Origin of the sequence: Streptomyces sp. 1114.5, assembly GCF_003635085.1 — a bacterium.
Classification (GTDB): Bacteria; Actinomycetota; Actinomycetes; order Streptomycetales; family Streptomycetaceae; genus Kitasatospora.
Genome location: NZ_RBXE01000001.1, coordinates 2,972,570 through 3,030,058, shown reverse-complemented (window position 1 = coordinate 3,030,058; position 57,489 = coordinate 2,972,570). Strand labels below are relative to the sequence as shown.

At 72.9% G+C, this 57,489-nt stretch carries 44 protein-coding genes, 1 other RNA gene and 1 pseudogene (1 of these 46 running past the window's edge); 19 read left to right on the top strand and 27 right to left on the bottom strand.

Going from position 1 to position 57,489, the window contains the following annotated elements; all coding sequences use genetic code 11:
* Window positions 1–50 precede the first annotated feature (50 nt).
* The 3 genes from BX285_RS13365 to pulA form a co-directional block, all read right to left on the bottom strand.
* Window positions 51–1,787: a carbohydrate-binding module family 20 domain-containing protein gene (locus BX285_RS13365; RefSeq protein ID WP_121175249.1), complete on the bottom strand. Its 1,737-nt coding sequence runs from the start codon at window positions 1,785–1,787 to the stop codon at window positions 51–53.
* Between the two features lie 294 nt (window positions 1,788–2,081).
* Window positions 2,082–4,418 (bottom strand): M4 family metallopeptidase, encoded by a 2,337-nt coding sequence (locus BX285_RS13360; RefSeq protein WP_101948240.1) that lies wholly within the window; start codon window positions 4,416–4,418, stop codon window positions 2,082–2,084.
* A 638-nt stretch (window positions 4,419–5,056) separates the two neighbouring features.
* Window positions 5,057–10,588 carry a pullulanase-type alpha-1,6-glucosidase gene (pulA, locus tag BX285_RS13355; protein ID WP_121175248.1) on the bottom strand — a complete coding sequence of 1,844 codons (5,532 nt, stop codon included), beginning with the start codon at window positions 10,586–10,588 and terminating at the stop codon, window positions 5,057–5,059.
* Between the two features lie 317 nt (window positions 10,589–10,905).
* Here pulA and BX285_RS13350 point away from each other — a divergent pair, with 317 nt between their 5' ends.
* Window positions 10,906–11,874: a phosphatase PAP2 family protein gene (locus BX285_RS13350; protein ID WP_097238171.1), complete on the top strand. Its 969-nt coding sequence runs from the start codon at window positions 10,906–10,908 to the stop codon at window positions 11,872–11,874.
* A gap of 73 nt (window positions 11,875–11,947) precedes the next feature.
* Here the strand turns inward: BX285_RS13350 and BX285_RS13345 are convergent, their stop codons facing one another.
* Window positions 11,948–15,079 carry a bifunctional [glutamine synthetase] adenylyltransferase/[glutamine synthetase]-adenylyl-L-tyrosine phosphorylase gene (locus BX285_RS13345; protein ID WP_121177476.1) on the bottom strand — a complete coding sequence of 1,044 codons (3,132 nt, stop codon included), beginning with the start codon at window positions 15,077–15,079 and terminating at the stop codon, window positions 11,948–11,950.
* A 211-nt stretch (window positions 15,080–15,290) separates the two neighbouring features.
* Between BX285_RS13345 and BX285_RS13340 the strand changes: the two genes are divergently transcribed.
* The gene (locus tag BX285_RS13340; RefSeq protein ID WP_121175247.1) at window positions 15,291–16,073 is read left to right on the top strand and encodes a class E sortase; all 783 of its coding nucleotides are present in this window, start codon (window positions 15,291–15,293) and stop codon (window positions 16,071–16,073) included.
* 72 nt (window positions 16,074–16,145) lie between these two features.
* On the opposite strand, the gene BX285_RS13335 is transcribed toward BX285_RS13340, so the two are convergent.
* Both BX285_RS13335 and glnA read right to left on the bottom strand, forming a co-directional pair.
* A complete protein-coding gene (locus BX285_RS13335) occupies window positions 16,146–17,435 on the bottom strand; it encodes a hypothetical protein (RefSeq protein WP_121175246.1) in 1,290 nt (429 codons plus the stop codon).
* A 186-nt stretch (window positions 17,436–17,621) separates the two neighbouring features.
* Window positions 17,622–18,983: a type I glutamate--ammonia ligase gene (gene glnA, locus BX285_RS13330; protein WP_097238167.1), complete on the bottom strand. Its 1,362-nt coding sequence runs from the start codon at window positions 18,981–18,983 to the stop codon at window positions 17,622–17,624.
* Between the two features lie 186 nt (window positions 18,984–19,169).
* Here glnA and BX285_RS13325 point away from each other — a divergent pair, with 186 nt between their 5' ends.
* A complete protein-coding gene (locus BX285_RS13325; RefSeq protein WP_121175245.1) occupies window positions 19,170–20,924 on the top strand; it encodes an NAD+ synthase in 1,755 nt (584 codons plus the stop codon).
* A 2-nt stretch (window positions 20,925–20,926) separates the two neighbouring features.
* Here the strand turns inward: BX285_RS13325 and BX285_RS13320 are convergent, their stop codons facing one another.
* From BX285_RS13320 to BX285_RS13310, 3 genes are all read right to left on the bottom strand, one after another.
* Window positions 20,927–21,979: an endonuclease/exonuclease/phosphatase family protein gene (locus BX285_RS13320; protein WP_097238165.1), complete on the bottom strand. Its 1,053-nt coding sequence runs from the start codon at window positions 21,977–21,979 to the stop codon at window positions 20,927–20,929.
* A 196-nt stretch (window positions 21,980–22,175) separates the two neighbouring features.
* A complete protein-coding gene (locus BX285_RS13315; RefSeq protein ID WP_097238164.1) occupies window positions 22,176–22,805 on the bottom strand; it encodes a TetR/AcrR family transcriptional regulator in 630 nt (209 codons plus the stop codon).
* Window positions 22,806–23,049: 244 nt separating this feature from the next.
* Entirely contained in the window at window positions 23,050–24,693 is a 1,644-nt protein-coding gene (locus BX285_RS13310) for an MFS transporter (RefSeq protein WP_121175244.1), read from the bottom strand.
* Between the two features lie 278 nt (window positions 24,694–24,971).
* Between BX285_RS13310 and panB the strand changes: the two genes are divergently transcribed.
* The 3 genes from panB (at window position 24,972) to BX285_RS13295 (ending at window position 27,849) form a co-directional block, all read left to right on the top strand.
* The gene (gene panB / locus BX285_RS13305) at window positions 24,972–25,841 is read left to right on the top strand and encodes a 3-methyl-2-oxobutanoate hydroxymethyltransferase (RefSeq protein WP_030056941.1); all 870 of its coding nucleotides are present in this window, start codon (window positions 24,972–24,974) and stop codon (window positions 25,839–25,841) included.
* Window positions 25,842–25,996: 155 nt separating this feature from the next.
* Window positions 25,997–27,025, top strand: a complete 1,029-nt coding sequence (locus BX285_RS13300) for an ATP-binding cassette domain-containing protein (protein ID WP_097238162.1) — start codon at window positions 25,997–25,999, stop codon at window positions 27,023–27,025.
* Entirely contained in the window at window positions 27,022–27,849 is an 828-nt protein-coding gene (locus tag BX285_RS13295) for an ABC transporter permease (RefSeq protein WP_097238161.1), read from the top strand. Before BX285_RS13300 ends, BX285_RS13295 begins: the two co-directional genes overlap by 4 nt.
* Window positions 27,850–28,013: 164 nt before the next feature.
* Here BX285_RS13295 and BX285_RS13290 read toward each other — a convergent pair whose 3' ends face one another.
* Complete coding sequence (locus BX285_RS13290) at window positions 28,014–31,379, bottom strand: BTAD domain-containing putative transcriptional regulator (RefSeq protein ID WP_121175243.1); 3,366 nt, start codon at window positions 31,377–31,379, stop codon at window positions 28,014–28,016.
* Window positions 31,380–31,584: 205 nt separating this feature from the next.
* Here BX285_RS13290 and BX285_RS13285 point away from each other — a divergent pair, with 205 nt between their 5' ends.
* Window positions 31,585–32,400, top strand: a complete 816-nt coding sequence (locus tag BX285_RS13285) for a site-2 protease family protein (RefSeq protein ID WP_097238159.1) — start codon at window positions 31,585–31,587, stop codon at window positions 32,398–32,400.
* 42 nt (window positions 32,401–32,442) lie between these two features.
* Here BX285_RS13285 and BX285_RS13280 read toward each other — a convergent pair whose 3' ends face one another.
* Together BX285_RS13280 and npdG are read right to left on the bottom strand one after the other, a co-directional pair.
* Window positions 32,443–32,634, bottom strand: a complete 192-nt coding sequence (locus tag BX285_RS13280; protein WP_121175242.1) for a hypothetical protein — start codon at window positions 32,632–32,634, stop codon at window positions 32,443–32,445.
* Between the two features lie 178 nt (window positions 32,635–32,812).
* Complete coding sequence (gene npdG / locus BX285_RS13275) at window positions 32,813–33,505, bottom strand: NADPH-dependent F420 reductase (protein ID WP_097238157.1); 693 nt, start codon at window positions 33,503–33,505, stop codon at window positions 32,813–32,815.
* A 47-nt stretch (window positions 33,506–33,552) separates the two neighbouring features.
* On the opposite strand from npdG, the gene BX285_RS13270 reads away from it, so the two are divergent.
* Complete coding sequence (locus BX285_RS13270; RefSeq protein WP_097238156.1) at window positions 33,553–34,158, top strand: hypothetical protein; 606 nt, start codon at window positions 33,553–33,555, stop codon at window positions 34,156–34,158.
* 37 nt (window positions 34,159–34,195) lie between these two features.
* Here BX285_RS13270 and BX285_RS38340 read toward each other — a convergent pair.
* Window positions 34,196–34,350 (bottom strand): annotated as a pseudogene (locus tag BX285_RS38340) (type II toxin-antitoxin system RelE/ParE family toxin); the annotation flags it as partial.
* A gap of 133 nt (window positions 34,351–34,483) precedes the next feature.
* Between BX285_RS38340 and BX285_RS13260 the strand changes: the two are divergent.
* A complete protein-coding gene (locus BX285_RS13260; RefSeq protein ID WP_121175240.1) occupies window positions 34,484–35,821 on the top strand; it encodes an MFS transporter in 1,338 nt (445 codons plus the stop codon).
* Window positions 35,822–35,823: 2 nt separating this feature from the next.
* On the opposite strand, the gene BX285_RS13255 is transcribed toward BX285_RS13260, so the two are convergent.
* Entirely contained in the window at window positions 35,824–36,051 is a 228-nt protein-coding gene (locus BX285_RS13255) for a hypothetical protein (protein ID WP_097238153.1), read from the bottom strand.
* A 127-nt stretch (window positions 36,052–36,178) separates the two neighbouring features.
* Between BX285_RS13255 and map the strand changes: the two genes are divergently transcribed.
* A complete protein-coding gene (map, locus tag BX285_RS13250) occupies window positions 36,179–37,024 on the top strand; it encodes a type I methionyl aminopeptidase (protein WP_097238152.1) in 846 nt (281 codons plus the stop codon).
* Between the two features lie 18 nt (window positions 37,025–37,042).
* Here map and BX285_RS13245 read toward each other — a convergent pair whose 3' ends face one another.
* On the bottom strand, window positions 37,043–37,744 hold the full coding sequence (locus BX285_RS13245; protein ID WP_097238151.1) for a bifunctional DNA primase/polymerase: 702 nt from the start codon (window positions 37,742–37,744) through the stop codon (window positions 37,043–37,045).
* A 464-nt stretch (window positions 37,745–38,208) separates the two neighbouring features.
* Here BX285_RS13245 and BX285_RS13240 point away from each other — a divergent pair, with 464 nt between their 5' ends.
* Both BX285_RS13240 and BX285_RS13235 read left to right on the top strand, forming a co-directional pair.
* Window positions 38,209–38,439: a hypothetical protein gene (locus BX285_RS13240; RefSeq protein ID WP_101948236.1), complete on the top strand. Its 231-nt coding sequence runs from the start codon at window positions 38,209–38,211 to the stop codon at window positions 38,437–38,439.
* A gap of 44 nt (window positions 38,440–38,483) precedes the next feature.
* Window positions 38,484–38,681 carry a hypothetical protein gene (locus tag BX285_RS13235; protein WP_097238150.1) on the top strand — a complete coding sequence of 66 codons (198 nt, stop codon included), beginning with the start codon at window positions 38,484–38,486 and terminating at the stop codon, window positions 38,679–38,681.
* 63 nt (window positions 38,682–38,744) lie between these two features.
* Here BX285_RS13235 and BX285_RS13230 read toward each other — a convergent pair whose 3' ends face one another.
* A complete protein-coding gene (locus BX285_RS13230) occupies window positions 38,745–39,407 on the bottom strand; it encodes a PadR family transcriptional regulator (protein WP_373560512.1) in 663 nt (220 codons plus the stop codon).
* A gap of 204 nt (window positions 39,408–39,611) precedes the next feature.
* Between BX285_RS13230 and BX285_RS13225 the strand changes: the two genes are divergently transcribed.
* Together BX285_RS13225 and BX285_RS13220 are read left to right on the top strand one after the other, a co-directional pair.
* A complete protein-coding gene (locus BX285_RS13225) occupies window positions 39,612–40,004 on the top strand; it encodes an ACT domain-containing protein (protein ID WP_097238148.1) in 393 nt (130 codons plus the stop codon).
* Window positions 40,005–40,106: 102 nt separating this feature from the next.
* Window positions 40,107–40,364 carry a Prokaryotic metallothionein gene (locus BX285_RS13220; protein ID WP_097238147.1) on the top strand — a complete coding sequence of 86 codons (258 nt, stop codon included), beginning with the start codon at window positions 40,107–40,109 and terminating at the stop codon, window positions 40,362–40,364.
* 198 nt (window positions 40,365–40,562) lie between these two features.
* Here BX285_RS13220 and BX285_RS13215 read toward each other — a convergent pair whose 3' ends face one another.
* The 4 genes from BX285_RS13215 to BX285_RS13200 all read right to left on the bottom strand — a co-directional run bounded on the left by BX285_RS13215 (window position 40,563) and on the right by BX285_RS13200 (window position 43,365).
* Window positions 40,563–41,408 carry a GNAT family N-acetyltransferase gene (locus tag BX285_RS13215; RefSeq protein ID WP_121175239.1) on the bottom strand — a complete coding sequence of 282 codons (846 nt, stop codon included), beginning with the start codon at window positions 41,406–41,408 and terminating at the stop codon, window positions 40,563–40,565.
* A gap of 96 nt (window positions 41,409–41,504) precedes the next feature.
* Entirely contained in the window at window positions 41,505–41,702 is a 198-nt protein-coding gene (locus tag BX285_RS13210) for a hypothetical protein (protein ID WP_097238145.1), read from the bottom strand.
* 1 nt (window position 41,703) lies between these two features.
* Window positions 41,704–42,822, bottom strand: a complete 1,119-nt coding sequence (locus BX285_RS13205) for a radical SAM protein (protein ID WP_121175238.1) — start codon at window positions 42,820–42,822, stop codon at window positions 41,704–41,706.
* Between the two features lie 78 nt (window positions 42,823–42,900).
* Entirely contained in the window at window positions 42,901–43,365 is a 465-nt protein-coding gene (locus tag BX285_RS13200; RefSeq protein WP_121175237.1) for an ATP-binding protein, read from the bottom strand.
* 204 nt (window positions 43,366–43,569) lie between these two features.
* Between BX285_RS13200 and BX285_RS13195 the strand changes: the two genes are divergently transcribed.
* Window positions 43,570–44,832: a transcriptional regulator gene (locus tag BX285_RS13195; RefSeq protein WP_121175236.1), complete on the top strand. Its 1,263-nt coding sequence runs from the start codon at window positions 43,570–43,572 to the stop codon at window positions 44,830–44,832.
* A gap of 192 nt (window positions 44,833–45,024) precedes the next feature.
* Here the strand turns inward: BX285_RS13195 and rnpB are convergent.
* The 4 genes from rnpB to BX285_RS13175 form a co-directional block, all read right to left on the bottom strand.
* An RNA gene (gene rnpB / locus BX285_RS13190) (RNase P RNA component class A) lies at window positions 45,025–45,423 on the bottom strand.
* Between the two features lie 13 nt (window positions 45,424–45,436).
* Window positions 45,437–46,939, bottom strand: coding sequence for an MFS transporter (locus BX285_RS13185; protein ID WP_259470515.1), 1,503 nt, complete (start codon window positions 46,937–46,939; stop codon window positions 45,437–45,439).
* 69 nt (window positions 46,940–47,008) lie between these two features.
* Window positions 47,009–48,472 carry an RNB domain-containing ribonuclease gene (locus BX285_RS13180; protein WP_097238141.1) on the bottom strand — a complete coding sequence of 488 codons (1,464 nt, stop codon included), beginning with the start codon at window positions 48,470–48,472 and terminating at the stop codon, window positions 47,009–47,011.
* Window positions 48,473–48,554: 82 nt separating this feature from the next.
* Complete coding sequence (locus BX285_RS13175) at window positions 48,555–48,935, bottom strand: Fic family protein (RefSeq protein WP_310794203.1); 381 nt, start codon at window positions 48,933–48,935, stop codon at window positions 48,555–48,557.
* Window positions 48,936–48,962: 27 nt separating this feature from the next.
* On the opposite strand from BX285_RS13175, the gene BX285_RS13170 reads away from it, so the two are divergent.
* Together BX285_RS13170 and yaaA are read left to right on the top strand one after the other, a co-directional pair.
* Complete coding sequence (locus tag BX285_RS13170; RefSeq protein WP_183107068.1) at window positions 48,963–49,415, top strand: DUF3995 domain-containing protein; 453 nt, start codon at window positions 48,963–48,965, stop codon at window positions 49,413–49,415.
* Between the two features lie 10 nt (window positions 49,416–49,425).
* Window positions 49,426–50,211, top strand: a complete 786-nt coding sequence (yaaA, locus tag BX285_RS13165) for a peroxide stress protein YaaA (protein WP_121175233.1) — start codon at window positions 49,426–49,428, stop codon at window positions 50,209–50,211.
* A gap of 18 nt (window positions 50,212–50,229) precedes the next feature.
* On the opposite strand, the gene BX285_RS13160 is transcribed toward yaaA, so the two are convergent.
* The 3 genes from BX285_RS13160 to BX285_RS13150 are packed head-to-tail and all read right to left on the bottom strand — an operon-like array spanning window position 50,230 to window position 53,001.
* Complete coding sequence (locus tag BX285_RS13160; protein WP_121175232.1) at window positions 50,230–51,393, bottom strand: bifunctional RNase H/acid phosphatase; 1,164 nt, start codon at window positions 51,391–51,393, stop codon at window positions 50,230–50,232.
* 4 nt (window positions 51,394–51,397) lie between these two features.
* Window positions 51,398–52,141 carry a zinc ribbon domain-containing protein gene (locus tag BX285_RS13155; protein ID WP_179852893.1) on the bottom strand — a complete coding sequence of 248 codons (744 nt, stop codon included), beginning with the start codon at window positions 52,139–52,141 and terminating at the stop codon, window positions 51,398–51,400.
* A gap of 23 nt (window positions 52,142–52,164) precedes the next feature.
* Entirely contained in the window at window positions 52,165–53,001 is an 837-nt protein-coding gene (locus BX285_RS13150; protein WP_097238136.1) for a Nif3-like dinuclear metal center hexameric protein, read from the bottom strand.
* Between the two features lie 485 nt (window positions 53,002–53,486).
* On the opposite strand from BX285_RS13150, the gene lanL reads away from it, so the two are divergent.
* Together lanL and BX285_RS13140 are read left to right on the top strand one after the other, a co-directional pair.
* Complete coding sequence (lanL, locus tag BX285_RS13145; RefSeq protein ID WP_121175231.1) at window positions 53,487–56,510, top strand: class IV lanthionine synthetase LanL; 3,024 nt, start codon at window positions 53,487–53,489, stop codon at window positions 56,508–56,510.
* Window positions 56,507–57,489, top strand: the 5' end (the start) of a protein-coding gene (locus BX285_RS13140) for an alpha/beta fold hydrolase (RefSeq protein ID WP_097238134.1). 1,033 nt of this gene lie beyond the right edge of the window; 983 of the gene's 2,016 nt are visible here — the first part of the coding sequence; it begins with the start codon at window positions 56,507–56,509; its stop codon lies beyond the right edge, outside the window. Before lanL ends, BX285_RS13140 begins: the two co-directional genes overlap by 4 nt.

Below are 57,489 nucleotides of genomic sequence, written 5' to 3'. Positions count from 1 at the left end.
CCTCGGTGGCGAAGGGGCGAAGGGGCGAAGGGGCGAAGCAGCGAGGCCCGCTACGGCCGCCAGGTGTCGTTCAGCGTGACGACCCCGCCCGCGGGCACCGTCGCGGTCCGGTTGGCACCGGACTCCCAGGTCACCGCGCCGCTCGCGTCCTTGCGGACGTACTTGTACTGGAACGAGATGCCGGCCGGCAGCGAGAGCGCCAGCGACCAGACCGGGTAGCCGGCGGACGACAGCGGCAGCGCCTTCGCCGGGTCCCAGCCGCCGAGCGCCGCGGCGTCGCCGACCACGTAGACGTTCTGGCCGACCGTGGTGGTCGCGTTGACGTTGAACGAGGCGCCGGAGACGGCCGCACCGGGCTGGACGTACAGCGCGACCGCGTCGCCCGCGCCGACCGTCGCAGTGAACTGCCCGTTGGCGCCGACCTGGTAGGTCGGCCCGGTGCAGCCGCCACCCGCCTGCGGGTCACCGTGCTGGACGTCGCAGTAGGTGCCGGCCGGCAGACCGGTCTGGAAGGTCTGGGTGATCGCGCCGCTCTCGTGGTTGATCGCCACGTAGCCCTTGTTGCCGCGGCCGAAGGCGATCGCGTTGTTGCCGTTGGACCACCAGTCGGTCACCCCGGTGCCCGCGACGGCGTTGCGGAAGCCGACCATGTTGGCGACCTGCCGCCAGGCGTGGGTGCAGTTCCAGCCGTCCTGGTAGCAGGCGTTGACGGTGCCGCCGTTGGGCGGGCCGTCGTCCTTGTTGGTGAAGGAGTAGCCGGAGTAGATGTTGGGCGAGCCGTACGTCGAGGCCAGCAGGAAGACGTTGGCCAGCGTGTAGGTGTTGCCGTAGGTGTAGTTGAGGGTGGAGCCGTTGCGCTCGGTGTCCCAGTTGTCGAGGAAGCTGCGCGCCTGGTTGCTCGGCAGGTAGCCCCAGGAGGCGCCCCAGCCGTTGAGGTTGGCGAGCTTGTCGCTGGTGAAGATGCGCTTGAGGTCGGTGCCGACCCGGAACTCGTCCACGTCGCCGTTGCCGGTGTACTCGGTGGGCTGGATCGGCTCGCCGGCGCCGTAGATGACCTCCTGGACCCAGTAGGCCTTGGGGTTGGCCATCTTGGCCTTGATCGCGGCGAGGTCGGTGGCGGCGATGTGCTTGGCGGCGTCGATCCGGTAGCCGTCCACGCCGAGCGAGCCGAGGTCGTCCAGGTAGTGCGCGATGGTGGTCTGGACGTACGTGCTGCCGGTGTCCAGGTCGGCGAGGTTCACCAGTTCGCAGTTCTGGACGTTGGAGCGGTCCTGGTAGTCGCTGATCGGCTGGCGGCAGGAGTGGAAGTCCTGGTCCTGGTACGTGCCGGGGTAGGTGTACTTGCTGTAGACCGTGCCGCCGGTGCCGGTGCCGGAGCCGGCCGACATGTGGTTGACGACCGCGTCGGCGATCACCTTGACCCCGGCCGCGTGGCAGGTGTCGACCATGTTCTTGAAGGAGGTGCGGTCGCCGAGCCGCCCGGCGATCTTGTAGCCGACCGGCTGGTAGGAGGTCCACCACTGGGAGCCCTGGATGTGCTCCTGCGGCGGCGAGACCTCGACGAAGCCGTAGCCCTTCGGGCCGAGTGTCGAGGTGCAGGCCTGGGCGACGGAGTCGAAGCGCCACTCGAAGAGCGTGGCGGTGACGTCCTTGCCGTTGTTGGCGGGCGGGGAGGCCTGGGCGGCGGGGGCGCCGAGGGCGGTGCCGAGCGAGAGCGCGAGCGCCGCCGAGGCGGCGAGCGCGCCGGCCGCGCGGGCGGGCCGGCGGTGGGGGGCGGTGGTGACCACGTCGTCTCCTGGGGTGGCTGGGGTGGGGCAGCCGAGGTGAAGCCTGCAGGAAGTTTCTGTAACTTGCCGGAAACTTGCAGCGCCGAACCTAGGGTCACCGGGAGACACCGTCAAGACTTCAGGAAGATACGTTTCTGCATCGCCGGAGCGGAAACCGGAGCGGACACCGGAACGGGCACCGGAGCGGCAGCCGGTTGGCCACCCGAACAGGGCATACGACAAGGGCCCGGCAGCCGTAGCCGCCGGGCCCCTCACCTGTCCTGGTTCACCGGCCCCTCAGGAGCCGGACCGGGCTCAGCCGGTCTGGACGGAGGTGTCGTCGATCACGAAGCTCGTCTGCAGCGAGGAGTCCTCGGTGCCGTTGAACTTCACGGTGACCGTCTGGCCCGCGTAGGCCGACAGGTCGAAGGTGCGCTGCTGGTAGCCGGCCGCGGCGTCCACGTTGGAGTAGGTCTTCAGCGTGGTGCCGTTCACCGACACGGTCAGCTTGTCGTACGCGGTGGTGCCGGTCTCCGCGGTGTCGATGTGCAGCCAGAAGCTCAGCGTGGCCTTGCAGCCCGCCGGGATGGTGACCGTCTGCGACAGCGAGTCGGTGTGGGTGGAGCCGTAGCCGTTCAGCCACGCCTTCCACGAACCGCCGTGCGCGGCCTGGCTGGAGCTGTTGTCGACCACACCGGAGCTCGCCGTCCACGGCGCCGCCGTGCCCGTCTCGAAGCCCGCGTTGCCCAGCAGCTGCGCCGGGGTGCAGCTGCCGCCGCCACCGGTGGTCACCGTCCAGGTGAAGCTGGTGGTGCCCGACTTGCCGGCCGAGTCCTTGACCGTGACGGTCACGTTGGAGGTGCCGGCGGTGGTCGGGGTGCCGGTGATCGCGCCGGTGGAGGCGTTGATCGCCAGGCCGGCGGGCAGGCCGGTGGCCGAGTACGACAGCGGGGCGGTGCCGCCGGAGGCCTTGATGGCCAGGTTGACGGCGGTGCCGACGGCGGTCGACTGGTTGCCCGGGTTGGTGACGGTGACGCCGCCCGGGTTGGGCAGCCCGCCGACGTTGACGGCGGCCCAGGCGGTGGCGACCGCGTTGTACTCGGCGCTGTTCGCGCCGTACAGGTCGGTGGCCGCGTTCAGGGTCGCGGTACGGGCGGCCGCGTAGTTGGTGGTGGAGGTCATGTACGCGGTCAGCGCCTTGTACCAGACCTGCTCCGCCTTGTCCCGGCCGATGCCGGTGACGGTGATGTTGTTGACCGTCGGGCTGTTGTAGCTGACGCCGTTGATCACCTTGGCGCCGCTGCCCTCGGCCAGCAGGTAGAAGAAGTGGTTGGCGACACCGGACGAGTAGTGCACGTCCAGGTTGCCGACGCCCGAGTACCAGGAGTCCGCGGACTGACCGTCCTTGGAGGGCTTGTCCATGTAGCGCAGCGGCGTGCCGTTGCCGTTGATGTCGATCAGCTCGCCGATCAGGTAGTCCGGCACGTCCTTCGGCAGGTTCGCGTAGAACTCGACCATGGTGCCGAAGATGTCCGAGGTGGCCTCGTTGAGGCCGCCGGACTCGCCCGAGTAGTTCAGGTTGGCGGTGGCGGCGGTGACGCCGTGGCTCATCTCGTGGCCGGAGACGTCGAGCTCGGTCAGCGGGTGGGTGTCGCCCGAGCCGTCGCCGTAGGTCATGCAGAAGCAGCCGTCGTCCCAGAAGGCGTTGACGTAGCCGGTGTCGTAGTGGACCCGGCTGGCGGCGCCGACGCCGTCGTTGCGGATGCCGTTGCGGCCGAAGGTGTTCTTGTAGAAGTCCCAGGTGACGGCCGCGCCGTACTGGGCGTCGACGGCGGCGGACTCGCGGTTGCTGGCCAGGCCGTTGCCCCAGGTGTCGCTCGACTTGGAGAACAGCGTGCCGTTGCCGGAGGTGCCGTTGTTCATGTCGGTGGTGGACTGGCCGCCGCGGGTGGCGTCCTTCAGCGAGTAGGTCGAGCCGCTCTGGGTGGTGGTCAGCGGCACGTTGCCGACGAACACGCCGTTGCCGGAGCCGCGCTGGATGCCGTCGGCCTTGCTGAGCACGTCGCCGGTCCTGGCGTCGGTCACCACGTGCAGCTTGCTCGGGGTGCCGTCGGACTCGCGGCCGGAGAGGACGGTCTCCCAGGCGAGCTTCGGGGTCCCGTCGGCGGCCCACACCACCAGGCGCGGGGCGGTGTCGACGGCGGAGCCCTCCTCGGCGGCGAGCGCGGCGGCCTGGGCCTTCGGCGCGGCCAGGGCCGGGGCGGTGTCGACGCCGGCGAGGTTGGCCTCACTGGCCTTGGTCACGCTCTTGGTGGCACCGTTCGCGTCCTGGTGGACGATCAGGTCGCCGCCGAGGACGGGGAGTCCGGCGTAGGTGCGCTCGTAGCGCAGGTGGCGACCGCCGTTGGAGTCCTGGACGACGTCCTTGGTGACCAGCTTCTCCTGGCCGCTCAGGCCGAGGGCCTGGGCGAGGGAGGTGGTCTGCTGGTTCGCCGAGGCGATCAGCGCGGCCCGGGTGGTCTGCTGGGCGGCGACGGCGGCCGGCGCGTCCGGCGTGGCCGCCTGGGCGATGACCGGTATGCCGGTGACCAGCAGCGCGGTGGTGGCGGCCATGACGACCGCCGCCTTCCGAGCGTGAGCGTAACGGGACATGCGGACTCCTTTTCCGACCGGCGCTGGGTCGCGCCGGTGGAGAGAAAACCTGGGCCGCGGGGTTGCGGCGCAGTGGGGGCCCCCGGCGGGTGCGACGGGGGTGCGATAGCGGGTTGCGGTGCTCTCAACCCGTTGCGAGGTCGGGACGCGCTGCACCTGGGCTGGAACAGCTGCACCGGGAGGTGGGGCCCCCTCGTCTGCAGCCGGGAGGAATCGTGGCAGCAAACCGGCCGCCAATGACAGATGCATGCCACGGATTGGCCGGTTCATTACCGAAACCGTATGCATGGCGGTTCATCAGTTGTGCTACGGCATTGCAAACTCATGAACACGGTTTTCATGGTCCGGACAAAGTTCGATCACCACCGGCAGTCACTGACCAGCACTCAGGACCGCCACCCCTACCACCGAGTAGCGCGCAGCGCCGCGCGGGCGGGGCACGTCACAGTTCCGGCCGTGCCAGGGGCGGTTTCCGGCCAGTTCACGGCCGGAACGGAACCGGGCCCCGCGCCACCTCAACGGCGGAGCGGGGCCCGGAAATCGGCGCGGTGTACGGATCAGTGCCGGATCAGCGCCGGATCAGCGCCGAATCAGTGCTGGATCGACGCCGGAAGACGCCGCGCCTGATCACGCCGCATTCAGTGCTGGACGAACACCGCCACGGTGCGGCCCGGCACGGTGAAGGTGCCGGTCGCGGCGTCGAAGCCGGCCTGCTGCACCACCCGGTCCGCCCCGCCCGCCTGGACGGGGTGCAGCGCCTGGCTCGTCCCCTTCAGGGCCGCCACGGTCTGCCCCTGCGCGCTGGGCGTGGCGTTGAAGACCACGGTGATGCCCTTCTCCGCGCCCGTCAGCCCGGTCCCGTCCAGGTGCAGGGTGATCACCCCGGGCGTCTCGCCGGCCGTGCCGGAGAGCGGGTACGAGAGCCGCTGCTGGACGGCGGCCAGGGTCGGCAGGGAGAACAGCGGCGAGGACTGCTTGATCCGCAGGAACTCCTGGTACTGCGCCGAGGCGGCCCGGATGTCGGCCGCGCCGACCGTCAGCCTCGGGTCGGCCAGCAGCGATCCGGCGGTCGGCCACATCCCCTTGTTGTCGGCCGCCGGCGGCAGCCCGCGGCCCCAGCCGTTGCCCTGGGCGGCGTCCCAGTGGATGGCGTTGAACCAGTCGCCCGAGTCGTAGGAGTTGGAGTCCAGCGACTTGGAGCGCAGCAGGTCGCTGCCGGCCTGGGCGAAGCCCGCACCCTGGGTGAGCGCGGTGAGCGAGAGCCCGAGCGCCTGCATCCGGGCCCGGTCGGCGGGGGCGGTGCCGGTCGGCAGCTTGTAGGCGAGCGCGTCGAACAGGTCGGTGTTGTCGTGGGCGTCCACGTACTCCACCGCCTCGCCCGGCTTGGCCGCGTACCCGGTGGGGGCGCCGTTGTAGTCGACCTGGGCGCCGGTGACGGCCTTCCCGGAGCTGTCGGTGAAGGAGTAGCCGGCCAGGTTTCCGGTCAGCCCGACCTTCAGCTGGTCCATCTGGTGCAGCAGCCGGGCCTTCTGCTCCTCCGGGGTGCCGTTCGCGGACGAGCCGTTGGGGTCGGTGAACAGCCCCGAGGCGAAGCCCTGTTGGGGCGCGGAGTCGAGCATGAAGTTGCCGCCGCGGGCGGCGTCGCGGATCCGATCGTCGAAGGTGGCGATGCCGGTGCCGGCCATGTTGGCCTGGGTGGCCTGCTCGAACCGGGCGTTGTTCGCGACGGCGCCGAAGTTCCAGCCCTCGCCGTACAGGAAGACGTTCCTGCCGTCCACGCCGTCCGAGTCCGGCGTCATCTTCCGCAGGGCGGCCTGCACGTCCAGCATGGTGGACTTCGGGTCCAGGCCCATCAGGTCGAAGCGGAAGCCGTCCACCTTGTACTCACGGGCCCAGAGCGTCACCGAGTCGACCACCAGCCGGTTCATCATGGCGTGCTCGGGCGCGGTGTCGGCGCAGCAACTGTCCGTCGTCACCTTGCCGTTGGCGTCCAGCCGCTGGTAGTAGCCGGGAACCACCCGGTCCAGCACCGAGTGCTCGGCCTGTCCGGCGGCGGCGGTGTGGTTGTAGACCACGTCGAGCACCACCCGCAGGCCGGCCGCGTGCATCGCCTGCACCATCTGGCGGAACTGCACGGTCCGGGCAGCTCCTCCCCCAGCCTCCGGCCGGGAGGTGCTCCCGGGGTCGGTGGCGTAGGAGCCCTCCGGCACGTTGTAGTGCAGCGGGTCGTAGCCCCAGTTGTAGGCGTCGTCGGCGGCGACGGCCGCCACGCACTCCTGCTGCTTCGGGCCGTCCGGCGGAAGGGACTTGAGGTCGCAGGCCGGCAGTTTCTGCTCGGCCCGGTTCTCCCGGATGGTGGCGATGTCGAAGGTCGGCAGCAGGTGGATCGTGGTCACCCCCGCCTTGGCGAGGTCCCGCAGGTGCTGCATGCCGGCCGAGTTCGACTCGGTGAACGCCAGGTAGGTGCCGCGCTCGGCGGCCGGGACGGTGGCGTCCTCCACCGAGAAGTCCCGGACGTGCAGTTCCTGGATCTGCTGCTGTGCGGGCGGGACGGCCTGCGGGCGGGCGTGGTCGTCCCAGCCGGCGGGCTTGAGCTCCTTGGCGTCGAGGTCGGCGACCAGGCTGCGCCCGGAGTCGGTGGACAGCGCCACCGAGTACGGGTCGGTGACGGTGTTGACCACGACCTGCTGCACCGATGGCGCCCAGACCTTCACCTGGTACAGGTAGTACTTGCCGTCCAACTCGCCCTTGTCGCGGACGATTTCCCAGACGCCGGTCTCGTCGTCGAGCTTGAGCGGCAGCGTCTTCGGGGTGCCGCCGGTGGCGCTGTCGAAGACCTGGACGGAGACCTCCTGCGCGGTCGGCGCCCAGAGCGACAGCGCGACCTTGCCGTTGTAGTACGCCGGGCCGAAGTCGACCTTGCCGGTCCGCCCGGCGTACAGGTCGTCCAGTGCGCCGGGGATCTGCACCCCGGTGCCGGCCAGGACGGCCCCGCTGGGCAGGTGTTCGGTGAACAGCAGCTGGCTGCGCAGTGCGGCCGGGACGCGGGCGGCGTCGCGGGCGTCCACGGTGAAGGCCCGGTAGCCCGCCAAGTGCGGGTACTTCGCCTTCTGCGCGTCGGTCAGCCCGCCCTTGACCGGGGTGAGCCGCAGCCACCGGCCGGGCTTGGTGAGCACGCCCTTGTCGGCCCGGATGCCGCCCTCGGGGTCGTAGACCAGCTGGGCGCTGGTGCCGCCGGCCAGGGCCTCGTCGGTGGCGCCGTAGTTCGCCGGGACGACGACGGTCCTGCCGTCGATCCACTGCGCCTTGGCGCTGCCGAGGTCGAGCTGCGAGGAGGCGGCCGGGTTCTGCGGCAGCAGGTAGCCCTCGCGGCCGCCGAGGATCCAGACCTCCTTGCCGTTGACGGCGAAGTCCAGCGACTGGTCGGCGGGCAGGTCCTTGTCGTTGCCCCGGTGCAGGATGTAGCTGAGGCTGGTCGCGCCGGGGGCCAGCGGCACCTCGAAGACGGCGCCGAAGGCGTCGCGGCGCACCGGCATCAGCGGCTTGCCCCAGTCGGTGGGGGTGGCGGCGCCGGTCCAGTCGTGCAGGCCCCAGCCGTCGTAGTCGCCGTCGGCCCGGTTGTAGTGGATGACGGCGGTGTTCGCGGGCTGGCTGTTCGGCGGGCCGGGGTTGGCGGTGCGCACCGCCGGGTCGCCCTGCTTCAGCCAGACCTCGCCGGTGCTGCCGACGTCGATGTGCCGGTCGGCGTCGACGTCCTTGGCGCCGTTCTTCTCCACGATGAAGCCGACGTCCGAGGCGCCCGGCTTGAGCTTCACGTAGGCGAAGGCGCCGTACGCGTCCCGCCCGGTGAAGGCGTGCCCGGCCGGCCACGGGGTGGCCTCGCCGTCGGCGAGGTCTCCCCAGGCGTAGAGGTTCCAGCCGTCGTAGTCGCCGTCCGGCCGGTTGTAGTGGACGACGGCGTACGGGCGGGCTCCGGCGGTGGGCACCGGCTTGGGTGCGGGGGTGCCGGTGGTGAAGCTCGCGGTGGCGGAGCGCAGGTGGCCGCTGGAGTCCTGGACGACGGCCTTGTAGCGGACGACCGTGCCGGGGGCGACGGCGCCGAGGTCCTGGGTGACGGCGTACCTCCCGGTGTCGGCCGTCCCCAGCGTCTGCCAGGGCCCGTTGCCGATCTGGGCGGCGAAGCTCACCCGGTCGAAGCCGCCGCCGTCGGCCTTCGCCCCGACCGTGACGAGGCCGGTCGCGCCGTCCGCGGGCGGCTGCACCGCGAGCTGCGGCGCGGCGCTCACCGCGGCGAGCCTGCCGCCCGCCTTGAGCACCACGGAGGAGAGCGCCGGCACGGTGACGGTCACCTTGCGGTCCGCGCCGCTGGTGACGTGCTCCCCCGCCGCCGGGTAGATCCGGTCGAAGCCCATCCCGGCCGAGAAGGTGTCCAGGGTGACGGTCTTCGCCTCGGTGGCGTTGTTGACCGCCACCAGGTACTCGACCTGCTGCCCGGCGTCGATCCGGGAGAAGGCGTACACGCCCGCGCCGTCGGCGGCGTACCGCTCGATCTGGGCGCCGTCGGCCAGCGCCGGGTTGTCCCGGCGCAGCTTCGCGAGGCCCGCGATGCCCTGGTAGAGCTCGCCGCCCTGCCCGTACCGGTCGGCCGGGCCGGAGGGGCCGCCGAGCACCCGGTCGCTGTTGTACGAGGGCGTCTTCGAGGCGAACAGGTCCTGCCGGGCGTCCTTGTCGCCGCCGGCGCCGGTGAAGCCCTGCTCGTCGCCGTAGTAGACGACGGGCTGGCCGCGGGTGAGGAACTGCAGCTCGTTGCCGAGCCGGTCCTTCTTCAACAGGGTCGCCCCGTCGGCGCCCGGGTTGTCGGCGAGCAGGAAGGAGCCGAAGCGGCCCATGTCGTGGTTGCCGAGGAAGGTCGGCAGCTCGTACGCGTCGGTGTCGGCGCTCGTGTAGCGGTAGTCCTGGCCGTAGACGTCGGCGAGGGTCTTCGCCGAGCCGCCCTGGGAGACGTACGAGCGGGCCGCGCCCTGGAACGGGAAGTCCAGGGTGGCCTGCAGCCTGCCCTTGGTCACGTACGGGGAGGTGATCGCCGGGTCGCCGGAGTAGACCTCGCCGAACATGAAGAACTTCTTGTTGCCCTGCTTGGCCGCGAAGTCCTTGAGCGCGGGGGCCCACTGCTGCCAGAACGCCATGTTGACGTGCTTGACGGTGTCGATCCGGAAGCCGTCCACGCCGGCGTCCTTGACCCACTGCTGGTAGACCTTCTCGAAGCCCTTCACCACCCGGGGGTTCTGGGTGTCGAGGTCGTCCAGGCCGCTGAAGTCGCCCTCGGTGGCGGACTCTCCGACGAAGGTCGAGTCGCCCCGGTTGTGGTAGAGCGAGGGGTCGTTGAGCCAGGACGGGGTCTTGGCGTTCGCGTCGGCGGCGGTGCGCAGGACCGGGGTGTAGGGGAAGGAGTCCTTGGTGATCCGCGGCCAGGGCACGCCGGCGTCGGCGACGGCGGTCTCGTCGACCGGGTTCCCGTCCGCGTCGAGGGTCGGGTAGGCGCCGGCCGAGCGGTAGCCGTGCTGCTGCTCGGCGGCGTCGATGACGTCGGCGGTGTGGTTGGTGATGACGTCGAAGAAGACCTTGATCCCGCGGGCGTGCGCCTTGGCTATCAGCTCCTTGAGCTGCTCGTTGGTGCCGAAGTGCGGGTCGACCTGGGTGAAGTCGGTGATCCAGTAGCCGTGGTAGCCGGCCGAGGCGTCCGCGCCGCTGCCCTGCACGGGCTTGTTCTTGAAGATCGGCGCCATCCAGATCGCGGTGGTGCCGAGGTCCTGGATGTAGTCGAGCTTCTGGATCAGGCCGGCCAGGTCACCGCCGTGGTAGAAGCCCTTGTCGGCGGGGTCGAGGCCGTTCTCCAGCCGCCCGCCCGTGATGCCACCGGTGTCGTTGGCCTGGTCGCCGTTGGCGAAGCGGTCGGGCAGGACGAAGTAGAACTGCTCGCGGGTGAGGTCGTGCCGCCCGGCGGTGGCCGCGAGCGCGGCGTCCGAGGGCGGGGCCGGCGGGGCGGCGGCCAGGGCCGCGGGGACGCTGCCGAGGGTGGCGGCCGTCAGCGCGGCGGCCAGCAGGACGGCCGTACGGCCCGGCCTGCGCAGGGATCTGCTCCGTCGGGGGCGGAGCGGGGCATCGGCCACTGAGGGCTCCCTTAGGGGAAGGGGCGATCGATTTTCCCAGGAAGCTAGCGGCCTGCAATATGTTTCAGCAAGATGCAGAAACGGTTTCGTCGCGGGAACATCCAGGTCGGAGCCCGCTCCGGCCACCCCGATTACTCCCTCGGAGCGACGGGCGTGACAATGGGACGTATGCCCGTCCCACCGGTACGCACCAGAACCCCCAGCACCCCCTACCCCGGTGGGAGTCGCCCCCTAGCCCTCAAGGGGGACAGCCGGTGAAGAATCCACTTCCAGAGGATGAGCAGACGGCGACGAGCGGTCTGGCAGACTTGCCGCCCATGGGGGAACCGACCGAGATCCAGCGAGGCGACGCCGTGCGCGCCGACGCGGCCAGCGGTGGCGGTTCCGTAGCGAAGACGGCCACCCCCGGCCGTCTGCCCGACGGAGCCACCCGCACCGCCCAGTCCCGCACCGCCGCCCTGCGGGGCCACGTGCGCGCGCAGCGGCTCTCGCCCGCCCGGCCCCGGATCTGGTTCGAACTGGCCCTGATCGGGATCAGCTACTGGATCTACTCGATCGTCCGCAACGCGGTCCCCGAGCAGGAAGCGATAGCCCAGAAGCACGCGCGCTGGATCTGGGACCTGGAGCAGCACCTCGGCATCGCCGTCGAGCGCTCGGTCAACCACGCCGTGGACGGCGTCGGCTGGCTGATCACCGGGATGAACTACTACTACGCGACGCTGCACTTCGTGATCACGATCGGCGTCCTGGTCTGGCTCTACCGCCGCCACCCCGGCCGCTACGTCGCCGCCCGCACCGTGCTGTTCGTCACCACCGCGATCGCCCTGGTCGGCTTCTACTTCTTCCCGCTGGCCCCGCCCCGGCTGATGACCGACGGCGGCTTCGTCGACACCGTGAAGGCCCACGGCACCTGGGGCTCGATGGCCTCCGGCCCCGCCGCCCACGTCTCCAACCAGTACGCGGCGATGCCCTCGATGCACATCGGCTGGTCGATGTGGTGCGGCCTGGCGATCTTCTTCCTGGCCCGCCGGACCTGGGTCCGAGTGCTCGGCCTGATGTACCCGGCCGCCACGCTGGTGGTCATCGTCTCGACCGCCAACCACTTCTGGATGGACGCCGTCGGGGGCGAGCTCTGCCTGGCGGTGGGCTTCCTCACCGCCCGCTGGATCTACCACGAGTGGGTCTACAAGCTGCCGCAGGTCCCCGCCCGGGAGGCGGCCGCCGAGCAGCCGATCACCGTTCCCGAGCAGTGGAGCGAGCCCGCAGTCAGCACCGCCCGCCGCTAGCGGCGGACAGCCGGACAGCCGAAAGGGGCCCCGACCGGGGCCCCTTTCGCATGCACCGGACGCAGCCGGGTGCTCACCCGACCCCGTAGAACAGCCGGTCCACCACCACCCGGGCCCGCCGGGTGGTCCGCCGGTAGTCGTCCAGCAGCTCACCGCTGTGCCCGGCCCCGTACCCGAGGTAGCGGGCCACCCCCGCCAGCTCCCGGGCCTCCCCCGGGAAACTGTCCCCCGGCCGGCCGCGCACCAGCATGACCGCCGACCGCACCCGCGAGGCCAGCACCCAGGCCGCCTCCAGCACCTCCGCGTCCTGCGGCTGCACCAGCCCGCCGTCCACGGCCGCGGCCAGCGCCGCCCTGGTCCGGGTGGTGCGCAGGGCCGGCAGCGCGTGCCCGTGCTGGAGCTGGAGCAGCTGCACCGTCCACTCCACGTCCGCCAGCCCGCCCCGACCGATCTTGGTGTGGGTGGTCGGGTCGGCCCCGCGCGGCAGCCGCTCGGCCTCGATCCGGGCCTTGATCCGGCGGATCTCCACCAGGTCCCGCTCCGGCACCCCGCCGCCCGGGTAGCGCAGCGGGTCGATCAGCTGCCGGAACCGCGCCCCCAGCTCGGCGTCCCCGGCCACCGGCTCGGCCCGCAGCAGCGCCTGACTCTCCCAGGCGTGCGACCAGCGCCGGTAGTACGCCGCATAGGAGGCGAGGGAGCGCACCAGCGGGCCGCTGCGCCCCTCCGGCCGCAGGTCGGCGTCGACCAGCAGCGGCGGCTCGGTGGACGGCGCGCCCAGCTGGGCGCGCAGCTCGTGGCAGACCGCCTGGGCGGCCCGGGCGGCCTCCTCCTCCAGCGAGCCGAGCAGCGGCTCGTGCACGAAGAGCACGTCCGCGTCCGAGCCGTAGCCCAGCTCGCGGCCGCCGAAGCGGCCCATCGCGACGATCGAGATCCGGGTCGGCAGGTCCCCGTTCTCCGCCTCCCAGCCGGCCACGCAGGCCCGCAGCGCGCCCTGCAGGGTGGCGGCGTTCAGCGCGGTCAGCGCCTCCCCCGCGGTGTCCAGCGCCTCCCCGGGCTCCTCCCCCAGCCGGCCGAGGACATCCGCGGCGGCCGTACGGAACAGCTCCCGGCGGCGCACCGAACGGGCGGCGGCCACCGCGGCGGTGGTGGACCCGGCCCGGCCGACGGCGGCCAGGATCTCCCCCTCCAGGGCGGCCCGGCCGCGCGGCTCCAGGCCCTGCGGGTCGCCGAGCATGGCCACCGCCTCGGGGGCACGCAGCAGCAGGTCGGGGGCGAGTCGGCCGGCCGACAGCACCCTGGCCAGCTGCTCGGCGGCGGCGCTCTCGTCGCGCAGCAGCCGCAGGTACCAGGGGGTGCGGCCGAGCGCGTCGGAGACCTGCCGGAAGTTGAGCAGCCCGGCGTCCGGGTCCGCCGAGTCGGCGAACCAGCCGAGCAGCACCGGCAGCAGGGTGCGCTGGATCGCGGCCTTGCGGCTGACCCCGGAGGCGAGCGCACTGATGTGCCGCAGCGCCGCCGCCGGGTCCGCGTAGCCCAGCGCCTCCAGCCGGGCCCGCGCGGCGTCCGGGGTCAGCCCGGCCGCGCCCGGCGGCAGTTCGGCGACGGCGTCGAGCAGCGGCCGGTAGAACAGCTTCTCGTGCAGCCGCCGGACCTCCACCGCGTGCCGCTTCCACTCGCGCTGCAGCGCGGCCACCGGATCGGCGCGGGTGTCGTCGTTGATCAGCGCGGCCAGCGAGCGGGCCAGCCGGCGCTGGTCCTCCGCCTCGGTGGGCATCAGGTGGGTGCGGCGCAGCCGGTACAGCTGGATCCGGTGCTCCAGCGAGCGCAGGAAGCGGTACGCGGTGTCCAGCGAGGCGGCGTCCGCCCGGCCGACGTACCCGCCGCGGGAGAGCGCGGCCAGCGCCTCCAGGGTGTTGCCGCTGCGCAGCGCCGGGTCGGTGCGCCCGTGCACCAGCTGCAGCAGCTGGACGGAGAACTCGACGTCGCGCAGCCCGCCCGGGCCGAGCTTGAGCTGGCGGTCCAGCTCGGTGACCGGGATGGAGTCGATCACCCGGCGGCGCATCTGCTGCACGTCGGTGACGAAGTTGTCCCGGGCGGCGGCCTGCCAGACCATCGGGGCGAGCGCGTCGACGTACGCGGCACCGAGCTCGGCGTCCCCGGCGACCGGCCGGGCCTTGAGCAGTGCCTGGAACTCCCAGGTCTTGGCCCAGCGCTGGTAGTAGGCGAGGTGGCTGGCCAGGGTGCGCACCAGCGGGCCGTTGCGGCCCTCGGGGCGCAGATTGGCGTCCACCGGCCAGATGGTGCCCTCGCCGGTGGTGTCCGCGCAGAGCCGGGTGAGGGCGGCGGCCAGCCGGGTGGCCGCCCTGATCGCCACCTGTTCGTCCACGCCCTCGCGGGGCTCGGCGACGAAGATCACGTCCACGTCCGAGACGTAGTTGAGCTCACGGCCGCCGCACTTGCCCATGCCGATCACGGCGAGCCGGCAGGCCGCGGCGGCGTCCGGGTCCTGCTCGGCGGCGAGGTCCAGGGCGGTCTGCAGGGTGGCGCCGGCCAGGTCGGCGAGCTCGGCGGCGGTCCGGGCGAGGTCGCTGGTGCCGGTCAGGTCGCGGGCGGCGATGGCGAGCAGGCAGCGGCGGTAGGCGATCCGCAGCGCGTCGGCGGGGCTGCGGCCGCCACCGCGGGCGGGCTCGGCCCGACCCCGCTCCGCTCGGCCGTTCTGGGCTCGGCCGGTCTCCTCCCGGCCGTTCTCGGCTCGGACAGGAGCGCCCTCGCCCCGCTCGGCCCGGACGCTCTCGGTCAGCGCGCGGCGGAAGTCCTCCGGGCCCGGGTGCATGTCGCGCAGTTCGAAGGTGACCAGCACGTGCCAGTCCTGCGGGTGCCGGGCCAGGTGGTCGCCGAGCGCGGTGGAGACGCCGAGCACGCCGAGCAGCCGGTCGCGCAGCGGCTTGGAGGTGGTGAGGGTGTCGCGCAGGGTGCGCCGGTCCGCGTCGTCGGCGGCCTCCAGCAGCCGGGCCAGGCCGAGCAGCGCCAGGTCCGGGTCGGCGGTGGCCCCGAGCGCGTCCAGCAGCACCGGGTCGTCGGCCAGCCCTTCCAGTCCGGGGCCCCCCAACAGCCGCACCGCCCGCGCCGGGTCGCCGAACCCGCGCCGGACCAGCCGGTTCTCCGGCCGGCTGACCCGGCTCCCGGCCCGCTGCTCCTCCACCGCCATCGGCCCCTCCATCCGTCAGCCCAAGGGCCCCTCCTCGAACTCCCCGCCTGCGGGGCATGCTCCGGGCGGACGACGGGAGTTCGACGACAGGCCCTAGCAGGTTACGCGCCCGCGCGGCCCGCCGCCGGACACGACCACGGACCGGCCGACCCGGCGCTCGGCGTGGCGTGTCGGCTTGCCCGCCGGCTCCCGGACACGGTGGAGTACCCGCATGGCCAGCCAGGACACCCTCGGCGAGGGCTCCCCCACCGTGTCCCCGCGCCGACGCCCCCTCCGGATCGCGGTCGGTGTGCTCGGCGACCTGCTGTTCACCACCGGCGTGCTGTTCGCCCTGCTGGTCGCGTACTCGCTCTGGTGGACCGACCTCACGGCCGCCCGGCACGCGGGCGTCGCCGCCGGGCAGTTGCGCCAGAGCTGGTCGGTGGCGGCCCCGGTGGCCCCCGCGGCCCCCGCGGCCCCTCCGACCGACTCCGCGAGCCCCGCAGCCCCCGCCCCCGTCGACGGCGGCGGGGGCATCGGCTTCCTGCACGTGCCCGCGCTGGGTGCCGGCTACCAGGTGATGATCAAGATCGGCACCGACGAGGACACCCTCGCGGACGGCGTCGCCGGGGCCTACACGACGCCGTACGCCGCCGCGATGCCCTGGGAGGAGCAGGGCAACTTCGCCCTCGCCGCGCACCGCGACGGCCACGGCGCGGTGTTCCACGACCTGGACCAGCTCAAGCCGGGCGATCCCCTGGTCGTGGAGACCCGCGACCGCTGGTACGTCTACCGGGTGGACGCCACCCTGCCCGAGACCTCCAAGGACGACGTCGGCGTCATCGCCCCGGTGCCCACCGGCTCCCCGTACACCGCGCCGGGCCGATACATCACCCTGACGACCTGCACACCCGTCTACACCTCGCGCTACCGCATGGCCGTCTGGGGCAGCCTGGTCCGGGAACAGTCGGTGGACCCGGGCCGTACCCCACCCCCCGAACTGCGCGAGCGGTGACCCCCGAACGCCCACAGCACACCGCCCCGGCCGTCGACCGGCCGGGGCGGTGCCCGTCTGGAGCCACGCCGCTCACGCGCGTCGGCGGCCGAACCTCATCGCTGCCGCACCGGCCGCGAGCAGCGCGGCCGAGAGCCCGAGCATGATCGGCGTGCCCTGGGCACCCGTGTGGGCCAGCTCCCCGTGGTGGTGGTGTCCGGGCTTCATCTCGTGCCCGGAGCCGCCGTGGTGGACCGCCTTGTACGGCCGCTCCTCCGCGACGAACTTGATCTTGTTCAGGTTGTGCGCGGACTGCTGGTTGGTCTGACTCTGCTGGTTGGACAGCTGGTTGGACTGCGAGGCCGAGTTCTGCGCGTTGTTGTTCGCGGAGTTGTTGGCGGCGTTGTTCGAGTTGCTGGTGGAGCTGTTGTTCGCCGTGCTGGCGGCGCTGTTGTTCGCGCTGTTGTTGAGGTTGTTGTTGACGTTGTTCTGCACGATGACGGTCACGTCGACGTGCTGGTCCTGCCCCTGGCTCTGCTGGCCGTTCTGGCTCTGGGCGACGTTCTGGTCCTGAGCGACGTTCTGGTCGACGTTCTGGCTCTGGTCCTGACCCTGCGCCTGGTCCTGACCCTGATTCTGGCCCTGATTCTGGCCCTGGTTCTGGCCCTGGCCCTGGTTCTGCTCGTTGCCCTGACCCTGCTGCTGTCCGCCCTGGCCGCCGTGGCCGCCGTGCTCGCCGTGTTCCCCGTGCTCCTCGTGGCCGCCGTGCTCGCCGTGGCCCTCGTGACCACCGTGCTCCCCGTGCTCGCCGTGGCCCTCGTGACCACCGTGCTCCCCATGCTCGCCGTGCTCCCCGTGCTCCCCGTGCTCGCCGTGCTCCCCGTGCTCCCCATGCTCGCCGTGCTCCCCGTGCTCCCCGTGCTCGCCGTGCTCCCCGTGCTCCCCGTGCTCCCCGTGTTCGCCGGGGGGGCAGATGCACTCGGGGAGCCCGTGGTTGCCGTGGGCGTCCTCGTCGCAGAACTCGCCGCCGGCCCCCTGCCCCATGGGGAGTCCGAGCGCCGACTGCTCGCCCATCGGCTGGCCGCGCTCGGGGTCGCCCTCGCCCGCCTGGCCCGGGTCACCCTGCTCGGTGGCGGCGGGCGGCTCCGTGGTGTCCGACTGCGAGATGCTGCGACCGGTGAAGGTCCAGGTTCTGTTGGAGGAGCTGGTGTCCTCCCGGGCCAGCAGCATGAGGCTGTCGACCCAGTCGCCCTGGGCCTCCGCCGACTCGGAGGCTGTGCCGTGCTCGACGAAGGTCGAAGCGTAGGCCGTGTGACCGGCACCCAGGACGAGGGTGGCCGAGGCCAGTCCGGAGAGGACCAGGGTGGTGATTCGAGTACGCATGACACTCCAGGATGATCCGCAAAACGGATCTTCTGAATACGTCCCCTCGCCACCCGGCCACGGTGCGCACCGCTGCAGAGTAATCAGATCGGCTCAACCGATTAGCGAGTACGGGCGACACTCGTCCGCACGAACAGAACGGGCCCGCTCCGACCGGAGCGGGCCCGCCTGGCGTTCGACCGACCGTCAGAGCACCTGGAGGTTCTTGCGCAACTCGAACGGGGTGACCTCGGAGCGGTACTCCTCCCACTCCTGGCGCTTGTTGCGCAGGAAGAAGTCGAAGACGTGCTCGCCCAGCGTCTCGGCGACGAGTTCGCTGCGCTGCATCAGGTCGATGGCCTCGCCGAGGTTCTGCGGCATCGGCTGGATGCCGAGGGCGCGGCGCTCGGAGTCGGACAGCGCCCACACGTCGTCGTCGGCGCCGGGCGGGAGCTCGTAGCCCTCCTCGATGCCCTTCAGGCCGGCCGCGAGGGTGACGGCGTAGGCGAGGTAGGGGTTGCAGCCGGTGTCGAGGGAGCGGACCTCGATCCGGGTGGAGCCCTGCTTGCCCGGCTTGTACATCGGCACCCGGATCAGCGCCGAGCGGTTGTTGTGGCCCCAGCAGATGTAGGACGGCGCCTCGCCGCCGGCGCCGGCGGTGCGCTGGGAGCCGCCCCAGATGCGCTTGTAGGAGTTCACCCACTGGTTGGTGACGGCGGCGGTCTCGGCGGCGTGCTTCAGCAGGCCGGCGATGAAGGATCTGCCGACCTTGGAGAGCTGGTACTCGGCGCCGGACTCGTGGAAGGCGTTGCGGTCGCCCTCGAACAGCGAGACGTGGGTGTGCATGCCGCTGCCGGGGTGCTCGGAGAACGGCTTGGGCATGAAGCTGGCGTGCACGCCCTGCTCCAGCGCGACCTCCTTCATGACCAGACGGAAGGTCATGATGTTGTCGGCGGTGGACAGCGCGTCGGCGTAGCGCAGGTCGATCTCCTGCTGACCGGGGGCGCCCTCGTGGTGGGAGAACTCCACCGAGATGCCCATCGACTCCAGCATGGTGATCGCCTGGCGGCGGAAGTCGTGGCCGACCCCCCGCGGGGTGTGGTCGAAGTAGCCGGACTGGTCGGCGGGGATCGGCGCGGTGCCGTCGCCGGGCAGGTTCTTCAGCAGGAAGAACTCGATCTCCGGGTGGGTGTAGAAGGTGAACCCCAGGTCGGAGGCCTTCTCCAGGGTCCGCTTGAGCACGAACCGCGGGTCGGCGTAGGACGGCGAGCCGTCCGGCATCAGGATGTCGCAGAACATCCGGGCGGTGCCCGGGGTCTCCGAGCGCCACGGCAGGATCTGGAAGGTCGTCGGGTCCGGCTTGGCGATCATGTCGGACTCGTACACCCGGGCGAAGCCCTCGATCGCGGAGCCGTCGAACCCGATGCCCTCCTCGAAGGCCTGTTCCAACTCGGCCGGCGCCACCGCGACCGACTTGAGGAACCCGAGCACGTCGGTGAACCACAGCCGGACGAACCGGATGTCACGCTCTTCGAGCGTCCGAAGCACGAACTGCTGCTGCTTGCCCATGGGGACAGTCTCACCTCTGCTCTTTACGCTCGTGTTACGCCCCGGAGGCCTCCCGGCGACCCCTCGCTGCGACTGCCCCCATCATGGCCGATCATCGCCCGGGACGGCAGTGCCGACCCCCTGCTCCACCCCCGGACCGACCCCCGGCCGGGACATTGCGTCAGATAGACGATTACACTTTGAGCCATGCCCAATCTCCGTCTCGCCCTGAGCCAGATCGACCCCTGGGTCGGTGACCTCGCCCGCAACAGCGATGAGGTGGTGCGCTGGACCAAGCAGGCCGTCGAGGCCGGCGCGCAGCTGGTCGCGTTCCCCGAGATGGCCCTCACCGGGTATCCGGTCGAGGACCTCGCCCTGCGCCGTTCGTTCGTGGAGGCCTCGCGCGGCGCGCTGGTCGAGCTGGCCGGGCGGCTGGCGGCCGAGGGGCTGGGCGAGGTGCCGGTGGTGGTCGGCTACCTGGGGCGCTCCGAGCACGCCTCGCCGCGCTTCAACCGGCCGGCCGGATCGCCGCAGAACTGCGCCGCCGTGCTGCACGGGGGCGAGGTGGTGACCCGCTTCGCCAAGCACCACCTGCCCAACTACGGCGTGTTCGACGAGTTCCGCTGGTTCGTCCCGGGCGACCAGCTGCCGGTGGTCCGGGTGCACGGGGTGGACGTCGCGCTGGCCATCTGCGAGGACATCTGGCAGGACGGCGGCCGGGTGACCGCGGCCCGCGAGGCCGAGGCCGGGCTGCTGCTGGTGATCAACGGCTCGCCGTACGAGCGGAACAAGGACGACCAGCGGCTGGAGCTGGTCCGACGCCGGGCCGTCGAGGCGGGCTGCACCCTGGCGTACGTCAACATGGTCGGCGGTCAGGACGAGCTGGTCTTCGACGGCGACTCGATCGTGGTCGGCGCGGACGGCGAGGTCATCGCCCGTTCCCCGCAGTTCGAGGAGCACCTGCTGGTGCTGGACCTCGACCTGCCGCCCGCCAGCAGCGACCACACCGACGGCCTGCTGCTCAGCGACGGCCTGCACCTGGTCCGCTCCGAGCTGGGCGGCGAGCCGGGGCCCGCACCCGCGGAGAAGCTGACCGCCGAGGTCGCGCCGCGGCTGTCGGACGAGGCCGAGATCTGGGCCGCGCTGGTCTCCGGCACCCGGGCGTACGTGGAGAAGAACGGTTTCCGCTCGGTGCTCCTCGGCCTCTCGGGCGGCATCGACTCGGCACTGGTGGCCTCGATCGCGGTGGACGCGATCGGCGCCGAGAACGTGTACTGCGTCTCGATGCCCAGCCGCTACTCCTCGGAGCACTCCAAGGGCGACGCGGCCGACCTGGCCCGCCGCACCGGACTGCACTTCCGGACCGTCCCCATCGCCCCGATGTTCGACGCCTACCTGGCCGCCACCGAGCTGACCGGCCTGGCCGAGGAGAACCTGCAGTCCCGGCTGCGCGGCACCCTGCTGATGGCGATCTCCAACCAGGAGGGGCACATCGTGCTCGCGCCCGGCAACAAGAGTGAGCTGGCGGTCGGCTACTCGACCCTGTACGGCGACTCGGTGGGCGCGTTCGGGCCGATCAAGGACGTCTACAAGTCGCTGATCTTCCGGCTGGCCCGCTGGCGCAACGAGGAGGCCGTGGGGCGCGGCGAGGTGCCGCCGATCCCGGAGAACACGATCACCAAGCCGCCGTCCGCCGAGCTGCGCCCCGACCAGGTCGACACCGACTCGCTGCCGGACTACGACCTGCTGGACAGCGTGCTGGACCGCTACATCGAGGGCGACGAGGGCCGGGATGCGATCGTGGCGGCCGGCTTCGACCCGGCCGTGGTGGACCGGGTGGTGCGGCTGGTGGACACCGCCGAGTACAAGCGGCGCCAGTACCCGCCGGGCCCGAAGGTCTCGGTGAAGAACTTCGGCCGGGACCGGCGCCTGCCGATCACCAACCGCTGGCGCCGCGGCTGAGGCTACGAGGAGTACCGGTAGGTGGCGGCCACCGCGAGGTGGTCGCTGCCGTCCCGGGGCAGGGTGCGGGAGTCGACCGGCTTGAGCCCGCCCTTGCTCATGATCTGGTCGATCCGGGCCATCGGGAAGGACGCCGGCCAGCTGAAGCCGAAGCCGTCCCCGGCGGCGCCCTGGGCCGAGCGCATCTGCGAGGTGACCGGCGCCAGGCTGCGGTCGTTCATGGTGCCGTTGAGGTCGCCGAGCAGCAGCACCTTCTTGACCGGCTCGGCCTGGATCGCGTCGCCGAGCGCCTGCGCGCTGACGTCCCGCTGGTCGACGGTGAAGCCGCCCTCGGCCTTCAGCCGCACCGAGGGCAGGTGGGCGACGTACACCGCGAGCGGGCCCTGCGGGGTGCTGACCTCGGCCCGGAAGGCCCTGGTCCAGCCCATCCTGAGGTCCACCGGCGAGATCCCCTCGATCGGGTACTTCGACCAGAGCCCGACCGTGCCCTGCACCGTGTGGTACGGGTAGGCCCCGGCGAGGCCGGTCTCGTACGAGCGCAGTGCCGTGCCGGCCAGCTCCTGCAGGGCGACGATCTGGGCGCCGGAGGCCACCAGCCCGCGGACGGTGCCCGGCACGTCGGTGTTGCCGGCGGCGACGTTGTGGCTGACCACCGTCCAGTCGCCCTTGCCGCCGTTCTTGTCGGTCAGCAGGCCGCCGAACAGGTTGGCCCAGAGCACGACGGGCAGCAGCAGGGCGAGCAGCGCGGTGGCGGAGCGGCGCAGCAGCGCGGGCACCAGCAGTACCGGGACGGCCAGGCCCAGCCAGGGCAGGAAGGTCTCCAGCAGGCTGCCGAGGTTGCCGACGCCGTTGGGCACCTCGGCGTGGAAGGCGAGCAGCGCGGCGGTGAGCACGGCCAGGGCGGCGACCACCAGGCCGCGCCGCCAGGTGGTGGCGCCGCGGGCGTCGCGGCCCCAGGTGCGCAGGCCGAGGAAGCCGCCGGGGCGGGCCGCGGGGGCCGCGTCGTCGGCTCCGCCGGGGGCCGCGATCCGTTCGGTCCTGTCCGCCTGCGCCATTCGTGGCTCCGTTCGCTCGTGCCGTCTGCCGGTCCGGAGTCCGGCCCGCGGGGTACGGGCGCAGGGCCGGACTGGTGCCGGTTCGATCGGATTCCCGGCTCAGCCTATGCCGGGACAGACGTCACGCTTTCGGAGCGGGTTCCGGCGTGGCCCGGTTTGGTGAGCCAGGCCACGTCCGAGGTGGTCAGTATCGGCACTAACGCGGTGAGAGGCCTTCGAGCAGGGAGTCGACCATCGTGCGGGCCAGGTCGGGGTCATCCAGGTCGGAGTCGTCCCACAGGATGCTGCGGTAGAGGATCGGGCCCATCAGGAGGTCGCCGAGCAGCTCCAGGTCGAGGTCGGCGCGCAGCACGCCCTCGTCCACGGCGCGGCGGATCAGGGCCAGGCCGGCCTCGCGGCGCGGCTTGATCACCCGTTCGCGGTAGGCGTTGTGCAGCTCGGGGAGGCTGTGCATCTGGCCCAGGGCGGCCTTGAGCACCCAGCGGGTGCGCTTGGCGAGGCCGCGCCGGCGCATGTAGTCGATCATCTCGATCAGGTCGTCCCGGGCGCTGGCGCCGGTCGGCTCCGGCATCGGGACCTCCAGCTTGCCGACCACGTCGACCAGCAGGGCCTCCTTGTTGGGCCAGCGCCGGTAGATGGTGGCCTTGCCGACGCCGGCGGCCGTGGCGATGCCCTCGATGGTGAGTTCGGACAGCGTCGTGCCGCCGGCCATCAGGTCCACGACCGCGGCGATGATGGCCTGCTCGGCCGCCTCGCTGCGCGGCCGGCCGCGGCGTACGGCGGCGCAGGCCTGCCCGGTGTCGGCGGTCGGGGTGTCCGTCTTCATCCCCGCTGTTCTCCCTCGCTGTCCCCGGGCGCGCGGGCGCCGTCGGTGTCGTGGGCGGTCCGTACGGCGGGCGGGGGCCCGCCGGACCGAGCCCTGCCACCCCTGGCGTGTTTCGGGGTGGCAGGGCCATTGTCACTCAGTCGTCATCGGCCGTTGGGCCGTGGGCCGTTCCGGCCCCCGTCCGGACGTCCGCGGGCGTCGGCAGACCTCCGTGGACGTGCGCCGGTCAGCGGGCGTCCGCCGGTCAGGCGTCCGCGGCCGCGGCCTGCCGGGACTGGTCGCGCTGCTCGGCGTTCGCGCCCGCCGACTCCGCCGACCCCGCCGGGCCGCCCGGAGCGGCCGGACCGCCGGGCGCGGCCGTACGGCGCGGGAGCAGGAACCAGGCGACCAGCGCGCCGACCACCGAGATGCCCACGGAGACCCCGGCGACCACGTGCATGGCGTGGATGAAGGCGTCGTTCGCGGGGGTGATCAGCGCCGCGCCGCCCGGGATCCGGTCGGCGATGGCCAGGGTGGCCTCCAGCGACTCGCCGGCCTTGTCCCGCAGGTTCTCGGGCAGGTGGGTCAGCGTGTCGGCCATCCCGTCGCGGTAGACGGTGGAGAGCAGCGCGCCGAGCACGGCGACGCCCAGCGAGCCGCCGACCTGGCGGAACGTGTTGTTGACGGCTGAGCCGGCGCCGGCCTTCTCGCGGGGCAGCGAGCCCATGATCGCGACGGTGACCGGCGGCATGACGTGCGCCATGCCGGTGCCCATGACCAGGCCGAGCAGCATCAGCACCCAGATCGGGGTACTGGCGGTCAGCACGGTGTAGCCGACGAAGCCGAGCGCGACCAGCAGCATGCCGCCGGCGGCGGTGGGGGCGACCCCGAGGCGGTCGACCACCAGCCGGGCCCGCGGCGCGAACAGCAGCTGGCCGAGGGCCAGCGGCAGCATCAGCAGACCGGCCTGCAGGGCGCTGTAGCCGCGCACGCTCTGGATGTAGAAGACGCCGAAGAACGAGACGCCCATCAGCGCGAAGAAGATCACGCCGACGACCACCACGGAGGCGCTGAAGACCTTGTTGCGGAACCAGGTGACGTCCAGTGCGGGGAACGCGGTGCGGCGCTCGAACCAGACGAAGGCGACCAGGGCGACCACGCCGACCAGGGTCGGCGCCCAGGCCTCGGCGGCGGTGAAGTCGGCCAGTTCGCCGCCCTTGATGATGCCGTAGATCAGCGCGACCAGGCCGATGATCGACAGCAGCACGCCCACCGGGTCGAGCTTGCCCGGGTTGGGGTCCTTGGACTCCGGCACCAGGATCGCCATCGCGATCACCGCGACGATCACGACCGGGACGTTGATCAGGAAGACCGAGCCCCACCAGAAGTGCTCGATCAGCAGACCGCCGGTGATCGGGCCGATGGCGATGGCCAGGCCGACCGCGCCGGCCCAGATGCCGATCGCTTTGGGCTGCTCGGAACGCTCGAAGACGTTCATGATGATCGCCAACGTGGCGGGCATCGCGAGCGCGGCGCCGACGCCCATCAGGGCGCGGAAGCCGATGAGTTCACCGGGCGAGCCGGCCATCGCGGACAGCAGCGAGGCGATCCCGAAGACCACCATGCCGGCCAGCAGTGCGAGCTTGCGGCCGAAGCGGTCGCCGAGCAGGCCCGAGGTGAAGAGGAGCCCGGCGAACACCAGGGTGTAGGAGTTGATCGACCACTCCAGGTCGCTCTGGGTGGCACCGAGGCCGACCGGAGCGGGGGTTGCGATGGTCTTCATCGCGACGTTGAGGATCGAGTTGTCGAGCACGACGACGAGCAGGGCGAGCACCAGGGTGCAGAGGATCGCCCAGCGCCGACGGTGGATGGCTTCCGGTACGCGTGATGGCGCAGCGGCGGTGGTCATGGTCTTTCCCGTCCGTGTTGGCGTGGCACTGGCGGGCAATTCCGAGGCGCGAATTCCGAACCGCAGACGTCTCGTAACCCCCCGCACCAGAGTAGCGGGGAATACGATACGAGACGAGTCCGTTTCGTAAAAACACGGCAAAGCCCGACGGGTGTGGCACGGAGCACACCGGGACGCACGCACCCCTCTTTGCGCCCGCGCCGGGGCGTGCAAGCATGGAGGTGATCCGGGGACGCCGCACGGCGCCACGAGACGACAACCCTTCAGGAGCCCGTTCCATGAACGCTTCTTCGCCTTCGCCTGCCCAGAACCAGGCGTCGACCGCCACGCTCTACGGCGGGGTCACCAACCGCCGCGTCACCGTCCGCGACCTCGCCACCGCCAAGCAGCGCGGCGAGAAGTGGTCGATGCTGACCGCCTACGACGCCCTGACCGCGGGCGTGTTCGACGAGGCCGGCATCCCGGTCCTGCTGGTCGGCGACTCGGCGGGCAACTGCCACCTCGGCTACGAGACCACCGTGCCGGTGACCATGGATCAGATGGTGATGCTCTCCGCCGCCGTCGTCCGCGGCACCAAGCGGGCGATGATCGTCGCCGACCTGCCGTTCGGCTCGTACCAGGAGTCCCCCGCGCAGGCCATGCACAACGCGGCCCGGCTGATGAAGGAGGCCGGGGTCGGCGCGGTCAAGCTGGAGGGCGGCGAGCGCAGCGCCCGCTCGATCGAGCTGCTGGTCGAGGCCGGCATCCCGGTGATGGCGCACATCGGCCTCACCCCGCAGTCCGTGCACGCCTTCGGCGGCTACCCGGTCCAGGGCCGCGGCGACGAGGCGGCGCACCAGCTGCTGCGCGACGCCAAGGCCGTCCAGCAGGCGGGCGCCTTCTCGGTGGTGCTGGAGGCGGTGCCGGCCGAGCTGGCCGCCCAGGTCACCGAGCAGCTGGCGATCCCGACCGTCGGCATCGGCGGCGGGCCCGACACCGACGCCCAGGTCCTGGTCTGGACCGACATGGCCGGCATGACGGCCGGGCGGGTGCCGAAGTTCGTCAAGAAGTACGCCGACCTGCGGACCGTCCTGGGCGACGCCGCCCGGGCGTTCGCCGAGGACGTCCGCGGCGGCGCCTTCCCGGCGGAGGAGCACAGCTTCCACTGATGCCACGCGCACGGCCCCGTTCCGCACGCCGGAGCGGGGCCGCTGTCATGCCCGGCCGACCCGTGACAGCAGCGTGACAGCCGGCTGGCAGCGGGCCGTCCGGGCCGCCTCCGCGCTGACAGGGGGCTGACAGCCGGGGCGGACAACCTGAAGGCATGACACGAATCGCCACCGCCCGGAACGACCGGGGAAGCGCCGCGGGCAACGCCGTCGAGGTCCACGGCATCGTCAAGCACTTCGGCGCCACCAAGGCCCTCGACGGGGTCGACCTCACCGTCCGCGAAGGCACCGTCCTCGCCCTGCTCGGCCCCAACGGCGCCGGCAAGACCACCCTGGTACGCGTCCTGTCCACCCTGATCAAGCCGGACGCCGGCACCGCCTTCGTCGGCGGCTACGACGTCCTGCGCCAGCCCAAGCAGCTGCGCCGCACGATCGGCCTCACCGGCCAGTACGCCTCCGTCGACGAACTGCTCTCCGGCTACGAGAACCTCTATCTGATCGGCCGGCTGCTCGACCTCTCCAGCCGCGAGGCCAAGGCCCGCGCCACCGAACTGCTGGAGCGCTTCTCGCTCACCGACGCCGCCAAGCGGATCGCCAAGACCTACTCCGGCGGCATGCGCCGGCGCCTCGACCTGGCCGCCAGCATGATCGGCCGCCCCCGGGTGCTCTACCTGGACGAACCCACCACCGGCCTGGACCCGCGCACCCGCAACGAGGTCTGGGACGAGGTGCAGCGGATGGTCGCCGAGGGCAGCACCGTGCTGCTGACCACCCAGTACATGGAGGAGGCGGAGCAGCTCGCGAACGAGCTGACCGTCATCGACCGCGGCAGGGTGATCGCCAACGGCGGCGTCGCCGAGCTCAAGGCCAAGGTCGGCGGCCAGATCCTCCAGGTCCGCCCGGCCCACCCGGCCGAGCTGCCGGAGATGGCCCGTTGCCTGCACGAGACCGGCATCCGCTCCGCCACCTTCTCCCCCGACGACGGCCTGCTCGCGGTGCCGCTCGTCGACGAGCAGCAGCTCACCACCGTGATCGGGGTGCTCGGCGGACGCGGCTTCGCGATCGCCGGCATCGACACCAAGGTGCCCAGCCTGGACGAGGTCTTCCTCGCCATCACCGGCAAGCCCACCGCCGACGCGGCCACCGCGGCCGCCGCCGACCTCGTCAAGGAGCCCGTCGCATGACCACCGCCACGCTCGCCCCCGCCCGGGCCGGGGACACCCACGCCGAGGACCGCATCGGCCTGGCCGCCACCCTGCGCCACATCGGCGCGCTGACCCGCCGCAACCTGATGCGGATCAAGGCCGACCCGGAGTCGATGTTCGACGCCGTGCTGATGCCGATCATCTTCACCGTGCTGTTCGTCTACGTCTTCGGCGGCGCGATCTTCGCCGACGACCCGGACAGGTACAAGCAGTTCATGATCCCCGGCCTGCTCGGGCAGACCGGCATGACGCTGGCGCTGGCCGTCGGCACCGGGCTGAACACCGACTTCCAGACCGGGGTGATGGACCGGTTCCGCACCCTGCCGATCGGCCGGGCCTCCGTCCTGCTGTCCAAGATGGTGGCGGAGACGCTGCGCGCCCTGCTCTCCTCGGCGATCCTGCTGACCTTTGCGTTCATCCTCGGCTTCGAGCTGAAGACCGGAATCCCGGAGCTGCTGGCCACGATCGGCCTGTCGCTGGTGTTCGGCATGTCGATCGTCTGGATCTCGATGCTGCTGGGCATGTCGCTGCGCAGCGCGCAGGCCGTCCAGGGCGTCTCCATGCTGGTCCTGATGCCGCTGCAGTTCGGCAGCTCGATCTTCGCGCCGACGAGCACCATGCCGGGCTGGCTGCAGGCCTTCACCAAGGTCAACCCGCTGTCCGCGCTGGCCGACGCCTCCCGCGCGCTGCTCAACGGCGAGGGGGCGGTGGCCCACCCGGTGATGGTGGTGCTGATCTGGTCCGCGGCCTCGACCGCGATCTTCGCCCCGCTCGCGGTCGCCCGCTTCCGCAAGCGGACCTGACCTTGCGGACCACCGTCGGCCCGCCTCCGGGGGAGGCCGACGGACGGGATGGCCGGCGCCCGGGACAGGCGCCGGCCGTCGTACGGGCCCGGCGGCCGGTGACCAGGGGACGGGCACCGGCCGCCGGGCCCACACCTATTCGATGCCTCCCGACCGGACACCTGCTAGTCGATCAACTCCGAGAGCAGGGACTGGGTCTGGTCCGGCGTCATCCCCACGCCGCGGGCGTACGCCTCCTCGAACACGGCGTCGCCCAGCATGTCCCGCAGGGCCACGGCCGCCCGCTCGCGCTCGACGCGGTCCAGGTAGCCGCCCTTCGGGCCGTTCAGCCCGTTGTGCGCGCCCAGCAGGAGCGCCGCGAGCCCGGCCCGCTCCAGGTCCCGGTCGCGGGCGGCGAACTCCCGCAGCACCCCGACCACGGCCGGCACGATCATGACCGTCATCTGCTCCACGAAACCGGAGGCCGTGGTGACCGACCGCAGCGTCCGCCGGCCCTCGCGGATCAGTTCGAGCCCCTGCTCCGGGTCTCCGGCCCGGGCCACGATCCAGCCCCGGGCCGAACTGAGCAGCCCCGAGACGACGCTCGGCGCGAAGAAGCCGAGCTTCGCCTCGCGCAGCCGGTCCAGTTCGGCCAGCGCCTGCGCGTACTCGCCGCGCTGGGCGTGCACGCCGCAGAGCGTCAGGTAGCCGAACAGCCAGGCGCCGGTGCTGGACTGGTTCGTGCCCGGGGAGTCGAGGGAGGCCAAGGCCTCCCGGACGATCCGCTCGCCGCGCTCCAGGTCCACCTCCAGCAGGGCGTTGCCGAGGTTCACCTGCAGCATCGGCACCTCCTGCGGCGCCCCCAGCTCCTCGGCCAGCTCGATCGCCCGCTCGTACGCGGCGGCGGCGGCCTCCGGCTCGCCCCGATTCGCCAGCGACTCGCCCTGCGCGGACAGCGCCTGGGAGATCCCCCAGAGGTTGCCGGCCTGCTGGTACAGCTCCAGGGAGCGCTCGCCGTCCCGGACGCTCTGCTCCTCCCCGCCCGGCCAGTCGTTCATCATCTTGGCCCGGAGCTGCAGGACGAACGCCATGTCGTTGGCGTCGCCGTGGCGCTCGCAGCCCGCGACCGCGTCGTCGAGCAGGTCCTTCATCACGTCCAGCCGGCCGGCCAGGAAGGCGCCGAAGACCCGCATCAGACCGGGGAAGCGGTAGGCCTGCGGCAACTCCGGGGTGTAGACGTCCAGGAGCCGCTGGGCCACCTCGACGGCCTGCGGGTCGCCGAGCACCTCCAGGTTCCCCTCGAAGAGCCCGATCAGCCGGTACATCGCGAGCAGTCGGCGGGCCTCCTCGACGACCCCCTCCGGCATCGGCAGGCCGTACGAGAGCACGGTGCGCTCCAGCGGCACCGGCGGCGGGGCGTCCGGACCGAACGGGTCCGGGCCCAGCGCGGCCACCGCGTTGTACCAACTCCTGGCCTCCAGGCTGTAGTTGCGCAGCGACCAGTACCAGCTCATGCCGAGGGTGAGGGTGAGCGCCTGCTCCTCGTCCCGGAGGTCGACCGCGCGGCGCAGCGCGGCCCTGATGTTGTCCTGCTCGCGCTCCAGCACGGTCAGCCAGTACAGCTGCCGGGGACCGTGGATGTGCAGGTCGGAGCCGGCGACCACGGAGCGGAAGTGCGCCAGGTGGCGGGCCTCGGTGGCGGCGCGCTCGGCGGGGGAGGCGGCGAGGCGTTCGGCCGCGTACTCGTGGATGGTCTCCAGCATCCGGTAGCGCGGCAGGCTGGCGCCGTCCAGGTCGGCGACCAGCAGGGACTTGTCGACCAGCGACAGCAGCAGGTCGGCGACCTCCCCCGGCGGCACGTCGACGCCGTCGGCGCAGACCGCCTCGGCGTCCTCCAGCTGCCAGCCGCCCGCGAACACCGAGAGCCGGCGCAGCACCGCCCGCTCCCGCTTGCCCAGCAGGTCCCAGCTCCAGTCGACCACCGCGCGCAGGGTCTGCTGGCGCGGCAGCAGGGTGCGGCTGCCCGCGGTGAGCAGCGCGAACCGGCCGTCCAGCCGGTCGGCTATCTGGCGGGCCGTCATCACCCGCAGCCGGGCGGCGGCCAGTTCGATGGCCAGCGGCAGCCCGTCCAGGCGGCGGCAGATCTCCGCGCAGGCCTCCGGATCGCCCGCCGGGTCGAAGCCGGGCCGGGCGGCGGCGGCGCGTTCGGCGAACAGCCGCAGCGCGACCGGGTCGGGCAGCGGCTCCACCGGCAGCACCGTCTCGCCGGGCACACCCAGCGGCTCGCGGCTGGTGGCCAGCACGGTCAGCCCGGGGCACTCGGCGAGCAGCGCGTCGGCGAGGTCGGCGGCGGCCTGGATCAGGTGCTCGCAGTTGTCCAGGACGAGCAGCATCCGGCGGTGCCCACAGTGCTCGACCAGGCGGCGCAGCGGGTCCTCGACGCGCTTCTCGATCACCTCGGCGACCATGCTGGCACTGTGCAGCACGATCTCGCGCAGGCCGAGCGCCGAAACCACGGCGGCGGGCACCGCCGCCGGGCTCTCCAGCGGGGCGAGTTCGGCCACCCAGACGCCGTCCGGCCAGGCCCCGGAGGCCCGTTCGGCCCGGCCGGCCTCGACCGAGAGGCTGGTCTTGCCCGAGCCGCCGGGACCGGTCAGGGTCACCAGCCGACGGTTCGTCAACAACTCGCGCAGGGAGGCGAGATCGGACTCGCGGCCGACGAAGCTGGTCAGCCGGCCGCGCAGATTGCCGGTGGCTCGCGGGAGTTGGGCGGCGGGCTGCGGCTTCGGCGCCGGGGCCGGTGCCGGGGCCGGACCGGGCTCCGGTACCGCCTGCGCCACCGGTGCGAGCAACTCGGCGTGGAGGGACTGGAGTTGACGCCCGGGGTCGACGCCGAGCTCATCGGCCAGGGCACGCCTGGTCCGCTCGTAGTGGCGCAGCGCCTCGGCCGTGCGGCCGCTCGCGTGCAGGGCCCGGATCATCAGCAGCTGCAGCGGTTCGTCCAGCGGCTGGCGCTCGCACAGCTCGGCCAGCTCGGCCACCAGCTCGGCCGCCCGGCCGAGCCCGAGGTCCGCGGTGATCCGGTGGCGGCGGGCCTCGTCCCGCTGGGCCTCCAGCCGGGTGCCCGGGCCGGTGCGGTCCGGCAGGTCGGCGAGGGCGGGGCCGCGCCAGAGCGCCAGGGCGGCGCGCAGCCGCTCGGCGGCGAGCGCGTGGTCCCCGGCGTCCAGCGCGCGGCGGCCCTCGGTGGTGAGCCGCTGGAAGTCGGCGAGGTCGGTGGCGGGGCCGGTCAGCCAGTAGCCGGCCGGGCCGGAGCCGATCTCGTCCCGGCCGATGGTGCGGCGCAGCCGGCCGACCAGGGTCTGCAGTGCGGCGGAGGAGTCCTGCGGCGGCTCGGCGTCCCAGACCTCGTCCACCAGCACTTCGGCCGGCACCGGGCGGCCCTGCCGCAGGGCCAGCGCGGTCAGCAGCGCCCGCAGCCGGGCGCCGCCGAGGGGCACCGGGGTGCCGTCGTCGTGGTGGGCCGTGGTCGTCCCGAGGATCCCGTAGTGCACCGGACCATTCTGGTCGATCGGCGGCGATGGGGACGCACAATTGTTCCGTACCCCGTCCGCGCGGAAGGACCGCGGAGGCCTGCCGAGGAACGCGGCCGGACGGCCGGACGTTCATCCGGAGCGGCTTGTCCGCTCACCGGCCCGCCCGGCATGATCGGGGCCGACCCGTTCCACCCGTTCCCTCTGCCCACGGAGCACCCACACCATGACCTTCGCCGCCACGCCGCGCTCCCGCAGCGAGGACCGCCGGATCAGCCCGGTGTTCTGGGTGCTCCTCGCCATACTCGGCACCTCCGGCTGGGCGGTGTACGCGGGCTACGGCAACGCGTCCTTCGGGGTGTTCCTGTTCGTCGTCGCGGGCTGGATGGTCTCGCTCTGCCTGCACGAGTACGCCCACGCCCGCACCGCGCTGCACGGCGGCGACATCACCGTCGGCGCCAAGGGCTACCTCACCCTCAACCCGCTGAAGTACACCAACGTGCTGCTCAGCTTCGTGCTGCCGATCGTCTTCGTGATCCTCGGCGGCATCGGCCTGCCCGGCGGCTCGGTCTGGATCGAGCGGCACCGGATCCAGGGCCGGCTCAAGCACAGCCTGGTCTCGGCGGCCGGCCCGCTGGTCAATCTGCTGATCGCGGCGGCGCTGCTGATCCCGATCGGTGCGGGCTGGCTGGACGACCCGACGGTGCACGCGTTCTGGAACGGCTACGAGCTGACCATCTCGCCGTTCTCCGGCGCGCTCGGCTTCCTCGGCTTCCTCCAGATCAGCGCGGCGGTGCTGAACCTGCTGCCGGTGCCCGGCCTGGACGGCTACGGCATCGTCGAGCCCTGGCTGTCGTACAAGACCCGGCGCGCGGTGGAGCCGTTCGCGCCGTACGGGATGCTCGCGGTGTTCGCGCTGCTGTGGCAGCCCGAGGTGAACTCGTTCTTCTTCGGGATCGTCCACGGCCTGATGAACCTGTTCGGCGTGGACCAGGACTACGCGACGCTCGGCCGGTACCTGTTCAGCTTCTGGAAGAACTAGCGCCGACCGGCACCGGCGCCGCCCGGCACTGGCGCCGACCGGTCAGCCCTGCTGAGCCGCCGCCGCAGCCTCGGCGATCTTCGCCCGGCGGCGGTTCAGCCACAGCACGTTGCTGGCCACACCGGCCAGCGGCAGCCAGATCAGGCCCAGCCAGAAGCCCTGGACCAGCGAGAAGACGGCGGCGGCCAGCGCGAGGACGACGACGATCAGGGCGAGCAGGGACGTGCGGGGCATGGCGGAAGGCTCCTAGAACGGGTGCGGCCGACCGGGTCGCGGCCGCCACCCATTGTCGCCGACCTCACCTCCGGAGCGGGCCCAGGGGTCTGTCGTCGAGATCGCGTCGTCCGCCCGGAGGGCGGGCGGGATCTCGGCGACAGACCCCTGAGGTGAGGTCGACACAGTGGCCTGCAGATCACACGTCGGTGATCCGCAGGCCCGCGTGGGCCTTGTAGCGGCGGTTGACCGAGATCAGGTTCGCCACCAGCGCCTCGACCTGGTGGGCGTTGCGCAGCCGGCCCGCGTAGATGCCCCGCATGCCGGGGATCCGGGCGGCCAGGGCGCGCACCACGTCGGTGGCGGCCCGCTCGTCGCCGAGCACCATGACGTCGGTGTCGATCTCCTCCACCGACTCGTCCTGCAGCAGCACCGCCGAGAGGTGGTGGAAGGCGGCAGTGACCCGGGAGTCCGGCAGCAGCGCGGCGGCCTGCTGGGCGGCGCTGCCCTCCTCCGGCTTCAGCGCGTACGCGCCCTGCTTGTCGAAGCCGAGCGGGTTGACGCAGTCGACGACGATCTTGCCGGACAGTTCCTCGCGCAGCGCGGTCAGGGTGGCGGCGTGGCCGTCCCACGGGACCGCGATGATCACCACGTCGCTCTCCCGGGCGACGGTGGCGTTGTCGGCGCCGCGCACGCCGAGGCCGAGTTCGGCGGCCGAGGCCTCGGCCCGGGCGGCGTCGCGGGAGCCGATGATCACCTGCTGGCCGGCCTTGGCCAGCCGCAGGGCGAGGCCCCGCCCCTGGTCGCCGGTGCCGCCGAGGACGCCGACCACCAGCTGCGAGACGTCCGGCAGTTCGTGGGCCGGGTTTGTCGCTGAATCGAGGGAAGTCATGGGCCGATCCTGCCAAATCTCCGGCCCCGCGCGACATCCTGGCCCGCATGGACGCGGTGAGAGTTTCGGCACTCCGGGAGCGACTGACGGGCACGGGCTGGCTGGAGGCCGTCGGCGGCTTCGCCGGATCGCTGCGGCGTTCTGTGGAGAGGCGCGGGGCCGGCGGACTGCTGCTGGTCGGCACCGAGGCGTACGAACCCTGGCACCTGGCCGCCCACCTGGAGGACGAGGCCGCCTGGTCGGCCGTCCCCCGGCTGGCGCCCACCCTGCTGCGGCACCACCCCCCGGCGGGCGCCCCGGCCCACCTGGCGCACGACCTGCGCCGGCTGGCCGCGGCCGGGCGCGGCGCCACCGTCCTGGTGGTGGCCCCGGGGGCGGCCGGCGCCCCGCTGCTGGAACGGGTGCACGACGCCCGCCGGCAGGGCGCGACCGTCCTGGCGCTGGACGGCGCGGCCCCCGCCGAACCGGGCGACCTCGGCGGGCTCGCCCACGAGCGGCTGGCCGTCGGCACCGCCGCCGAGGAGCCCTTCGACCTCGCCCAGCACCTGGTCAGCACCGCCGCCGGGCAGCTCCCCGCCCGCCGCTCCCCCCTGGACCGCCTCGCCGCCCTCGCCGCCCGCCTGACCTCCGCCCCCGCGATCAGCCGCTGGTAGGTCCCGATCACGCGCGGCTGTTCACGACGCTGCGTCATCACGTGGTGTAGGTCGTGGAACGGGGCCGACGTGGACGACCCACACCACCAGCTGTCCGTTGCCGATCGTGTGGACGACCCGGTAGTCGCCCACGCGCAGGCGCCGACGCTCGGGCTGCGACACGAGTGCGGTGGTGTTGAAGCCGAGCGGATCGACTCCACGGGCAACGGCTGCGTCATGCGCCCAAGCGGACGCAGTGCTCCATGTGTACACAACGCGCCGCCGCTCGGAAACCCTTCGAAAACCCTTTGCGGGACTGGCCGCCGCCACCGCAGGATGACGGCTCGTGAACGACGACGAACCTCCGCACACCACCGAACCCGGGCGGGCCCGGACGCTGCTGCGCTCGCTCACGCCCGACCTGGCGCCCTGGCGTGCCTCGCGCGACTTCCGCTACCTCTGGACTTCCGGCTGCATCACCAGCTTCGGCAGCTTCCTGACCCTGGTGGCCGTGCCGATGCAGATCAAGGAGCTCACCGGCTCCTCCCTCGCGGTCGGCCTGGTCGGCGCCGTCGAACTCCTCCCGCTGATCGTCTTCGGCCTCTGGGGCGGCGCCCTCGCCGACGCCCTGGACCGCCGCAAGCTGGTGCTGCGCTCCGAGGCCGCACTCGGTCTGCTGGCCGGGCTGCTGCTGCTCAACGCCCTGCTGCCGCACCCGCTGCTCTGGCCGATCTACCTGGTCGCCGCGCTGGTCGCGGCCGCCGACGGCCTGCAGCGCCCGGCGCTGGACTCGCTCACCCCGCGGATCGTCCCGCACCAGCACCTGACCGCCGCGTTCGCCCTCAAGTCCCTCTACCACAACGCCGCTTCGGTGGCCGGGCCGGCACTGGCCGGCGTCGTGGTGGCCTTCGCCGGGGTGCAGACCGCCTACGCGCTGGACGTGCTCACCTTCGTCGCCTCGCTGCTGCTGCTCGTCCGGATCGGGGCCGTCCCACCGCCCACCGGCGCCGAGCGGCCGTCGGTACGGGCGGTGCTCACCGGCGTCCGGTACGCCTGGAGCCGCAAGGACCTGCTCGGCACCTACGCGATCGACCTCTGCGCCATGCTGTTCGCCTATCCGGTGGCCGTCTTCCCGTTCCTGGCCTCGGACTTGGGCGCGGACTGGGCGCTCGGCCCGATGTACGCGGCCTCCGCGGTCGGCGCCCTGCTGGTCGGCGCGACCAGCGGCTGGACGTCCCGGATCCACCGGCACGGGCGGCTGCTGGTGGCCGCCGCCGTCGGCTGGGGTGCGGCGATGGCGCTCGCCGGGCTGTCCGGGAGCATCTGGCTGGTGCTGCTCGGGCTGGCCCTGGCCGGCGGCGCCGACCAGATCAGCGGGCTCGCCCGGTCGACCATGTGGAACCAGTCGATCCCGGACGAGGTCCGCGGCCGGATGGCCGGGGTGGAGATGCTCAGCTACTCCGTCGGCCCCCAGCTCGGCCAGGTGCGGGCCGGCACGATGGCCGGGCTGGTCGGCGTGCGCGCCGCGGTCTGGGCCGGCGGTGTCGCCTGCGTCGTCGCCGTCCTCGCGGTCGCCGCCGCGCTGCCGCGGCTGCTCGCCTACGACGACCGGACCGACCCGCACGCCGCCGCCGTCCGCGCCGAGCACGAGCGGGTGCAGCGGGAGGCGGCCGCCACGGCGTGACGCTACTCGGCCCGGTCTTCCGGCTTGTCGCTCCAGCGCGGGTCGTTGCTCCACTCCCGGTTGCGCTCGTCCGCGATGCGCAGCGCCTGGGCGGCCTCCTCGGGGCTGTCGTACGGCCCGAGGCGGTCCTTCGCCGGGCACTCCGGGCCCTCCTCGACCTTGTTGTGCTTGATGCAGTAGAACCACTCGCCGGGCTTGCCGGTCGGCTTTCGGTGGAATCCGAGGGGCATGGCGCTCTCCCGTTCAGACGGCTGACGTTCAGGGGTCGGGTCGCTACCGATCATTCCCCGCCCCGGGCCGCCCTGCACACCGCGCACCGGCCGGGCGCCGCGATGCCCGCCGACTAGACTCGCGGCCATGGCTCTCGTACCCGGCATCCAGTCCCCCACCCGCAAGGTCCCGGCGCACATCGCGCGCCCCGAGTACGTCGGGCGGCCCGCGCCGGCGCCGTACACCGGGCCCGAGGTGCAGACCGCCGAGACGATCGAGAAGATGCGGATCGCGGGCGGGATCGCCGCCCGGGCGATGGAGGAGGCGGCGAAGCTCATCGCCCCCGGCGTCACCACGGACGCGCTGGACGCCGTCGCCCACGAGTACATGTGCGACCACGGCGCCTACCCGTCCGACCTCGGCTACCGCGGGTTCCCCAAGTCCGTCTGCACCTCGATCAACGAGGTGATCTGCCACGGCATCCCGGACTCGACCGAGCTGCAGGACGGCGACATCGTCAACATCGACGCCACCGCCTACATCCACGGGGTGCACGGCGACCTCAACGCCACCTACCTGGTCGGCGACGTGGACGAGGAGTCCCGGCTGCTGGTCGAGCGCACCCGGGAATCCCTCAACCGGGCGATCAAGGCGGTCAAGCCGGGCCGTCAGATCAACGTCATCGGACGGGTCATCGAGTCCTACGCCAAGCGCTTCGACTACGGCGTGGTGCGGGACTTCACCGGACACGGCATCAACACCTCGTTCCACTCCGGCCTGATCGTCCCGCACTACGACAGCGAGCGGGCCACCGAGGTGATCAAGCCGGGCATGACCTTCACCATCGAGCCGATGCTGACCCTGGGCACCTACGACTACGAGATCTGGCCGGACGGCTGGACGGTCGTCACCAAGGACCGCAAGCGCACCGCCCAGTTCGAGCACACCCTGGTGGTCACGGCGGACGGCGCGGAGATCCTCACCCTGCCGTGACCCCACCCGGTGGGTGCATCAGCCGATCAACCACTGTTCCTCGGCGACGGCGCCCACCTCGGTGCAGGCGTCGGTCAGCACGTCCAGGACGCGCAGCGGGTCCGGCAGCGGCTGCTCGGGCCCGCGCAGCCACCGCACCCGGGAGCCGTCCGGCAGCGCGGCCGGCGGGAGCAGGGTGTACGAGCCGCGGCAGTGCCAGCGCAGGCCGGGGTGTTCGGACATGGTGTCCGGGGTGGAGTCGAGCGCGCTCGGCCACCACTCGTCCTCGTCCTGCGGGGTGCCGCGGGTGGCGGTGAAGAACAGGTAGCGGTCCTCGCCGACGGCGGCGACCGGGCCGCCGACGCCCAGCGCGGTCAGCCGCTCCAGCGCCAGCCGTCCGGCCTCCGCCGGGACGTCCAGCACGTCGTGCACCCGGCCGGTGGCGGTGATGAAGTTGGCCTGCGGGTCGCGGGCGAGCCAGCGGGAGAGCTGCTCGGCGTCGGTGGTGGCCTGGGTCTGCCAGGCGAAGGAGACCGGGTGCTGGGCCGGGGCCGGACAGGCCACCCGGTCACAGGAACAGCGGTAGCCGGCCGGGTGTGCGGCCGGGGCGAGCGGGAATCCGGCGCGCGCGGCGCCGAGCAGCTGGTCCAGCCCTTCGGCCGGTCCCTCCGGGCCCCCCGCCCGGGCCCGCTGACGATCACGCTTCTGCCACCAGGTCGTCCACCTGCCGCCGGCTTCCATCGGGCCCCTTCCGCGCAACTGCCGTGCCTGGTGCGACACAGCGTTCGACGTACCACTCCGACGCAACGCACGGCGCCCCCCGCTGCTTCCCGGGGTGCTCGGCCCTGCCGTCCGCGCCCTGTCGGCCGTGGCCCGGGGTCACCGGACGGCCGACGCCCGGGTCACGGTACGCAGTCGCGGCAGCACGCTGTCCGCGCCAAGTCGGCCGGAGGGCACGCGGATCCGCGCCTCGCCCGGCCCGTACGGGGCCCGCTGACCCGGGTGAACCCCGAGGGCGTACAGGAAAGGATAGGGGTGCGCGGGGCCTCCGGATGACCGGGGGCGGTGCCTCTCCGGTCACACTCCCCTGCGCACCCCGGGCACACTCCCGGCACGCGGCCCTCACCAGGCCTCCCGTTCCCCCTCCCACCGGGGGTGTTCCCGGTCACCCCGGGCCACCCCCGCGGAGGTGAGACCCTGGAGGGATGAAGAGCGCGGACACCGAATTCGTCGGCGGCCCCCTGGACGGGCGGATCCTCCCCATCCCGCTGGGGCCGATGCTCGGCGTGCCCAAGAAGTACAAGGTCCCGGTCCCCGCGCACGGCGAGGCCCCCGCGCGCACACTGGTGTACGTCCGGGCCAAGCAGGTACGGGGCCTGAGCTGGTTCTGGCGCTACGAGTACGACGAGGCGGCCTCCGCCAAGGCCTCCGCCTGACGGCCGTCCGCCTCCTTCCTCCGCGCTCCCCCCGGGAGGTCGGCATGGCGAGGACGGTACGGCACCCGAGGGACCGCTCCCGGGCGGTCGCCCACCACAACCGGCAGGTCGCCGCGGTCACCGGGGTGCTGCTGCTGGTGGTCTGCCTCTACAGCGTGGTCATCGGGCCCGACGGCTGGCTCTGGTTCGGCTGGGCGGTGCTGCTGCTCGTCAGCGTGGCGCTGTTCCTGGTCCGCCCCTGAGCAGCGGCACCGCCCGTCGTGCCGGTGGCGCTCCCTCCGCGCCGGCCGGTCCCCCCGGGCCGGTCAGTCATCCCCGGCGAGGATGAGGTACAGCTTCTTGCGGGCCTCGGTCAGTACGGTCAGCCCCTTGGCGCGCTGCGCCTCGGTGCCGGTCGCCATGACCTGCCGGATCGCCTGGTCGACCGCGGCGAGCGCCTGGCCGACCTCCTGGACGGCCTCCCAGTCGACCTCCCGGCCGGCCTCGGCCCACGGCTCCGCCGGCCCGGCCTCGGCCTCGGCCCGGCCCGCCTCGGTGAGCGAGACCAGCCGCTTGCCACCGACCTCCTCCGCGGTGATCAGGCCCTCCTCCTCCAGCAGCTGGAGGTTGGGGTAGATCGAGCCCGGACTGGGCCGCCAGGCCCCGCCGGTCCGCTCGCCGATCTCGGCGATCATCTCGTAGCCGTGCATCGGCCGCTCCTTGAGCAGCGCCAGCAGCGAGGCGCGGACGTCACCGCGCCGGGCCCGGCCGCCGCGCCGCCCGTGCGGGCCACCGCGCCGACCGCCGTACCCGCCGAAGCCGTGCCCGAACGGGCCGCCCATCGGCCGGCCGGGGCCGCCGCCGCCGAACGGCGGGCCGAACCCGCCGAACGCCTCCCGGCCCTCGAAGCCCTCCCCGGGCATCCCCCCGAACTCCGGCCCCGGCCCGCGCCGGCGACCGCCGCCGGGGCCCTCTCCGCGAAATCGCATTCCTGAGCGCATGGCGCCCACCTCCTGTGTGCTGACGAACCCTTCTCCGAAACAGTCGAGTCACTGTCTCGATAGTTCGACGATATATCGGTGACTGTCGCTCGTCAACGGTTCGCCGACACACCGCCGACCTGCCACCGCCGGCCCCCGACACGGTTCCTCAGGCTTCACCAGCCGACCCGTCCAGCCGCTACGGTGGCGGGCATGGCCGGAGAACGAGACCTTGCGACGCTGCTGCGCGGGATGCGCCCGCTGCTCAACCCGGGGCGGTACGTGTACTGCACGCTCCCCGCGAAGGTGCCCGCCGGCATGCGGCCGGTGGTGACGGTCGCCGAGCCGGAGGGGGTGACGGTGGTGGTCGCCCAGGAGGAGGCGGACGCGCTCGGGCTGCGCTACGAGTACGTGGCGGCCTGGATCACCCTGCAGATCCACTCGGCACTGGAGGCCGTCGGGCTGACCGCGGCCGTGGCCGGGCGGCTCGCCGAGGAGGGGATCAGCTGCAACGTGGTGGCCGGCTTCCACCACGACCACCTGTTCGTCACCGCCGACGACGCCGAACGCGCCGTCCGCGCCCTGGAGGAACTCTCCCGGCGGTAGCGGGTCTGAACAGTCCCGCCGGGTGGCCGCCGCCGACCGGGCCTTCGACACTGGGAGCAGCCGCCCCGCCGAGGGCGGCCCCACCGGAAGGAGACGGCCGCCATGGCCATCTGCGTCACCTGCGGCAACGACTACTGGCTGGCCTTCGAGATCAAGACGGTCACCGGCGACACCTACACCTTCGACAGCTTCGAGTGCGCGATGGAGAAGCTCGCGCCGCGCTGCGAGCAGTGCTCCGTCCGCATCGTGGGCCACGGCGTCGAAGTGGCCGGGATGTTCTTCTGCTGCGCCAACTGCGCCCGGATCAACGGCGGCCTCGGCGAGCAGATCCGCGACGCCGTCGGCGCGCACCCCGCATAGCGGGTGCACGGCCCGCCCGGACACGGGCGGGAGAGGGGGCGGAAGAGTCGGCCAGTACGCCGGGAACAGTCTCCGCACCGGCAGCGACCTGCGGAAACGTCGTTCCCGGCGGTCCGATCGCCACGCAATCGCCACACCTTCGGCGACCGCCGCTCACTTGGCCTCTTCAGCGGCTCCTCGACCGTCGTGAGGCTCTCGTCAGACGGTGGTGGTGCAGACGAATCCGAGGTCGGCCAGGCCCTCGCTCTGGCACAGCCGGTCGGATGCGCCCCCGGCAGCTGTCTGCAAGAGCTGGTAGTCGGCGCCGTGCGCCTTGCCCCAGTGCATCGCCGCGCGCCACAGGAGCCGCCCGAGGCCGAGGCTGCGGTATTCCGGCAGAACACCGAAGTACTGCGGGAGGAGTCGTCGCCTGCCGTTGGGGTCGGCCATGGTCTCCATGGGGCCGATTGCGCCTACTACGCGCTCGTCCTGGACGGCGACCAGCACGGGGCCGACGCTGTCGATCCGGGAGTGCAGGAACACGAAGCCCTCGCCGGCCAGCTTCTCGGCGAACTCGGGGAAGGTGGTCCGGATGGCTTCGGGCTGTTGGTCGAGGGCATCGATTCCCTCGACGGCTGGTGCGTCCTGGTCGAAGGTACGGAGCTGCACGCGGGTAGAGGCGGCCACTGGGGCGGCGGTGTCCTGGAACCACACCACACGGGCTTTGGATGCGTCGCGCCCGGCGGCGAGCTTGGCGGCCAGTTCCTCGGCCTCCTGCCGGTGCTCGCGGGCGCCGTAGAGATGGACGCGCAGGATGCCGCGACCGGTGATGGTGGGGATCAGCGTGCGGGCCTGGTCCTGAACGACGGCGTCCAGCAGGACATGCTCGTCCTTGTGGTCGGACCACCGCCGGTCCTTGTCGTGTGGCAGGAATTCTCCGGTACCGGCGACGGCGAACGCCTCGGCCAGAAGCTCAGCGGAAACAGCTTCGGGATGGAGCGGCCCGAGCGTCGGAAAATACGGGACGCACATCACGGGGCGCAGCAAGTCCCAGCGCAGATCCATACCCGCACCCTACTCGCCAGCCCCGCACGGCTCAGGCCCCGACGCGGAGAGCGCCGGGGCCTGAGCACTACTGATCAGGTGCGATCAGCGGGTGGTTCAGTGGGGGTTGTCGTCGCCCGCGTTGCACGAGCACTTCACGCTGTCCATGACGTCGTCCAGGTCGCCGACGGCGATGATCTCGGTGACGGGCGGGGTCGGGGCCGCGATCGGCCGCGTGAGGTACGGCAGGCGCTGGGCCGGGCCGTCGTCCGGGAGCGGACGCCTCGGGGAGAGTTCGACAGCTACAGCGGTCATGTCACCCTGCTTTCTTGATCCCGTGCTGGCAGTAACTTGCGAGTGGTGCCTTCGCCTCCTGGTAGTGCTTGGCCAGCGGCCGGCAGACGGTGCACGCGCCGGAGAGCTGGCAGCCGGAGCATCCACCGGTGCGAAGCATGAGGCGGTCGGCGATGGCGCCGAGCCGGGCGAGGCCGTTGATCCCCTCGGTGGGGAGACTGATCTGGTCGTCACGGCCGATCTTGCAGATGGACACCAGCCCGTGTGGGTCGGTGTGGAAGAAGGTGTGTCCGGCGTTGCAGCCGCCGAACGGCTTGCGCATCCGCAGGTGCTCCTTGGACTGCGCGGTCAGCGACTCCGCCCCGCCGTAGATCGTCGGAGTCATGTTGGTGAAGACGTTGTACTCCAGCCCCCAGCCTTCACACAGGTCGATCATCGCCTGTTCCTCGGTGGCGTTGTCCTCGGTGACGATGATGCTCATCCGCAGCGGCAGCTTGGCCCGGCGGCCGGCGTTCATGCCCTGGATGAACAGGTCCCAGGCGCCCTGCCGCTGGGTCAGCTCGTCGTAGCTGGCCTTGTTCGCCCCGTACATCGACACCGTGACCCGGTAGGGCGGGCACTCGCGGAACATCTCCAGCAGGTTCTCCCGCCACAGCAACGAGGCGTTGGTGGAGACGGTGATCATCATGCCCAGCTCGAACGCGCGGCGATACGAAGGCATGAAGTCCCGGTCCACGGTGGGCTCGCCCCCGGTGATCTGGAGCCAGAGGACGCCGGCCTCGGCCATGATGCCCAGGCAGGTGAGCTTGTCCGTGAGCGGCATGCCCGAGTTGACCTTGAGCCCGAGATAGCAGTGCTTGCACGTGTAGTTGCAGCCGAGGTTGATCTCCCAGCTGGCTCGCGAGTAGCCCCACGTGGAGGGCTGCCGGACCAGCAGGACGTCACCCGCAGGACGACCGGTAACGTCCAGGTCGGCCCACTGGGCGCGCACGGCGTCCGCGAGCCACGAGGGAGCTGCCTGAGCGGGTTTGTGGGCGCGCAGCTCCTCGTAGTCGGCCTGCGGGAGCCGGAGACCACCCCGGCCACCGGGGCGCACCAAGAGGTATTCGTCCAGGAACGGGCTGGCGATCAGGTCATGCACGTGTTCCCTCCTTATCTGAGCGGTATTCGGTCGATGTGATGCCGTGCTGGCCCACCTGCCGCAGTGCGTTTGGTGGGGTCAACCGATCTCGGCCCAAACCCATTTGCCGAACGGGGCTTCGTCGACGCCCCAGCGGTTGGCGATGCTGTCGACGAGGCCCATGCCGCGCCCGGACGTCTCGGTGACCCCGGTCTTGATGACCGCGGGCAGGGTGCGTGACGAATCGCGGACCGCCAGTCGAAGCCGGTCACCGTCCAGGCCGAGTGCGACGCACAGCCGGGTGCAACCGGTATGCCGGGCTGCGTTGCCGACCAGTTCCGAGACGATCAGCCGAGCATCTTCCAGCAGATCGAGACGGCCCCAATCGGTCAGCTTCTCCTGGACCAGGTGTCGGGCACTCCTCGCCGACTCGGGGGCGCAGGGCATGTGCCGCATGCAGCGGCGGCGCTGCATGGCGGGCACGTCAAGTGCGGTGGCCACCAAGGCGGTGTCGGCCTGGGTCGGGCCGTGCTTCGTGCGCAGCAGCGTCATCCTCGTCGTCACGGCGGCCTCCGGTGGTCAGGGGCCGCCCGGCGCTCCTCCATGGAGCCGAGGGGGATCGGTGATTCCTCCCGCCGGGCGGCTGTTAGTTATTGAACGGCGCGGGCATGCCGCAGGAGAGGGGCCACGAAGGGGTGCATTTTCCAGCAGGGGTCCGCCAACGGGGCCAGAATTGATGCGCTGTCAGCTTCGATCGAGAGGCCACTTGTGAGCGGTGTCAGCCCGGGCGGGATCGGCCGACTGCTGCGGGAGATCCGCGAGGCGTACCCGAAGAAGACACGCGCCGAGCAGGCAGAGTTAGTCGCCGCCGCAAGTGGCGAGTGGTGCGATTGGGAGACCATCAAGCGGTGGGAAACCGAGAAGCGAATTCCGCAGAAACCCTCGTACCAGGGGATCGCCGACGCCTACGGTCTGACCGTGGGCCAGGTGGCCGAGGCCGCCGCCGCCTCCCGGCGGTACCGGAGTGAGCGCAGCACGAAGGGCAACAGCGTGGACAGGCGGAAGTTCATCGGAGCAGGGATAGGAGCAGCCACCGGCCTCGTCGCGCTGCCCGGCATCGCACAGGCCCACGAGGGGATCACCGCAGCGCTCAGGCCATCCGGAGAGGGTGATCTCGCCTACCTGGAGTCGGCGTTCGAGCGGCACCGGGGCGGCTACCGTGGCCGGGCACCGGAGGCGGTGCTGGCCGAGATGATGGGTGATCTCGATCTGCTGGGAGAGGTGCTGAACCGACCTCACCCGGCGCGCACCCGTGCGGACCTCGCCCGGACGGCGGCAGGCATCGCGGGCTTGGTGGCCATCGTCCAGCACGACCGCGGTGACCAGCGCGACGCCTACCGCTGGTTCGCCACCGCCGAGCAGGCCGCGCGGGAGTCCGGTGATCAGCGGATGATCGCGTGGGTGCTGGCCCGGCACGCCATGGTCCCGCTCAACTACGGCGCTCCTGGCGCGGCCGCTCGGATCGCCGAGCAGGCCCGGCGGGAGGCGGGGAGCGGCCCGACGGCGGCCGGAGCACTCGCTGCGGCCGTCACCGCGCGGGCTCTGGCAGCCTCCGGCGACTTCGAAGGGGCCCGGCGGGCGGTGGACGACACGCGGAATCTGGCGGAGCGCCTGGACGGCGCCGAGGCGGCCGACACCTGGTTCGGCTACCCCGAGCAGAAACACCACGTGCACCTGTCGCAGGCGTACACATTGCTGGGCGACACGGGCAGCGCCTACCAGGCGCAGGAGGACGCGCTGGCGCTCACGGACTCTCCGTCGGTAATGGCGCGAGCCCTGCTGGCAGTGGACACCGCCGCATGCCTGCGCGTCGACGGCGACCCGACCGGTGCTGCCGAGATGGCGTCCGGGGTGTGGGGGCGGCTGCCGGCCGCCTACCGTGAGGGCCTGATCCGATCCCGCACCGAGACGCTGCATCGCCAGCTCACCGGTCGGCCGTACGCGCTGCTCGGGGAGGCGCTGGCCGGCTAGCCGCAACGAGGCTACCGGGGACTCTTGGACAGCTGCTTCGACCGTTCTCACCGCCACACGATCGCCACAGCACGCCCAGGAACAGGCCGCAACAGGCACGAAGAGTCAGCAAACGGTTACAGCTCTTCGAAACATGAAAAGGCCCCCTGACCTGCGAAGTTGCAGATCAGGGGGCTCTTCTCAAACCGGCGACGGAAGAGTCGGCCTGTACGCCGGGTTCTGTCACCCGGGTCGCTTGCGCGGCCCGGGGAGACGGCCATCCATCTAGGGCTGCCGTTGCCGACAGCCTCGTGCGGTCTACCCGCGAGCTCGGGCGAGCAGCCCTCGAACACTCGCGCACGGCGCCCGAAGGCACCGATCTTGACCTTGCTCCAGGTGGGGTTTACCTAGCCGGCCGGGTCACCCCGGTCGCTGGTGGTCTCTTACACCACCGTTTCACCCTTACCCACCACCAAAAGCGGTGGGCGGTCTGTTTTCTGTGGCACTGTCCCGCGGGTCACCCCGGGTGGGCGTTACCCACCACCCTGCTCTGTGGAGCCCGGACGTTCCTCGGCGGGTCTGGTGACCCGTCGCGACCGCCCGGCCGGCTCTTCCGCCGTAGTGGTCATCGTAGCCGCTCGGGCGGTGCCTCCCGTACACCGGACCGGACGGCCACCGGCTCACCGCCGAGGCGGGCGGCGACCCGGGCGGCCGTCCCGCCCGCCCAGGAGGTGGTGACGACCAGGCCCAGGACGAGGATCGCGCTGCCGAGGCCGACCACGATCCACCAGCCGGCGTGGCTGGCCGGGGCGAAGCCGACCGCGAGCGGGCCGACCACGGCCGAGGTGACGACCGTGCCGATCACCGCCACGCCCAGCGACTGGCCGACCTGACGGCTGGTCGAGGCGACCGCGGCTGCCACGCCCGCCTGGGCGCGCGGCATCCCCGAGACGGCGGCGTTGGTGATCGGCGCGTTGACCATGCCGAAGCCGAAGCCGAACAGCGCGTACGCGACCAGCAGCAGCCCCGACGGGGAGTCGGCAGTGAGACGGGTCAGCAGCAGCCCGCTCGCGGCGAGGCCCAGCCCGGCAGCGACCAGCGGAAGGCGTGGGCCCCGGCTGCCGACGATCCGTCCGGACAGCGGTGCGCAGACCAGCATCATCCCGGCCATCGGCAGCGTCCACAGCCCGGCCTCGACCGGGCCGTAGTGCCGGACGTCCTGCAGGTAGAGGGTGTTGAGGAAGAGGAAGCCGCCGAGCGCGGCGAAGGCGCAGACCGCGGTGACGGTGGCCCCGGTGAACGGCGCACTGGCGAAGAACCGCGGGTCCACCAGCGGCTCCGCCACCCGCCGCTCCCAGAGCGGGAAGGCGGCCAGCGCGGCCAGCGCGGTCGCGGCGAGGGTGAGGATCAGCGGGGAGGTCCAGCCGTTGGCCGGGCCCTCGATGATCGCGGCGGTGCCGCAGCCGAGCAGCACGACCATCAGCAGCTGCCCCACCGGGTCCAGCCGGCGCGGCCGGGGCGCGCGGGACTCCGGAACGAAGCGGGCGGTCAGCAGGATCGCGGCCAGCGCCACCGGGACGTTGATCAGGAAGATCGACGGCCAGCCCGCGCCGTCCACCAGGAAGCCGCCGAGCAGCGGGCCGAGCGCCATCGAGATGCCGACCACTCCGCCCCAGACGCCGATCGCCCGGGCCCGCTCCTTCGGGTCGGTGAAGGTGTTGGCGATGATCGACATCGCCACCGGGTTGAGCATCGAACCGCCCACCGCCTGCAGCGCCCGGAACGCCACCAGCCACTCCAGGCTCGGCGCCAGACTGCACAGCAGCGAGCCCAGCGCGAAGCACACCAGCCCGGTCTGGAACACCCGGCGGCGGCCGAACCGGTCCGCCACCGAGCCGAACAGCATCAACAGCGAGGCCAGCACCAGGGTGTAGGCGTCGATGATCCACTGCAGCCCGGACGCCGGAGCGTCCAGGTCCCGCTGGATCGCGGGCAGGGCGATGTTCACCACGGTGTTGTCGAGGCCGACGATGAACAGGCTCAGGCAGCAGATCGCGAGGACCAGCAGCCGGCGGCGGCGCCCGGGCGCGAGCTCGGGCGCGGCGGTGGGGGGCAGGGCTTCGGGCACGGACCGATCTTCCCACCGCGCGCCGCGGCCGGGGAGACCGGACGGACCGTACGGGTGGCGCGCCGCCCGCTACACGGCCGCGAAGCGGACGGTCCGGGTGGCCGGGTCGGCCGTCGTCAGCCGGACGTCGATCACCCGGCCGAGCGGCAGCCGGCCCGCCTCGCCGTCGGCCTTCGCCTCGCACCGGGCCCGGACGGCCGGGTCGCGCAGCTGCACGGTGCCGGCGGCGGGCCGCTTCTCGTCCACGTCGATGACCACCGCGGAGAAGTCCTCGCCCTCCCGGCCCGCCAGCAGCTCCGCCTCCACCAGGTCCACGCAGGCGCGCTCGACCTCCCCCGCGCGGCGGTCCCCGCGCGCCATCAGCGCCGGAACGGCCGGCAGCGCCTCCCGTGCCCAGTCCGGCACGTCCTCCCCCGCCGCCACCGCCGCGCACACCTCCTGCGCGAAGCGGTCGCCGAGCCGGCGCAGCGGGGCGGTGCAGTGCGCGTACGGGGCGGCCAGGGCCGCGTGGTCCGGCTCGGCGGGCGCGGGCAGGCCGCGGGACTCGTCGAAGGCGTGGTAGCCGGCCCCGCGCAGCAGGCCCGTGCAGGCGTTGAGGAAGGCGGCGTTCAGCGGGACGTCCGGGTCCAGGGAGCGGATCAGCTCCGGGTACGGGAGCGCCTGTGGCCACTCCACGTCCAGGGCGGCGGCGATCCGGCGCAGCCGCTCGTACGCGCCGGCGGGCGCGGCGGGCAGGGTGCGCAGCAGGCCGACCCCCGCGTCCAGCATCAGTTCGGCCGCGGCCATGCCGGTGAGCAGGGAGATCTGGGCGTTCCAGCCGTCGGCGGGGTTCGGCGCGCGGTAGCCGAGGACGTAGCCGTGCAGGGTCTCCTCGACCTCCTGCTCGGGCACCGGCAGGCTGATCCCGCCGCGGGCGCGCTCCTGCTCCTCGCGCAGCCGGCCGACGGTGGCGAGCAGGGCGAGCTGCTCGTCGGCGCCGCCCAGCTCGACCGCGCGCTGGACGGCGAGGTAGTCCAGGCGGCGGTGGGAGCGGACCAGGGCGCGGCGCAGGTCGGCGAGGACGACGGCGCCGTCGGCGTCCAGGTCCAGCTGCCAGAGCAGGGCGGGCCTGGGCTCGCCGGGGAGCAGGCTGGCGGCGTCCTCGGAGATCCGGGTGGGGTGCAGCGGGACGCGGTGGTCCGGGAAGTAGAGGGTCTCGACGCGGCGGCGGGCCTCGGTGTCGATCGCCCCGCCGGGGCGGACGAAGGCGGCGACGTCGGCGATCGCGTAGTACACCCGGTAGCCGCCGCCGGCGCGGTGGGTGAGGTGCATGGCCTGGTCGAGGTCGCGCGAGCCGGGCGGGTCGACGGTGAACAGCGGAAGGTCGGTGGCGTCGTGCTCAGGCAGCCGGGGACGCTCGGCCGCCTCCTCCGCCTCGGCGAGCACGGCCTCCGGCCACTCGGTGTGGATCTCCAGGCGGGTGCGGAGTTCGGTCAGCTCGGTGTTGATCCGGGCGGAGTCGGCGGCCTTGACGCGCAGTTTTCGGCGAGGCATGGAGGCAGCGTAGGGCGAATCGGGTGATTCCGGACGGAGGCCCCCGCCGGACGCGCCGTGGGCCCCGGCGCCCGGGCGGGGATCAGCGCCCGAGGAGCGACCTCAGATCCTTCGCAGCGAGTGCGACCGCGTCGTCGTACCCACCGGTGGCCAGCCGCAGCATGAACGCCACGGCGTCGTCCGGGTGCGGGGCGGCGTACGGCTCGCCGTTGTAGTCCAGGAACAGCAGCATCGCCTCGAAGGCGGTGCGCTTGTTGCGGTCGATCAGCGGGTGGTTGCGGGCCAGGCTCTGACCGAGGGCCGCCGACTTGGACCACAGGTCCGGGTAGGCGTCGCCGCCGAACAGGCTCGCCCGGGGGCGGGCGATGGCCGAGAGCCGGCCGCCGAGGTCGGTTCCCACCGGATCGGGCGCCGGGGTGGTGGGCCGCGGCGCCGGGTGTGAGGACTCGTACGGTGGGGGCACGTGGAGTCGGGTGAGGGGATGCGAGCGATGAGCAGTGTGGTGCGGGCGACCGGGGACGTGGTCGCGGGGGCGTTGGCGGCGATGGGAGCGCTGCACGCGGTGTGGGCGGTGACGCCGTGGCCGTTGCGGACGCCGGAGGAGTTCGCGGACACCGTGGTGGGGGCCGGGGAGGGGGTGCCGCCGGCGGCGGCGTGCGTCGCGGTGGCGGGGCTGTTGGGGACGGCCGCGTACCTGGTCGGGGCGGAGGCCGGGGTGCTGCCGGCGGTGGGGCCGGAGCGGGTGCGGCGGGCCGGGGTGCGGGCGGTGGCCGGGGTGCTGCTGGCGCGCGGGGTCGGCGGGCCGGTGCTGTTCGGGCAGTTGTCCGAGCGGTCGGACCGGTTCCGGCGGCTGAACGTCCGGTACTACTCGCCCCTGTGCGTGGCCCTGGGGGTGGGTGCGGCCGCAGTAGGGTGGCGGGGTTCGTCCGCCACAAATTGTTGAGGAGTCCGCTGTGCTGGTGCTGTTGCCGCCCTCGGAGGGCAAGGCCGGGTCCGGGGACGGCGGGCCGGTGGAGCTGGACGGGCTGTCGCTGCCCGGGCTGACGGCGGCCCGCGGGGCGGTGCTGGACGCGCTGGTCGGGCTCTGCCGGGGCGACGAGGACGCCGCCGCCGAGGTGCTGGGCCTCTCCCCCGGGCTGCGCGGGGAGATCGCCAAGAACGCCGGCCTGCGGACGGCGGGCGCCCGCCCGGCGGGCGAGGTGTACACCGGGGTGCTGTTCGACAACCTCGGGCTGGCCACCCTGGACCCTGCCGCGTACGACCGGGCCGAGCGCTCGCTGCTGGTCTTCTCCGGCCTCTGGGGCGCCGTGCGGATCTCCGACCGGATCCCGTCCTACCGCTGCTCGATGGGCGTGAAGCTGCCCGGCCTTGGGGCGCTGGGGGCGTACTGGCGCGGGGCGACGGCCTCCGTGCTGCCGGAGGTGGCGGACGGCCTGGTGCTGGACCTGCGCAGTTCCGCGTACGCGGCGGCGTGGAAGCCGGCCGGCGAGGTGGCCTCCCGTACGGCGACCGTCCGGGTGCTGCAGGAGCGCAACGGCAAGCGCACCGTCGTCAGCCACTTCAACAAGGCGACGAAGGGGCGGCTGGTGCGGGACCTGCTGGTCGCGGGGGCCGAGCCCAAGACGCCCGGCGAGCTGATGGACGCGCTGCTGGAGCTGGGCCACCGGGTGGAGCTGGCGGCGGAGGGCACCGCGCGCAAGCCGTGGCAGCTGGACGTGGTGGTCACCGAGGTGCACTGACCGGCTGCCCCGGCCGGGTCAGCGCAGGTGCGAGGTGTCGTTGAGCAGCCGCAGCGAGGCGTTGCCGTCCGCGTAGTACTGGACGGCGCAGATCGAGGCGGCGCTCAGCTCCATCCGGTACATCGAGTCCGGCGGGGCGCCGATCGCCAGCCGGACCAAGGTCTTGATCGGGCTGACGTGCGAGACCACCAGCACGGTCTTCCCCGCGTACCGGGCGATGATCTTGTCCCGGGCGACGCCCGCCCGGTGGGTGAGGGTGGTGAAGCTCTCGGCGCTGCCGGTCGGCTTGGCCTTGGCGGAGCCGAGCCAGGCCGACAGGTCGTCCGGGTAGCGCTCCCGCACCTCGGCGAAGGTCAGGCCCTCCCAGTCGCCGAAGTCGACCTCGCGCAGCCCGTCCTCGTAGCGGACCTCCAGGCCGAGCCTGGCGGCGACGGTCTCGGCGGTCTGCCGGGTGCGGCGCATCGGGGAGGCGACGACGGCCTGGATGCTGCCGCGCGCGGCAAGCGCCTCGGCGGCCCGCTCGGCCTGCCAGCGGCCCTTGTCGGAGAGCTCCGGGTCGCTGCCGCCGCTGCCGGAGAAACGCTTCTCCGGGGTGAGCGGGGTCTCGCCGTGGCGCAGCAGGACGAAGGTGGTCGGGGTGCCGAGGTCGGCCGGGGCGGCCCAGCCGGCCTTGGGGGCGGCGGTCTCCAGCGGCGGCTCGTCCGCGACGGCGTCAGCGGCGGAGGCGGCGGCGGTGGCAGCGGCGGGCTTCCGGGGCTCCCACTGGCGGCCGGCCTTGCCGGCGTCCATCGCCTCGTTGGCCAGCCGGTCCGCGTCCTTGTTCCGCTCGCGCGGGATCCAGGTGTACGTGACCCGGCCGCGCGGGAGGACGGTGCGGGCCTCGGCGGCGAGCGGCTGCATGTCGGGGTGCTTGATCTTCCAGCGCCCGGACATCTGCTCGACGACCAGCTTGGAGTCCATCCGGACGTCCACCGAGGCGTCCGGGTCGAGCTCCCGGGCCGCTTTGAGGCCGGCGATCAGGCCCTTGTACTCGGCCACGTTGTTGGTGGCGTGGCCGATGAACTCGGCGGCTTCGGCGACGATCTGCCCGGTGTCCCCGTCGCGGACCACCGCGCCGTAGCCGGCCGGCCCCGGGTTGCCCCGGGACCCGCCGTCCGCCTCGACGATGAAGCGCGCCGCCACCGGATCAGACGCCCGAGTCGGCGGTGCGGACCAGGATCCGCGAGCAGTTCTCGCAGCGGACGACCTTGTCGGCCGGCTCGGCCTTGATGGCGTTCAGCTCGGTGATCGAGAACTCGGTGCGGCAGCCCTCGCAGCGGCGCTGGTAGAGGCGGGCCGCGCCGACGCCGCCCTGGGTCTCGCGCAGCTTGGTGTAGACCTTCAGCAGGTCGGCCGGGATGACGGCGGCGATGGTCTCGCGGTCGCGCTTGACCTTGTCGGCCTCGGCGTCGATCTCGGCGAAGGCGGCGTCGCGGCGGCCCTCGGCCTCGGTGAGGACGACGGTGGAGTGCTCCAGGCGGGCGGACAGCTCCTCGACCCGGCTCTTGGCGCTCTCCTGGCGCTCCATGATCTCCAGCACGACCTCCTCCAGGTCGCCCTGGCGCTTGGCGAGCGAGCCGATCTCGTGCTGGAGGTTCTCCAGGTCCCTCGGCGAGGTGATCGCGCCGGAGTCCAGGCGCTGCTGGTTGCGGGCGGCGCGGGCGCGGACCTGCTCGACGTCCTGCTCGGCCTTGGTCAGCTCGCGGGCGGTGTCGCCCTTCTGGGCCTCGGCGGCGACGACGAGGTCCTTGAGCGCGGTGTGGTCGGCGGTGGCCTTGTCGATCTCGGCGTGCTCGGGCAGGCTCCGGCGCCGGTGGGCCAGCTGGTCGAGCTTCGAGTCGATGGCCTGGAGGTCGAGCAGGCGGATCTGGTCGGCGGGCGCGGCGTTCAAGCGGAGAGCTCCTGTGAATCGGGTCAGGCGGTGAAGGACATGGGGGCGTGCGCGGTCCACGGGTCGGTGACCCGGTGGGAGACCTTGGTCTCCACGGCCCAGCCGCGCTTGTCCGCGGCGGACTGCAGGGCCCGCTCGGCCAGGGTGAGCCAGGGCCACTCGGTGGCCCAGTGGGCGGCGTCGATCAGCGCGACGGGCGCCGCCTCGGCGGCCTCTGAGGCCGGGTGGTGGCGCAGGTCGGCGGTCACGTAGGCGTCCACGCCGGCCGCCCGGACCTCGGCGAAGAGGCTGTCGCCTGAGCCGCCGCACACCGCGACCCGGCTGACCAGCCGGGTCGGGTCGCCCGCGACGCGGACGCCGGCGGCGGTGGCGGGCAGGCCCTTCGCGACCTGCGCGGCGAACGCGGACAGGGTCAGCGGGGGCTCCAGCAGGCCGATCCGGCCGGCGCCGCGGCGGCCCAGCGGGTCGGTCGGGTCCGGCACCAGCGGACCGGTCACCCGCAGGCCGACGGCCTCGGCGAGCGCGTCCGAGACGCCGGGGTCGGCGTGGTCGGCGTTGGTGTGGGCGACGTGCAGGGCGATGCCGTTGGTGATCAGCGAGTGCACCACCCGCCCCTTGAAGGTGGTGGCGGCGACGCTGGTGGTGCCGCGCAGGTAGAGGGGGTGGTGGGTGACGACCAGGTCGGCGCCCCACTCCACGGCCTCGTCGACGACCGCCTGGACGGGGTCGACGGCGAAGAGCACGCGGTTGACCTCGGCCTGAGGGTCTCCGCAGACCAGGCCGACGGCGTCCCAGGACTCCGCCCACTGCGGGGGGTAGACCTCTTCGAGCGCGGTGATGACGTCGGACAGTTTCGGCACCTGTCGAGACTACCGTGCGCGCGGGGGCGGTCGGGCCTCGGCCGTTCGGGGCCCGGCGTTCCGGCGGCTCCGGCGGCTGCGGGCGCGGGTTCGGACGGGGGTGCCGTCGGCGTACGGATGCGCGTCAACCTGCGGCGCGGGGTCGGCGAGGAGCGCCCGCCCGGGCCCGCGCGGGCCGTGCGCCCCCGCACGCCCGGCGCGCTCTGCTCACACCGCAGCCCCCGTCCGGATGCGAAACCGCATCCTGATCACCCTTACGAGTGAAGTGACCGGCTCTGCGTTGAGGCGTCGGTTTTCTCGAAACTAACTTCAGCTCTGCGAACGGGAGTTGCCCCGTCAGTAGCCCCGATCCGGGAGCGCGAGCCCCGAGCCGGGAGCGCGAGCCCCGAGCCGGGGTCGCACAAGGACACCGATCAGGCCGGGCCGTACGCCCCGGGTGCCGGAGCAGTGCGGCACCCGCGGGTGGCGGCGGCCGAGACGAAGGGATGTGGCGGCGAATGAGGGCGGGCACATCACCGCGTACGGCCGGGGACAGGGGATCGGTGGGGCGCGGGCCGGGTGCGGCCGGTTCGTGGCCGGAGACGACGCGGGCGGCGCTGGCCGGTACCGGGGGCCGGGGAGGCGACGGTGGCTGGGAGGTCACCGTCGGTGGCTTCTGGTGCACGGCCAGGCCGTCCGCGTCCTCGTCCCGGCCTTCGGTGGAACTGCCGGAGCAGGGGTGGAAGCTGCACGTGAGCGCGGCCTCGGTGGTCGGCGAGCAGGTGCTCGCGGTGGTCGTCCGGGAGCTCGCCGAGGATCCGTGCAGCTTCAAGTTCGCCGCCGGGCCGGAACGGCTGCGGGAGCTCAACTCCCGGAACAGCGACCGTGGTTCGGCGGGCAAGTTCATCACCGTCTACCCGGCGGACGACGCGCAGTTCCAGCGGCTGGCGGCCGGGCTCGACCGGGCCACCGCCGGGCTGCCGGGGCCGGTGGTGCTCTCCGACCGGCCGTACCGGCCCGGGAGCCGGGTGCACTACCGGTACGGCGCGTTCGCGCTGCCGGCGGAGCTGGGCAACGACGGGGAGTACCGGTCGGTGCTGCGCGGGCCGGGCGGGGAGCGGGCGGAGGACGTCCGCGGCGGGTCGTACCGGGCGCCGGCGTGGGTGCGGGATCCGCTGCGCGCGGAGACCGCCGGGGGCGGTGGCCGCAAGGCCGGCGGCGGGCGCAAGGGCAGCAGCGGGGTGCTGCTGGCCGGGCGGTACGCGGTCACCGCCGCCGTGCGGCACGGCGCCAAGGGCGGGGTGTTCCTCGGGCGGGAGACGTCCAGCGGCGCCGAGGTCGTGGTCAAGCAGGCGCGCGCACACATCGAGGTCGACCGCGCGGGCACCGACGCCCGCGACGCGCTGCGGCACGAGGCCGCGCTGCTCGACCGCCTGGCCGGGCAGGACCTGGCGCCGCGCGCCGTCGACCTGATCGAGCAGGACGACTCCGTCTTCCTGGTGCAGGAACGAATCGCCGGACAGCCGCTGGGCAGCTGGGTCGCCGCCCGGCTGCGGCGCGACGGCAGCCCCGACGTCGACTGGGCCGAAGCCGGACCGCTCGCGCACGCCCTGCTCGACCTGGTCGAGCGAGTGCACGCCCAGGGGCTGGTACTGCGCGACCTCTCCCCCGGCAACGTCATGGTCCGCCCCGACGGCACCCTGCGGCTGGTCGACCTCGAACTCGCCGCCGAGACCGGCCGCGCCGCCGGATCGGCCGGCACCCCCGGCTACCGCGCGCCCGAACACGGGCCCGGTCGGCTCGCCGGCACGGGCAGCTGCGTCGCCGACCCGGCCGTCGACCTGTACGCCCTCGGCGGCCTGCTCTTCCTCCTGGCCACCGGGCACGACCCGCTCCTGCCGGACGACCTCCCGCAGGCCCGGCCGGTCGCCGAACGCCTCGGCCGCTGGCTCGCCCTCGCGGCGCGGACGGGGGCGACGGCGCGGCGGCTGGCGCCGGCGGTCCTCGGGCTGCGGGCCGAGGAGCCGGAGCAGCGGTGGGGGATCGGGCGGGTCCGGGAGGCGCTGGGCGCGGGCGAGCCGGACAGGGCCGGTGTGGCACCGGGGCGGGGTGCCGCCGTCGTCACACCGCTGTGGCACGCGCCCGCCCGGCGGGGCACGGACAGCGGCACCGCTCGCGCCGGCGACGAGGACGCCCCGCCGCTCGACCGGCTGCTGCACGACGGCCTGCGCCACCTCGCCGCCACCGCCACCCCGGAGCGGCGGGACCGGCTCTGGCCCGTGGTGCCCGCCGGGGAACGCACCGATCCGTGCAATGTGCAGCACGGCGCCGCCGGGGTGCTGGCCGTGCTGGCCCGGGCCGTTGCGGGCGGGCGGCTGCCGGACGGGATACGGGAGGAGGCCGTGCGGACGGCGCGGACGGCCGCAGACTGGATCGAGCGGCGCATCGCCGTCGAGCCGGTGGTGCTGCCCGGCCTGCACTTCGGACGGTCCGGCACCGCCTGGGCGCTCCTGGACGCCGCCCGGGCCTTGGACGACCCCGAGCTGGCCGTTCGGGCCGCCGCACTCGCCCGTCGGATCGCCGTCGAGTGGCCCAACCCCGACGTCTGCCACGGCGCGGCCGGCGCCGGATTCACCCAACTCCGTTTTGCCGCACATGACTTCACCGCCGTGGACTTCACCGCAGGGGACTTCACCGCAGATGACTTCACCACCGGAGGCTTCACCGCCGGGGGTTTCACCGGTGCCGCGGCCGGGAGCCAGGACTTCCTGGACCGCGCCGCCCACGCCGCCCGCGCCCTGCTCGCCGCCGCCCGCCACGAACCGTACGGAACGGTCTGGCCGGTGCCCCTGGACTTCGACTCCGCGCTCGCCGGGATCACCCACCTCGGCTTCGCCCACGGCGTGGCCGGTGTGGGCGCCTTCCTGCTGGCCGCCGCCGAGGCCACCGGCGACCAGGCCCTGCTGGCCGGCGCCGTCGCGGCCGGGCACACCCTCGCCGCGACCGTCCGCTGGGACGACGGTCGCGAGCGCGCCCGGTGGCCGCAGAGCGCGAACGACCCGGCCCACATCCGGCTCTCCCACTGGTGCAGCGGCTCCGCCGGCGCGGGCAGCTTCCTGCTGCGGCTCTGGCGGGCCACCGGCGACGCCGACACCCTCGACCTGGCCCGCGCCGCCGGACGTGCCGTGTCCGCCGCCCGCTGGCACGGCGGGGTGAGCGCCTGCCACGGACTGGCCGGCGACGGCGAGTACCTGCTGGACCTCGCCGAGGCCACCGGAGAGCCCGAATTCCGCTGCGCCGCCGAGCAGTCGGCCGCCCTCATCGCCACCCGGACGGCCCGGCGCGACGGCCTCCTGGTGCTCCCCGACGAGACCGGTACGGGCTGCGCCCCCGCCTACGGCACCGGCACGGCAGGCCCGTTGGCCTTCCTGCTACGGCTGCGTGACGGCGGCCCCCGGCTCTGGCTGGACCCGGTGCCGCCCACCGTACGCCGACTCCCCTCCGGCAGCGGCGGGGTGAGTGGAGCATGAACGTGGCCACCCGGACCATGACCCAGGCCCTGCGCCGACTGAGCTTCACCTTCGCCCCCGACGGCAGCCATGCCGCCTGCCTCGCCTCCTCCGCCGACAGCGGCTGGTACGCGGAGAGTTGGCGCCTGCCACCGGACGGCACCCCGGCCGTGCCGCTCGCGCTGCCGCTGTCCGGCAACCGTTCGGAGAGCCTGCGCTCGCAACTGGTCGCGCTGCCGGACGGTTCGGTGCTGGTCTGCCGGCACGACGGCGAACGGCACGACCTGGTCCGCCTCTCCTGCGGCGAACACGGCGAGGGCGGTTCGTACGGTGCCGCAGAGGAGCCCCTGGCCTCGCTCCGGATGGCCGGGCTGCGCCTGGTGCCGCTCCCGGTCCCGGCGGGCGCCGGCCCGCGGACGCCGGTGGCGCTCGCCCTCGGCACCGACACCCGCCCGGCGACCACCGCCTGGCTGGTGCGCACCGACGGCAGCGCCCCCGAACAGGTCGCCGAACTCCCGGGGTTGCACGGCGGCGGCGTCTGGCTGGACCACGCGGGCGCGCTGCTCGCACTGGACCGGGTCCACGCCGGCCTGGTGCGCAGCGTGGTGCTGGACCTGCGCACCGGTGCCGCCACCCCGCTGCTGGAGATCGGCGAGCGCAGCAACGACCGCCTGGTGCTGTTCGACCCGGACAGCCGGTTCGCGATGGTGCGCAGCGACGCGCCCGGCACCGACCGGCTCGGCTGGGGCGTCCTCGGCGGCGGCGAGCCGCTGCGGTTCCCGGAGTGCCTGCACGTCGCGGGCATGGTCCTGCGGCCGGTCGCGCTGCGGCGCGGGGCGGGGGCGGACGGTCCCCGGGTCGCGGTGCAGATCGACCACGGCGCCGGCTCGGCGCTCGCCCAGTGGCAGCCGTCCGCCGGACGGTTGGACCCGCTGCCGGTGCCGCCCGGGCGGCTCGGCGCGGTCGGCCACTGGGACGGGGCGGGGCTGCGGATGCCGTA

Bases quoted from the DNA above. Each gene is read 5' to 3' on its own strand.
- BX285_RS13345 (WP_121177476.1), bottom strand. From the start codon at position 15,079: ATGGCGGTGGAGGAGCAGCGGGCCGGGAGCCGGGTCAGCCGGCCGGAG.
- BX285_RS13340 (WP_121175247.1), top strand. From the start codon at position 15,291: ATGGCCAGCCAGGACACCCTCGGCGAGGGCTCCCCCACCGTGTCCCCG.
- map (WP_097238152.1), top strand. From the start codon at position 36,179: ATGGCTCTCGTACCCGGCATCCAGTCCCCCACCCGCAAGGTCCCGGCG.
- BX285_RS13310 (WP_121175244.1), bottom strand. From the start codon at position 24,693: ATGACCACCGCCGCTGCGCCATCACGCGTACCGGAAGCCATCCACCGT.
- BX285_RS13235 (WP_097238150.1), top strand. From the start codon at position 38,484: ATGGCGAGGACGGTACGGCACCCGAGGGACCGCTCCCGGGCGGTCGCC.
- BX285_RS13285 (WP_097238159.1), top strand. From the start codon at position 31,585: ATGACCTTCGCCGCCACGCCGCGCTCCCGCAGCGAGGACCGCCGGATC.
- BX285_RS13225 (WP_097238148.1), top strand. From the start codon at position 39,612: ATGGCCGGAGAACGAGACCTTGCGACGCTGCTGCGCGGGATGCGCCCG.
- BX285_RS13180 (WP_097238141.1), bottom strand. From the start codon at position 48,472: ATGCCTCGCCGAAAACTGCGCGTCAAGGCCGCCGACTCCGCCCGGATC.
- glnA (WP_097238167.1), bottom strand. From the start codon at position 18,983: ATGGGCAAGCAGCAGCAGTTCGTGCTTCGGACGCTCGAAGAGCGTGAC.
- BX285_RS13215 (WP_121175239.1), bottom strand. From the start codon at position 41,408: ATGGATCTGCGCTGGGACTTGCTGCGCCCCGTGATGTGCGTCCCGTAT.
- BX285_RS13280 (WP_121175242.1), bottom strand. From the start codon at position 32,634: ATGCCCCGCACGTCCCTGCTCGCCCTGATCGTCGTCGTCCTCGCGCTG.
- BX285_RS13350 (WP_097238171.1), top strand. From the start codon at position 10,906: ATGGGGGAACCGACCGAGATCCAGCGAGGCGACGCCGTGCGCGCCGAC.
- BX285_RS13300 (WP_097238162.1), top strand. From the start codon at position 25,997: ATGACACGAATCGCCACCGCCCGGAACGACCGGGGAAGCGCCGCGGGC.
- BX285_RS13320 (WP_097238165.1), bottom strand. From the start codon at position 21,979: ATGGCGCAGGCGGACAGGACCGAACGGATCGCGGCCCCCGGCGGAGCC.
- BX285_RS13230 (WP_373560512.1), bottom strand. From the start codon at position 39,407: ATGCGATTTCGCGGAGAGGGCCCCGGCGGCGGTCGCCGGCGCGGGCCG.
- BX285_RS13255 (WP_097238153.1), bottom strand. From the start codon at position 36,051: ATGCCCCTCGGATTCCACCGAAAGCCGACCGGCAAGCCCGGCGAGTGG.
- BX285_RS13335 (WP_121175246.1), bottom strand. From the start codon at position 17,435: ATGCGTACTCGAATCACCACCCTGGTCCTCTCCGGACTGGCCTCGGCC.
- BX285_RS13220 (WP_097238147.1), top strand. From the start codon at position 40,107: ATGGCCATCTGCGTCACCTGCGGCAACGACTACTGGCTGGCCTTCGAG.
- BX285_RS13240 (WP_101948236.1), top strand. From the start codon at position 38,209: ATGAAGAGCGCGGACACCGAATTCGTCGGCGGCCCCCTGGACGGGCGG.
- BX285_RS13315 (WP_097238164.1), bottom strand. From the start codon at position 22,805: ATGAAGACGGACACCCCGACCGCCGACACCGGGCAGGCCTGCGCCGCC.
- npdG (WP_097238157.1), bottom strand. From the start codon at position 33,505: ATGACTTCCCTCGATTCAGCGACAAACCCGGCCCACGAACTGCCGGAC.
- BX285_RS13170 (WP_183107068.1), top strand. From the start codon at position 48,963: ATGAGCAGTGTGGTGCGGGCGACCGGGGACGTGGTCGCGGGGGCGTTG.
- BX285_RS13245 (WP_097238151.1), bottom strand. From the start codon at position 37,744: ATGGAAGCCGGCGGCAGGTGGACGACCTGGTGGCAGAAGCGTGATCGT.
- panB (WP_030056941.1), top strand. From the start codon at position 24,972: ATGAACGCTTCTTCGCCTTCGCCTGCCCAGAACCAGGCGTCGACCGCC.
- BX285_RS13360 (WP_101948240.1), bottom strand. From the start codon at position 4,418: ATGTCCCGTTACGCTCACGCTCGGAAGGCGGCGGTCGTCATGGCCGCC.
- BX285_RS13210 (WP_097238145.1), bottom strand. From the start codon at position 41,702: ATGACCGCTGTAGCTGTCGAACTCTCCCCGAGGCGTCCGCTCCCGGAC.
- lanL (WP_121175231.1), top strand. From the start codon at position 53,487: ATGTGGCGGCGAATGAGGGCGGGCACATCACCGCGTACGGCCGGGGAC.
- BX285_RS13325 (WP_121175245.1), top strand. From the start codon at position 19,170: ATGCCCAATCTCCGTCTCGCCCTGAGCCAGATCGACCCCTGGGTCGGT.
- BX285_RS13270 (WP_097238156.1), top strand. From the start codon at position 33,553: ATGGACGCGGTGAGAGTTTCGGCACTCCGGGAGCGACTGACGGGCACG.
- BX285_RS13295 (WP_097238161.1), top strand. From the start codon at position 27,022: ATGACCACCGCCACGCTCGCCCCCGCCCGGGCCGGGGACACCCACGCC.